Genomic DNA, 56,043 nt, shown 5'->3' on the forward strand with positions numbered 1-56,043 from the left:
CGATGATGGCGTCTTGATAGGGGCCGAGCTTGCCCGATCCCGCCGGGCGGCCTTGCTTGAGCGGTGCCACCGACCCCGTTGCGGCATAGCGGGCCTGCACCCGCACCGCCGTCGATGGCGCCACTTCAAACCGCGCCGCCATCGCCCGACGCGACCCGCCCGCCTCGATGCCCCGAACGATCCGAAGCCGCAAATCTGCTGAAACTGCTTTCCCCATGGCGCACCTCCAGCACCACAGAATCAGACTTCAGCAAAAAACGGAATCTCGATTCAGCGTTCCCGCCCGACGCTCTAGAGCATGATGCCGGATAGCGACACGACGTTTCGGATCACAGCATGCGGCAAAACAAGGGCTTGGAGTGGAATGGCGTTCCGGTTCATCGCATTCCGCTCCAAGAGCGCCGTGTGTCCCGATAGGACGGACAAAGACGCTCTCACGCATGGAATCGACGGTGTTGGGCTTGCGAAAGCCGATCCCGATTTTCGCGCCGATGGGGGAGCGTTCCCCGTCGTGTCCCATGTTTTTCGACGGTTTCTTTACAAAGGAGAAAACGAGGGTGGACAGGGCAAAAAGCGCTCTTTATATAGCCGCCATCCGCGCAACGCGGTGGCGGGTGATTAGCTCAGTTGGTAGAGCAGCTGACTCTTAATCAGCGGGTCGTAGGTTCGAACCCTACATCACCCACCAGACATTGTGTCGTGACTGTTCCAATCTTCATTCAGACCGTTTGATCGGCATATCGCTCGCCTGCTGCCGGCGAGGCACGGACGCAGGACAGGTCCCAAAGGCGATCGCCGCGGCTGTCCTTTGCCGCCGCTCTGGATCCTCCAGCATCGTGCTTTGCCGAAAATCGGAATCGATTTTAGGCAAAGCACGATGCGTCGATTCCCAGGGGGGGTGCCCCCCTTCAGCGTCCGATCGGACGCAGGGCACTCCAGGGTCGGAACTCGAGAATAATGGCCCGTGAGGGACGAGGGTATGGGCTCGTGAAGGTCGCACAGGCAATGGCGGAGACCGCAACCCCTCGTCCAGAGCTTGTCGAGGGTGAGCCCGTCAAAGAATGCATCCGCCGCCGGGCTTGACACCGTGGCGGCGGTCATCCTTGTGGCTCGACAGGCTCACCACGAGGGTGACGGCGGGAGGGATTGCAGCCCGCTTGTCTACCCCCGGCGCTTGATCTTCTCGAAATCGGCGGTTTCGTGATGGGTCCCGTACCAGATGATCGCGATCAGGAAGGCGATGCTGGCAAGCAGCATGAGCCAGATGGCGAAGTTGTTGTTGGCGAGGGTGAAATAGGCGGTTGCGCCATCCCACTTGGTGATCGGCGAGGTGTGCATGGAACGTGCTCCTGTGATCGTCGCGTCGGCATCGGCCGCGGCCCGTCCTGGAGACGGAGGTGGCGGCGAGGGGCGCGATGGGTTGGTTGATCGTGGACGCGCCGGGCGACTGCGAGGCCCCCGGCGCGTTCGTGTCGATTACTCGGCCGGCACCGGCGCGGCGCCGCCGAAGTCGCGGCCCTTGTCTTCGGCCGTCTCGGCGGCCGGACGCACCATGCCTTCCGGATAGGCCTCGATCGGCACCTCGACGAGGTCGAGGCCCATGATCTCGACTTCCCGCGGCACCCGCAGATAGCCGGTCGACTTCATCACCGCGGAGATCAGGTAGCCGGGCACGAAGCCGAGCAGGCCCATCACCGCGAAGCCGAGGAACTGGCCGAAGAAGTTGATCGGCGGGGCGCCATTGACGTTGGGATAACCAGCGGCGAAGACGCCGACGACGAGAACGCCGATCGCGCCGCCGCAGCCATGCACGGCGACCGCGCCGACCGCGTCATCGATGCCGATCTTTTCGATCCAGGTGGCGATCATAGGCACGACGATGCCGGTGACGGTCGCGATCATGAAGGCCAGCGGCGGGTACCAGAGATCGAGACCCGAGGCGACCGAGATGATGCCGACGAGGCCGCAGGACATCATCCAGAACGGATCACGCGTCTTGATCCAGCCGCCGATAATGCCGCCGGCAAAGCCCATCAGCGTGTTGAAGGCGAAGGACGATAGCGTTGCCGGCTGACCCATGATGTTGGTCCACTGGCCGCCCGGATTGTAGATGATGCAGCCGCCAAGGAAGCCGAAGAAGCCGACGATGATCAGCATCAGGCCGACGACGAGCAGCGGCACCGAATGGGCCTTGAGAGCGTTCGGCGAGCCGTCGGCATTATATTTGCCGATGCGCGGTCCGAGATTGAGCAGCACGCCGAGAGTGAAGGCGCCGGCGATCAGATGCACGCAACCAGCCGCACCGGCATCGTGGAAGCCGAACTTGGTCGTCAGCCAACCGCTCGGATTCCAGCCCCAGGCTGCCGCCAGAATCCACAACACCGAGCCCAGGACGATCGCCAGTACCAGGAAGGCTGTGAGCCGGATTCGCTCGATCACCGCGCCGGACAGGATCGAGGCGGTGGTCGCCGCGAACAGGGCGAAGGCCGCCCAAAAGACGCCGGTGGCATTGTCGGAGAGGTTCGGCCCCATGTTCAGCGACCAGGGCAACGAGGCGCTGGCGCCATCGGCGATCGTCAGGCCGCCGGGAAAGGCGTTGTAGATCCACCAGCCGAAGAAGAAGAAGGTCGGGCAGACGAAGGCGAAGGCGAGCAGGTTCTTGATCGCCGAAGCCAGAACGTTCTTGGCCCGCGAGGCGCCCATCTCATAGGCGAGGAAGCCCGCGTGGATGGTGATCATCAAGGCGGTGCACCACCAGTAGAAGATCTCCATATTGATCGTATCGGACATTTTGGTGGCGGCTTGGAGCTCCGCCACCTTTTGTCCAAGTTCGACGAGTTGCTGTTGCATTTGGCCCTCCTTGGCCCGGATCCCGCAGCGGCGAACACGACGCGGCGTGCCGTCGGCACGGGTAAAAACACTTGAGTCCTGTTGCAGAGTCTGCCGGGCCGAGCAGGCCCGCCCCGGCGGGCGAATGTCGTCTTGCGTTTCGGTTCGTCCTCGCCCTCAGACGATCAAAAGAGGCGTTTGCGGATGTGGCGGATTTCGCCACGGGATTCGGCACTGCGCCGGTGTCAGGGCATCTGGCGTTCGTGCAGCGGATGGGTGCGCAGGCGCAGCGGATCGTAGAACGGCGTGCGCACCACGTGGGCGGCGAACTCCCCGGCCGCGGAGACAACCTGGATCGCCGTGCCCGGCGCCGCAGCCTGTGGCACGACATGGCCGAGCGCCAGCGACTTCATCAGATAGCGGCTGTAGGTTGTGCTGTTGACGGTGCCGATGGTCTCGCCATCCTTGACCAGTCTCGCGCCCGGTTCGATCGCGATGGTGGCGTCGATCTCGAGTCCGACCTGAGCGCAGCGGATCTCGGCTTTGCGCTTCAAGAGAGCGGACTTGCCGTAAAAATCCGGCTTGTCCAGATCGATGGTCCATTCGGCGCCGACCTCGAACGGGCTGGTGTCGCCCTCCGGCATGTCGAAGGGGAAGAACAACAGCGCGCCCTCGACGCGGACGATGTCGAGACAGGCCCAGGACACAGGGATGACGTCGAACGGCGCGCCGGCGGCGAGGATCGCATCCCACATCGCCACCGCATCGGCGCGCCGGCAGAACACCTCAAAGCCGAGTTCGGCCGAATAGCCGCCCCGGCCGATCGAGACCGGAGTGTCGAACAACAAGGTCTCGGCATGCTCGAAATAGGACAGCCTCGACAGGTCGAAAGACGTATGCGGATTAAGGGTGGCGAGCGACGACGGCCCCTGCAGCGACAGGATATGGACGTCGTCATTCTTCTCCCAGGAAGCGTCGAGCCCGTCGAAGAAGGTGGCGATGACGTTTTCCAGGTCACCGCCGCCATGGGAGAGACGGAAGATGTCCGGCGCGTCGCGATAGACCAGCACGTCGTCGATCAGCGAACCGTTCGCATCGACGATGTTGGAGATGGCCGATTGGCCGGGTTTCAGCTTGGCGACGTTTGAGGTCAGCATGTGATTGAGGGCGCGGACGCTGTCGGAGCCGCGCACGTCGATCATGCGCAGTGCCGTGACGTCGAACAACCCGGCCTTGGTGCGCACCGCAACAACCTCGTCGTCCGGATCGGTGGCATAGGTTTGCGGAAGCGGCATGCCGTTCCATTCGCCGTCGAGCGTCGATCCCAGCGCCCGATGGCGTTCCTCAAGGGCGGAATGGCGGGTGATCTCGGCCATGATGGTTGTCTCCTCTCATCGCAGGCTTCGGCGTGCGGCTCAGGGCATCGGCGAGCGGGCAAGATTTCCCCGATCGCCGCGGAACGTCCGCGTCGTCGCCAAAGGGGCAGAACTTGGATCCGGCCGGCGCTCGCCGTCGGCCGGATTCGTCGTCAGTCGGGAGTGAAGCCCGGCGAAGTCGGGGCGCCGTCATCGTGACGCGACAGCCAATCGACGGTCGTCGCCCGGTAGTTGGTCAGGCCCTTATAGTCGGCGAGTTCCTCGGGAAGATCGCGCAGAACCCGGTGGAGGCGGCGCGCCCATTTCGGCACGCTGACCACTTCCCGCATCTTGATGAGGTAGCAGCGGATCGAAAACACGATCGCATTGGAACGGGGCAGCCGCCAGAGCGCCTGCAGTTCGACACGCAGATGCACCTTGTCGCCGACATTCTCCGGCGTCACGGTGGTGCGATCGATCCCCCAGCGGTGATAGTTTTCCGGGCTGGTATCGAGCCGCGGATTGACCGTCATCGTCCAATTCAGGCGGCGGATCGGCCGGCCGAGTTGGAGATTGAGCAGGAATTTCAGCGCTCGCTCGAAAACGCCCATCTCATGGGCGAGAGGGACCGGCCCGTGCCATTCGATGAAGTTCATGCCGAGGTCGAAATCCAGCGACCAGTCGGCCTGGGTGGTGACCAGGCCGGCATCCATCCAGAGATTGTCTTGGCGCTGGTCGAGCAGGCAGAAATCGCCCTGGCACTGCCGAGTGATGTATTCCATCGGACCGAAGGGCAGGGTGGCGGTGTCGCCGAAGGTGAAACGCTGGTCGAGACCGAGCGGACGGTTGATCCAGTGCCAGCGGTCGCCGTCGCAGGTCAGCGAGAACCAGGCCGGATAATCCCGCGCCATCGCGGTCATCAACAGCTCCAGGAGATCCCATTCGGCGGTGATCATATGCGGCAGTGACTGGCAGCGCAGCGGATCCTCCGCCAATACCTTTTCGCGGTCGATCATCTCGGCGACGTAATGCTCGTCGATGTCGATCGGAAATTCGGTCGCCGACTTCGCCGGCCCGGGCATGTGCTGCTCGATATTGACGGCGTACATGTAGGCGTCGCGGTCGAAGGGGAACGGGAAGCGCCGGATCGCTGCCTCGGAATTGGCGAAACTGTAGTCGTCCCGGAAGGTTTCTGTCCGGAAGAAGGCGTCGGTCGGCCGCTCGAGATCGAGAAACATCGCTTCGGCTCCCCGCCTAAAGATCGAGAACGAGTTCGCGGCCCTTCAGCCGCGAGACGCAGATCATGACGTGCTCGCCCGCATCGCGCTCGGCGGCGGAGAGAAAATGGTCGCGGTGGTCGAGCGTGCCGTCGGCATGGCTGACGGCCGTGATGCACTCGCCACAGGCCCCGCCTCGACACAGATGCGGAGCCTCGACGCCGATCCGTTCGATCGCTTCAAGGACGCTCTCGTCGGCGCCGACAGTGACCGAGCGCTGCGAGCGCCGCAGAAACAGTGAGAAGGGCTCGCCGCCGGCCGGCGCGACAAACCGTTCGGCATGCAGATTGGCGTTCGGCCAGCCGGCCGCCCGGGCATCGGCCAGGACCGCCTCGATCATCCGTTCTGGCCCGCAGACGTATAGATGCGTGCCGAGCGGCTGATTGGGGAGAACCGCCTGCACCTGAAGACGCTCCTGACGCTCGCCACAATACAGATGCAGCCGGCCGCCGAAACGGGCCGCCAGCTCGCGGCAAAAGGCGCCATCGTGAGCGCTCCGCACAGCGTAATGCAGTTCGAAGGAGGCGCCGAGCCGAAAGATCTCCTCGGCCATGGCGGCAATCGGTGTGATGCCGATGCCGCCGGCGACGAGGACATGGTGGCGGGCGCGGCGATTGACTGGAAAAAAGTTCGCCGGCGCCGAAAGGGTCAAGCTGTCGCCCTCGCGCAGCCGCTCATGGATGAAGGCCGAGCCGCCGCGCGACTCCGGGGTGCGCAGCACGGCGATCTCATAGGCGCCACCGGACAGGCTCGGCGCGGTCAGCGAATAGGCGTTGCGGATGACGCGCTCGCCGGTATCGATGCTCACCACCGTATGGGCACCGGCCGAGACCGGCGGCAGCGCGGTCCCGTCGGCCGCCACGAGCCGCAGGCGCCTGACCCGGGGCGTCACGGCCTCGGCTTCGCTCACCCGGACGGTGTATTGCAGAGCCCGCATCGCCGTTACAATCTTAATGCCTGGGGCAGGACGCCCGGGGCCTCGGCGTCGACGACGACGCCCATGAAGGCGCCGAGCCGCCGGGAATAATGATCGCGCACCATCAGATGGACGCCGCAATGGCTGCAGACGATCGGGCTGACGGCGACCGCTTCCATGATCCCCTTGCAGTGGACGCATTGTACCCGCCGGGTGCGGGCGCCGCGATGCTCGCCCTGCAGCGCCTCTCTGACGACGCCATGGGCCTCGGCGATGGCGCTGGCCGCGTTGAGAAAACTCTCGCTGCCGGCGAGATAGATCGCCGTGCCCATCTTCGCTCGGTCGAGATGGGCGTGAAAGGCGGTAAAAGCCGTGGCGCGGGAGGGGTGGGACAGGACGCGCGTGCCTGTCAGCCCGGCCTGTGCGGCTGTCGTCGGCCCCGCGAGCAGGACGGTCGCCGCCGCCTGTGCCGCGTCGTGATCGCCAAAGGCTTCGGCCACCGCATCCAGCCCAACGCCCTCGGCGCAGACGAGATGGGCCGCCGCTTCTGGCACGACCGCTAGCCTGCCCCATTTCGGCCGGCTCTTGACCTCTGACATGCACGCGAACCTTTTACCGAAGAGAATATTGGTTTCTTAAGAGTACCAAAGAATGTTTGCCTGTCAAAGCAAATTTGTTGGAAAAGATGCAGCTATCGCCACTGGGTAGGTTTTGTGCAGATCGCCGGTTTGCGGCTCGCATTACGCAAAAGTGCTGCCGCTTCCGGAACGCTCCGATCGCGCGTGGCGGTGCGCCGCGGGAGCGGCAAGATCGCCTTGAAACGGTCTGGCGTCGCGCTGATTTCGGCATACGGGCAGGTTGCTGGGAGCGGAGACGTCGCCTGGGGTGGTCAACGCTCTGCGCCACCAGATGGCGTTGCGCCAACGCGCCAACGCGGACCGCCGGGGAGCCCTGTCAAGGACTGCGCTGAGCTTCGCCGAAGCGGGCGGCCACGCCGGGATCCAATCCTGGCGCGGCGCGTCGATGGTCTGCCTTAGCCGCGTGGGACGGGTCACACGTCGAGCGCGTTTTGACGTTCCCACGTGGTGAAATGCTGGCAGTAGCGGTTCCACTCGTCGTGTTTCAGCTTGCAATAGGCGGCGCTGAACTCGCTGCCGAGCGCGGTGGTGAGGCCTTCATCGGCCTCGAAGGCGCGCAAGGCGTCGAGGAGGTTCAGCGGCAGCCGCGGCGCGTCGCTCAGGGTGTGGCCGTCGACATACATGTCGATGTCGCTGTGCGGGCCAGGGTCGGCATGGGTGCTGAGGCCGTCGAGGCCGGCCGCGATGATCGCCGCCTGCAGGAGATAGGGGTTGGCCGCACCGTCCGGCAGGCGCAATTCGAACCGGCCCGGCCCCGGCACGCGGACCATATGGGTGCGGTTGTTGCCGGTCCAGGTGATGGCGTTTGGCGCCCAGGTGGCCCCGGACAGGGTCCGCGGGGCGTTGATCCGCTTGTAGGAATTGACCGTTGGATTGGTCAGCGCCGCAAGCGCCGGCCCATGGTGCATGATGCCGCCGAGAAAGGCCGTGCCTTGGTCTGACAGGCCGAAGGGGCGGGCTTCGTCGGCAAAGGCGTTGTTCGTTCCGTCGCGATCCCAAACCGAGACGTGGCAGTGGCAGCCATTGCCGGTCAGGCCGCTGAACGGCTTCGGCATGAAGGTGGCGCGCAGCCCGTGCTTTTCGGCGACCGAGCGGACCATGAACTTGAAGAAGGAATGCTTGTCGGCGGTCTTCAGCGCGTCGTCGAATTCCCAGTTCATCTCGAACTGGCCGTTCGCATCCTCATGGTCGTTCTGATAGGGCTTCCAGCCGAGCGCCAGCATGTGGTCGCAGATCTCGGCGACGACCTCATAGCGGCGCATCACCGCCTGCTGGTCGTAGCAGGGCTTGTCGGCTGTGTCGAAACGATCGGAGATCGCGTCGCCCTCGGCGTCGAGCAGGAAGAATTCGGCCTCGACGCCGGTTTTCACCCGCAGGCCCTGTTCGGCGGCTTTCACCACCAACCGCTTGAGCACGATGCGCGGCGCCTGCGCGACCGCCGCGCCCTCCATCATCAAATCGGCAGGCACCCACGCGACCTCGGGCTTCCACGGCAGCTGCACCAAGCCGTCCGGATCGGGCATGGCGAACAGATCCGGATGAGCCGGTGTCAGATCGAGCCAGGTGGCAAAGCCGGCAAAGCCCGCGCCTTCCTCTTGCATCTGGCCGATGGCCTGGGCGGGCACCAGCTTGGCGCGTTGACCGCCGAAAAGATCGGTGAAGCCGATCATGAAATATTTGACGCCGTTTTTCGCGGCGAAGGCCGACAGATCGCTGGTCATTTTCCCCTTGCGCTCCTCCAATGGGTCAATGGACGCGCCTCCCTGTGGCGAAATATCCGGCGTTCAGGCCTTCACAGCCCCTTGTGGCCGGGGATCCAGTCCGTTCCGGCGAGCGGCACACGGGCCATCGCCGCCGCCTCGATCGTCAGTGCGACGAGGTCTTCGGGTTCGAGATTGTGCAGGTGGTTGTGCCCGCAGGCGCGCGCGATGGTCTGCGCCTCCAGGGTGATCACCTTCAGATAATTGGCCAGCCGACGACTGGCGGCGATCGGGTCGAGGCGGGCGGCGAGCGCGGGATCCTGGGTGGTGATGCCGGCCGGGTCCTTGCCCTCGTGCCAGTCGTCATAGGCGCCGGCGGTGGTGCCGAGGGCGTTGTACTCGCTCTCCCAGCGCGGATCGTTGTCGCCGATGGCGACCAGCGCCGCGGTGCCGACCGAGACCGCGTCGGCCCCGAGCGCCAGCGCCTTGGCGACGTCGGCGCCCGAGCGGATGCCGCCCGAGACGACGAGCTGCACCTTGCGATGCATACCAAGATCCTGCAGCGCCTGGACCGCCGGGCGGATGCAGGCAAGCGTCGGCTGGCCGACATGTTCGATGAAGACGTCCTGGCTCGCTGCGGTGCCGCCCTGCATGCCGTCGAGAACGACGACGTCGGCGCCGGCCTTCACCGCCAAGGCCGTGTCATAATAGGGCCGGGCGCCGCCGACCTTGATGTAGATCGGCTTTTCCCAATCGGTGATTTCGCGCAGTTCCAGGATCTTGATTTCCAGATCGTCCGGGCCGGTCCAGTCCGGATGGCGGCAGGCTGAACGCTGATCGATGCCTTTCGGCAGGGTGCGCATCTCAGCCACCCGGTCGGAAATCTTCTGGCCGAGCAGCATGCCGCCGCCGCCGGGCTTGGCCCCCTGGCCGACCACCACCTCGATGGCGTCGGCGCGGCGCAGATCGGTCGGATTCATGCCGTAGCGCGACGGAAGATATTGATAGACCAAGAGCTCGGAATGGCCACGCTCCTCGTTTGTCATGCCGCCGTCGCCGGTGGTCGTCGAGGTGCCGGCGAGGGTTGCGCCACGCCCGAGCGCTTCTTTTGCCGGGCCGGAAAGCGCGCCGAAGCTCATACCGGCGATGGTCACCGGGATCTTCAACTCGATCGGCTTCTTGGCAAAGCGGGTGCCGAGGGTAACGGCGGTGTCGCAGCGCTCGCGATACCCCTCCAGCGGGTAGCGCGACATCGAGGCGCCGAGGAACAACAGGTCGTCGAAATGCGGCACCTTGCGCTTGGTGCCGCCGCCGCGGATGTCGTAGATGCCGGTGGCCGCCGCTCGGCGGATTTCGGCGAGCGCGGCGTCGTCGAAGGTCGCGGATTTGCGCGGCGGTGTCGGCGGGTTGTGATAGGTCATGTGCTGCGAAATCCCGCTTCAGTAGGCGTCGGCATTGTCGATGTTGAAGGTGTAGAGCTTGCGGGCCGAGCCGTAGCGTCGGAACTGCGAAGGGTCGGCGCCGCGCATGCCGGCCTTGGACAGCAGCTGCTCCAGTGTCGCGTGATGCTTGCCGCGCATCTCCTTCTCGATACAGTCGGCGCCGAGGCTCTTCACCTTGCCGCGCACGAAAAGCTGGGCCTCATAGAGCGAGTCGCCGAGCGCGTCGCCGGCATCGCCCAGCACCACGAGATGGCCGGACTGGCCCATGAAGGCGGACATATGGCCGACACTGCCGCCGACGACGATGTCGATGCCCTTCATCGAGATTCCGCAGCGCGAGGCGGCGTTGCCCTTGATCACCAACAGGCCGCCGCGGCCGGTGGCGCCGGCATATTGTGAGGCGTCGCCTTCGACGACGATGCTGCCGGACATCATGTTCTCGCCGACACCGGGGCCCGCCGAGCCGTGGACGGTGATCGTCGCGGCAGCGTTCATGCCGCCGCAGTAATAGCCGACCGGGCCATGCACGGCGACGGTGATCTGGTCCCTGCAGCCGACGGCGACGGCATGGCTGCCGCGCGGGTTGCGCACCTCGAAACGGCGATCTTTGAGAGGCTCGCCGGTCCCGTGGAGTGCTTCATTGAGCGCGCGGATCGAGGTTGTCGAAAGGTCGAAGGCGGGCATCGGCTGAATCCTGCACAAAGCAATCAGGCGGCGAGCATCTTGTCGCCAGTGCTGCCGTCGCGGTCCCAGAAATAGACGGCGGCCGGTTCGGGCTCCCAGATCCGGGCGGTCTCGATACCGGGTAGGCCGGAGAGGGCGCGATATTCCGAGCCGAAGGCGACGTAGCGGCTGGTTTCGGCCATCACCGCCGGCTTGCAGGCGATCGGATCGCGCAGGACGCCGAAGCCGGTCCGCGTGCCGACGACGAAGGTGAAGAAGCCGTCGAGATTGCCGAGCGCGTCGGTGAGCGCCTCGCCGAGATTGCGGCCGTCTCGCATCCGTGCCGTCAGATGGGCGGCCGCGACCTCGGAGTCGTTTTCGGTTTCGAAAGCGATGCCGAGCCGCCGCAGCTCGCGGCGCAGATTGTTGTGGTTGGACAGGGAGCCGTTATGGACGAGACATTGGTCGGCCCCGGTGGAAAAGGGGTGGGCGCCGAGCGTCGTGACCGCCGATTCCGTCGCCATCCGGGTATGGCCGATGGCGTGGGTGCCGGCCATGGTGCCGATCCCGAAGCGGGAGACGACGTCCTTCGGCAAGCCGGTCTCCTTGTAGATTTCCATGGTCTCGCCGACGCTCATGATCCGCAGCGGTTCGGGCGCGCCGGTGAGGGCGACGCGCAGCGGCTCGATCCGATCGGCGGCGATCGTAATGACCGCGTGGCTGTCCTTGATCGTCACCGTCGCGGCGTCGCCGGCGGCCGTCCGCGCCAGAGCGTCGAGAGCGGCAAAGGCGCGCGCCGGCATATCCGATTGGACGGTGACTTTGACGAAGCCCGGGATCGCCGCGCCATAGACCGCGATGCCAGCTGAATCGGGGCCGCGATCGGTCATGGTGACGAGCATTTCCGCGGTCAGCGCGCCGAGCTCGCCCTCGAGCTTGCGGTCCTTCAGAAACAGGCCGACGATCCCGCACATGAGTCCGCGCTCCCCCATTCGTTACGATGGGCTGACTATGGCAGAGCGCAGCGCTACAATCAACTCTGAAGAAAGATTTTTTCTTCTAGAGATTTTGATGCCAGCAAGCTGGACATCATTCGATGGTGCCGCGCTGCGGGTAGCAGATGATCGACAGATAGCGGGCGGGCAGGCTGACCAGCTCTTCCGGCCCATGCGGCGCGTCGGCGTCGAAAAAGAAGCTGTCGCCCGGGCGCATGTGATAGCGGCTGTCGGCATGGCGATAGACCACCTCGCCGTCCAGCATGTAGAGAAACTCCATGCCGTCGTGCTGGAAGGTCGGGAAAACGTCGGAGTCGGTGGTCAGGGTGATCAGATAGGGTTCGACCGTGACGCCGCTGGTGTTGTTGCCGATATGACCGAGGAGATTGTATTGGTGGCCCGCCCGGGTGCCTCGGCGTTCCAACTCGACCCCTTCGCCGGCCTTGACGAAGACCGCGTTGCGGGTTTCCTCGAAGCGGCGGAAAAAGGCGGTCAGCGGCACGCCTAGGGCGCGCGACAACGCCTGAAGCGTGGTCAGCGACGGTGAGATGTTGCCGTTTTCGATCTTCGACAACATGCCGAGCGAGATGCCGGTCGCCGAGGCGAGATCGCTGACGGTGATGCCGAGCTTCTTGCGAAAGGCACGAACCTCATGGCCGATCGCCACTTCCAGATTGTTGACCTTCGGTTCGCGAACCGCATGCGGATCCTGATTGAAAACCGGAGCCTTCGAAGAACCGGACTTTGTGTCCGTCTCTACTGTCGTCATGGTACCATCGCCGCTTTTTCGTCGGCCGGCACGCTATCTTCTGAGTGAACGAGATTCAACCTTCAGGAAAATTCACCTAAGGATAGATCAACGCGGCGCACCTGGGACGGTGGCATGCCGAAATGGGCGCGGAAGCGGCGGGCGAAATGCGCCTGGTTGGCAAAGCCGGTGGCAAAGGCGATCTCGGCGATTGGTAAGGCGCTCTGGCGCAGGAAGAGATGGGCGCGCTCGAGGCGGATGCGCAGATAGTCCTTCGCGAATGTGGTGTGGCGATGGGCGGCGAACAGGCGGTCGAGCTGGCGCATCGATAGCCCGACGTCTCGCGCCATCGCCTGGCGGCTGAGCGGGGCCTCGACCGTCGCCTCCATGGTTTCAAGCACCGATAAAAGAATGGGGTGATGCACCTGATAGCGCTCGGCGAGGCAGCCGCGCTGGGCCGCCGCAGGTGTGCCGATTTCGGTGTGCAAAAGCCAGTCTGAGACTTGGCGGGCGAAGGTCGCGCCCATCCGCTCGCGAATCAGGGCATGGGCCATGTCCAGTGGGGCGATGCCGCCGCCGCAGGTGATGCGATCGCGATCGATGACGAAGCGCGCCTGGCGGGGGCGCAACTCCGGAAACGCCTCGCTCAGCGCCGAGGCGTGCTCCCAATGGACGGTGAAAGCGCGGTTCTGCAAGAGGCCGGCGGCCGCCAGCAGATAGGCGCCGCCGGAAATGCCGCCGAGCCGCACGCCCTTGCGGGCGAGCCGGCGCAGCATGGCGTGGATCGCCGGCCGGTGCCAGGTGGCGGGATAGCCGCCGGCGCAGACGAGAACGGCGTCGAGCGGTCCCTCGAGCGTTGCCGATAGCGGCTCGACGGCGATCGACGCACCTTGCGAGGCGGCCACGGTCCGCGCGCTCTCGCCAAAGCAACGCAGCCGGTAAAGCGGCTGGCCGGCGATGACGTTGGCGGCGCGGAAAGGCTCGCTCGCCGCGGCAAAGGACATCAGCGCAAATCCCGGCAACAGGACGAATCCGATATCCTTAATGACGCTGTCTGGAAGGCGCGACACGACCGATCCTAATAAAGCCATAACTTTTGTCCTCATTGGATAAGAAACCGTCTTTGAAGGACAATCAAGCCGGGCATTCATCGGCAATGGTACGGCTCTTCGAACAGGATTTGAATCGTTAACGGCGGCAGATTGTGATCGTTCGCGCTCACGGGGCCTGAACGGTCATCCTCGTCGACTTCAATGCGGAGATGCGCCATGCCCGGACCTCAGGTGGAACCGGTCCAATCCTCGCCAAGTCAGCCGAGCGAGACCGATGTCGTCGTCATCGGCGGCGGCATCGTCGGAGCCGCGACGGCGCTGGAACTGGCCGAGCGTGGGCTGAAGGTGGTCCTTTGCGAGAAAGGCGTGGTCGCCGGCGAACAATCCAGCCGCAACTGGGGCTGGGTGCGCATGTCGCGGCGCGATCCGCGCGAGATTCCGCTGATGGCGGCCTCGATCCGCATCTGGGAAACCTTGGGCGAGCGGGTCGGTGCCGATCTCGGCTACCGCCAATGCGGCATCGTCGTGCCATTCCACTCCAAGGCCTTCCGCGCTGCAAATCTCGATTGGCTGCCGTATCTCGACGGCACTCAGATCCGCGTCGATGCGATCGATTCGGACACGATCGCGGAGATGTTGCCGGACATGCGCCTCGACTATGACGGCGGCCTTTATGCCCCGAATGACGGGCGGGCCGAGCCGCAGCGCGCGGCTCCGGCGATCGCCCGGGCGGCACAAGCCAAGGGCGCGGCGATCCTGACGAATTGCGCGGTCCGGCGGATTGATGTCGCCGGTGGACGGACCGCCGGGGTGATTACCGAAAAGGGCCGGATCGCCGCCGAACGGGTCGTGGTGGCGGGCGGGGCCTGGTCGCGGCTCCTCCTGCGCGACGTCGGCCTGACGCTGCCGCAGCTGAAGATCTTGAACTCGGTCTGCCGGACCGAACCGGTGCCAGACGGTCCGGAGATCACCGTGCGCGGCCCGGACTTTTCGGTGCGCAAGCGTGCCGATGGCGGCTACACCGTTTCGACGCTGGCCTCGAACATCTACGATTTGACGCCGGACAGTTTTCGCTTCTTCAAGGCCTTCGTGCCGGCGATGAAGATGGAATGGTCGGCGCTGCGGCCGCGGATCGGCAAGCGCTTCGTGCAGGAATGGCTCGACGCGCGCCGGCGCGGCGACGATCAGATCTCGGCCTATGAGAAGACCCGCATTCTCGATCCCGAGCCGAGCGTGGTGATGACCGACCGGGCGATCGCCTGCCTGGCCCTGGCCTTCGAGGCGTTCCAGAACGTCAAGGTCGCCCAGCGTTGGGCCGGTCTGATCGACGTGACGCCGGACGCCGTGCCGGTGATCTCGACGGTCGACAGCGTGCCCGGGCTGACGATTGCCACGGGCTTTTCCGGCCACGGCTTCGGCCTCGGGCCGGGCGCCGGGCGGCTGACCGCCGATCTCGTCACCGGCTCGACGCCGATCGTCGACCCGGCGGCGTTCCGCTTCTCGCGCTTTTCCGATGGCTCGAAGATCGTCCCGCTCACCGGCGTTTGAGCCGGGGGGGCGCCGCTTCTTTCGAAGACCATGAACGCGAAAAAGGCGACCGTCGCGGGCCGCCTTTTGGCGAAATCGGTGGGGTCAGCGTTCTGGCGCTGTCGCCGCGCGGCTTACTCGGCCGCGGTCTTGGCGGCTTCCTTTTCGGCCTTGGCCTTGTCGCGCGCCTCGGCGGCGACCTGACGGGCGTCGTCGTTCAGTTTGCGGGCGCGGGCATTGGTGGCCTCGACGATACGGGCCGACTTGCCGCGGCGATCGCGCAGGTAATAGAGCTTGGCGCGGCGAACCTTACCGCGGCGCACGACCTCGACCGATTCGAGCATCGGCGAATAGACCGGGAAGACGCGCTCGACGCCCTCGCCATAGGAGATCTTACGAACCGTGAAGTTCTCCTGCAGGCCGGATCCCGAGCGTGCGATGCAAACGCCCTCATAGGCCTGCACGCGGGTGCGGGTGCCTTCCGTCACGCGGACGTTGACGCGCACGGTATCACCGGCGGAAAAGGCAGGAACCTCGCGGATCGCTGCGATGCGGGCGGCCTCGGCGGCCTCCAGTTCGGAAATGATGTTCATGGCATAGCCTCAATTCGTTTCATGCCGGAGTGACTTGCAACCCGACATGGCCGCCGTGACGGTCAGGTTATTCTGAGGAAATCGGGTGCGCTCATATACGTCTTCGGCGCGTTTGTCACTAGGCGATGCTGTGGATTTGCCGTCAATTGCGGCTGATCATGACACCAATCATGACAATTGTGCGAGGATCATCAAGAGCACCGAGATGGTGATTGCGACAACGAGGGTGAAAGCGCCGTTCCAGACCAGGCCGACCCGGAGCGCCGTGGTGTGGCCGAGACGGCCGATCAGTAGCGTTGTCGCGGTGAAGGGCGAGGTCGCGCCGGCCAGCGCCCAACCGGCGGTGATCGCGGCGACAAGCAGATTGGGGGAGAGGCCGAGACTGGCCGCCGAGGGCAGCAGCGGTGCCGCCATCGATACCGACAGAATCGGATTCATGCCAAGCTGACCGAGCAGCGGTACGATCCACACCGGCGCGATCACGACGAGCCAGACCGGGACAACGCTGAGATCGAGGACATGGCCCGCGGCGAGCGGCTTGATCAGCGCGGCGCCGAGCGTGCCGATGATGCCGGCCATGACCAGCAGCACGATTTCCGAGCGATAGGACGGAAACTCGACCAGCGCCATCCGTGCGAGCCGCCGCCGCGTCTCCGAAGGATAGCCGGCCTCATAGGCGATCCAGGCGACGGAGATCAGCGGCACGAACAGCATGACGATGGCGATGATGCGCAGCCCCGTCAGCCATTCCAGCGTGCCGACCCCGACGAACAAGAGCAGCAGCAGGCCGAGGAGCGGCGCGAGATCCCGATAGCTGCCGACGGGCTTCGACCGGGCAGGCCTCGGGCCGGACAGCTTCGGTTTGAAGATGGTGTCGAGCGCCCAGCCGACCACGACGAAAACGACGGCAAAGAAGATGGCGTAAGGCGCCGTGCCACTCCAGCTCGAGTCGGCGATGATCGAGGTGGTGATCGCCGTCGCAAAGGCCAGCGGCGACCAGCACAGTGAGGCGCAGAAGCCACGCTGGACGGCGAGCAGCATGCGCCGGTTGCGGATTTCGCGGATCTCCACGTTCTGTTCCCGGCCGGCGATCGCCTCGGTCAGGCCGCCGAGCAGGGTGATCGCGCCGTAATTGAGGATCAGCGCGAAGAGATGGCCGCCGATGGTCAGCGCAAGGTAACGCTTACCCGGCGGCTGGCTGGCCAGGAACTGGCCGCAACGCTCGATCGAGGGCGAGGCGGATGCGGGTGTTCGAAGGCTCGCCAGTGCGATGAAGAAGGTGGCGATGAACGCGCCCTGTTCGAGAGCCTTGGCGATCACCGCCGGCCAGTCGTCGAGAAAGACGACGGCAAGGGCCACAAGGATCAGGCCGATGCCGACGAAGACCTGCCGCGACCAGTGCGCGACGGGGGTGGCAATCGCCAGGAAGGTCAGCAGCCCCGCCGCCGCAATCCAGCCGGCGATGCCGAGCTGAAACCATTCGCGGCAGACCGTGGCCGCCCCGATGACGAGGAGAATGACACCGAGAAGCTTATCGAGCACGGGCTGACCCAGTCGGGGAAGAGATGGACGGTGCCGGTTGCCCAAAGGGCATGAGGCGGGGGTGGTGTAGATAATGCCCTCGCTGGCTTGCGCAAGCAGAGCGACGATCCGCCTGACGATGCGTCTGCGGATTGCGATCGCGCCTCGCCGGGGCTATCACCCGGCCATGTCGCTGACCGTCGCCGCCTTTTATCGTTTTTTGCCGCTGGATGATCTCGGCGTCCTGCGGGAGGACCTCCGCGTTCTGTGCCGCGATCTCGGGCTGCGTGGGACCATTCTGATCGCGCCGGAGGGCGTCAACGGCACTGTAGCGGGGCCGGAGGCGGGGATGGACGCGCTGCTCGGCGGACTGTCGGCCCGCTTCGGCATCAGCCGTGACGAACTGCGCCTGTCGAGCGCCGAGGATTGGCCGTTCGCGCGGATGAAGGTACGCATTCGCCCGGAGATCATCACCCTGCGCGATGCGAGCGGCGACCCCTTGGCCAAGACCGGCATCCCTGTCGCGCCGAAGGATTGGAACGCGCTGATCGCCGATCCGGACGTGCTGCTGCTCGACACCCGCAACACTTACGAGACCAAGGTCGGCATCTTCGAGGGCGCGGTCGATCCGCAGATCGAGCAGTTCACCGATTTCAAGCGCTTCGTCGAAGACCAGCTCGACCCGGCCGCAACGCCGAAGATCGCGATGTTCTGCACCGGCGGTATTCGCTGCGAGAAAGCCTCTGCCTTTATGCTCGAGAAGGGCTTTGCCGAGGTCTATCAGCTGAAGGGCGGCATTTTAAGCTATCTGCAAGAGGTGCCGGCCGAAGAGAGCCGCTGGCGGGGCGACTGCTACGTCTTCGACGGCCGGGTGGCGCTCGGCCACGGCCTGGCCGAGACCTTATGGACCGCCTGCTTTGCCTGCGGCGCGCCGCTGTCGGCCGAGGATCGCGCCGCGCCAAGCTTTGAGGCAGGCGTTGCCTGTCTCCATTGCGCCGGCACCAAGAGCGGCGAGGAAACCGCCGCGCTGCGCGAGCGCCATCGCCGCATTACCGACATTGCCTGACTCGGACGGCAAAGGACCAACGGCGGACGCGGATCGTGCGATCCCGCCCGCCGCTGGCTTGAGCGGCAACCCATTGGCGCATTCAGGGCGCAGCCCTTCGAACGCCGGGCATCTCAGCCGCCGATGGCGCTTTTCGGGTCGGCGAGGTCGTAGCCGAGGGCGTCGGCGACGGCGCGGTTGGTGACTTTGCCGCGATGGACGTTGAGGCCGGCCATCAGATGCGGATCGGCGTTGAGCGCCGCGAGGCCGTGATCGGCGAGCGCCAGACCGAAGGGCAAGGTCGCATTGTTCAGCGCCATCGCCGATGTCACCGGGACCGCGCCCGGCATATTGGCGACGCAGTAATGGACGATGCCGTCCACCTCAAAGGTCGGCTCGGCATGGGTGGTGGCATGCGAGGTTTCGAAGCAGCCGCCTTGGTCGATCGCGACGTCGACCAGGACCGCGCCCTTCTGCATGCCCGACAGCATCGCTTTGGTGACGAGCTTCGGCGCCGCGGCGCCGGGGATCAGCACCGCGCCGATCACCGCGTCGGCGGCGAACACCTCCTCTTCCACCGCCGTCGGCGTCGAGAAGCGGGTGTGGACGCGGCCGGCGAAGAGATCGTTCAGCTCGCGCATGCGTGGCAGCGAGCGGTCGAGAATGGTGACATCGGCACCCAGGCCGACGGCCATCTTCGCGGCTTCCTTGCCGACCACGCCGCCGCCGATGATGACCACCTTGCCCGGTGCAACGCCCGGCACGCCGCCGAGCAGCACGCCGCGGCCGCCCTTGGCCTTTTCCAGTGCATGCGCCGCGGCCTGGATCGACAGCCGGCCGGCGACCTCGGACATCGGTGCCAGCAGCGGCAGGCCGCCATGGGCATCGGTCACCGTTTCATAGGCAATAGCGGTGACGCCGGAGTTCAAAAGGCCCTCGGTCTGCTTCGGATCGGGGGCGAGATGCAGATAGGTGTAGAGCAGTTGGCCCTCGCGCAGCTGCGCCCATTCGCCGGGCTGCGGTTCCTTCACCTTCACCACCATGTCGGCCGTGGCGAAAATTTCCGCCGCGTCGGCAACGATCCTCGCGCCAGCGGCCTCGTAGTCGCTGTCGGCCGCGCCGATACCGGCACCCGCGGCGGTTTCGATCAGCACCTCGTGGCCGTGGGCGACATATTCGCGCGCCGAGGCCGGCGTGAGGCCGACGCGATACTCGTGGTTCTTGATTTCCTTTGGGCATCCGACGCGCATGACGAGCTCCTTCCCAGATAGCCATGGGAGTTGTTTGACGCTCAAAAGAGAACGTCGGAACGCCGGCAACGTCCGCGCAATTCTCCGTGTGGCGATCGGCAGAAATGCAATTATCTTGCGTATAATGGTCTATTTGTGCAAAGAATCGGCGCATGTCCGCTCTCGATCGCTTCGACCTTGCCATCATGCGCGCCTTGGGGCGCGAAGGGCGTCTGACCGTCGCCGCTCTCGGCGACAAGGTCGGCCTATCGGCCTCGGCCTGTTCGCGCCGGCTGGAGCGGCTGGAGGCGACGGGGGCGATCAAGGGCTATCGCGCCCGGCTGTCGAACCAGGCACTCGGCCATGCGGTGACGGTGATGGTGGCGATCACGCTCGCCGGCCAGAGCGAGCGGCAACTCGCCGAATTCGAGGCGGCGGTACGCCAGTGCCCGAACGTGCTGGCCTGCTTTCTGATGTCCGGCGAGGCCGACTACATCCTGCGCATCGCGGCGCGGGATCTGGAGGACTACGAGCGCATCCACCGTCGCTATCTTTCAGCCTTTCCGCATGTGGCGCGGATCAATTCGTCCTTCGCGCTGCGCGAGGTGCTCGACCGCGACAGCGTGCTGATCGACGCGCTGTCTTATTGATCCGACACATCGTTCGGCCCGAAAATCGACTCCGATTTTCGCGCCGATGCTGCGAGGCTGGATCGAGAGCTTAGCCTTCGATCTCGGCCTTGAGCATTGCGAGGTCGAGCCATTCGTCCTCGGCCTGAGCGAGGGCGGCACGCTTGTCGTCGATCAGCCGGGCCAGCGTGTTGAAGCGGTCGGGGTTCTTCGAAAACAGCGCCGGATCGGCCATTTCGCTTTCGGCCTTGGCGATCGCCGCTTCCAGCTCGGCGATGGTTTTCGGCAGGGTTTCGAGGGCGAATTTCTGCTTGTAAGAGAGTTTGGCCGACCCGGCCGCCTTGGCGGGCGCCGCAGCCTCGGCCGGCTTGCCGCTGGCGCCGCTTGGCGCCGCCTTCTTCGGCGTTTTGGCGGCGGCTGCCTGATCGCGCTTTTGGGCGAGCATGTCGCTGTAGCCGCCGGCATATTCGAGCCAGACGCCGTTCTCGGCCGGCGAGATGACGCTCGTCACCGTGCGGTCGAGGAAGTCGCGATCGTGGGAGACGAGGAGGACGGTCCCGGGATAGCCGGCGACGAGTTCCTCCAGAAGATCCAGCGTCTCCATGTCGAGATCGTTGGTCGGCTCGTCGAGGACGAGGAGATTGGCGGGCGTTGCCAGGGTCTTGGCCAGCAGCAGCCGCGCCCGCTCGCCGCCGGAGAGCTGGCCGACCGGGGTGCGAACTTGTTCGGGCGAGAACAAAAAGTCCTTCAGATAGCCGACCACGTGGCGCGGCTCGCCATTGACCATCACCTGATCGCCGCGCCCGTCGGTCAGCGCCTCGGCGACACCGACATCGTCCTTCAGCGCGGCGCGCTTCTGGTCGAGAAAGGCGCGGTCGAGATTGGTGCCGAGGCGCACCGTGCCGCGATCGGGGGCAAGCTCGCCGATCAGCATCTTCAGGAGAGTCGTCTTGCCGGCGCCGTTCGGGCCGACGAGCCCGACCCGGTCGCCGCGGGCGATGCGGGTGGAAAAATTTTCGACCAGCACGCGGCCGTCATAGGCCTTGGCGATATTCTTCGCCTCGATCACCAGCTTGCCGCTTTCGCGGGTCTCGCCGGCCTGCATGGTGACCTGGCCGACGGCTCGGCGCGCGTCGCGGCGCTCCTGGCGCAGGGCATGGAGTTCGCCGAGGCGGCGCTGGTTGCGGGTGCGGCGGGCGCTGACGCCGTAGCGCAGCCAATGCTCCTCGCGCACGATCTTGCGATCGAGTTTCTGCAGGTCGCGCTCTTCGTCTTCGAGCACCTTGTCGCGCCAGCCCTCGAAAGCGGCAAAGCCCTCGTCGAGCCGCTTGACGCCGCCGCGATCGAGCCAGACCGTCGAACGGGTGACGGTCTGCAGAAAGCGCCGATCGTGGCTGATGACGACCAGCGCGCTCTTCATCTGGCGGATTTCGTCTTCCAGCCATTCGATGGTCGGCAGGTCGAGATGGTTGGTCGGCTCGTCGAGAAGCAGGATGTCGGGCTCCGGGGCGAGCGCCTTGGCCAGCGCCGCGCGTCGGGCTTCGCCGCCGGAAAGGTTGGCCGGCGACATGGCCTCCGACAGCCCGAGGGAATCGATCAGGAAGGTGACGCGATAAGGATCGTCGGCCGGGCCGAGGCCGGCAGAAACATAGTCGCCGACGGTGGCGAAATCGCCGAAATCCGGCTCCTGGGCGAGATAGCGAAGAGTGGTGCCGGGTTTCAGGAAGACCTCGCCGCGATCGGCCTCGACCTGGCCGGCGGCGATCTTCAACAGCGTCGATTTGCCGGAGCCGTTGCGCCCGACCAGCGCGATGCGATCGCCGGGCAGGACGTTGAGTTCGACACCCGACAGAAGCGGGGTGCCGCCGAAGGTGAGCGCGACGCCGTCAAGGCGCAGGAGCGGAGGAGGAGCCATGGCGCGCTTCTACGCGGGCAAGCGCTGCGGGAAAAGCGGCAAGCGCGATTTGCGGCGAAATTGTCCGTCCGTGCGATGCTCGTGCGGCCGGCCAGGGGCAAAAGGCGGTTGCGGCGGCTTTACTCGGCCGGCGCCGGATGGCCGCCAGCTTGATCCGCGCCACCGTCTTCATGCAGGGCTTGCGCGGCTTCGGCTTCCGCTGTGGCGACGTCGCGGTGCAGCTCGGCGCTGCGCTCCGACACTGGCTTGAAGAAGCGGCCGAGGATCAGATAGGCGACGGGCGTGACATAGAGGGTGGAGAAGGTCGCAAGCCCCAAACCGCCGACGATCACATAGCCGAGCGCGACGCGGGCCTCGGCGCCGGCGCCGGAGGCAAAGACCAGCGGCACGCCGCCGACCACCGTCGCCACCATCGTCATCATCACCGGCCGCAGGCGGATCAGCGACGCCTGTTCCACCGCCGCCCGGACGCCGAGGCCGCGTTCCCGGAGCTGGTTGGCGAATTCGACGATCAAAATGCCGTTCTTGGCCATGATTCCGACCAGCAGGACGAGGCCGATCTGGCTGTAGAGATTGAGGCTTTCGCCGAAGAAGGAGAGGGCGAAGATCGCGCAGGCGATGCCAAGCGGCACGGTGGCGATGATGATTACGGCCGAGATGAAGCTCTCGAACTGGGCCGCCAGCACCAAGAGGACGACGACGATGGCGAAGCCGAAGACCAGCGACAGGCTGCTGTTGGTCTCGGTCAGCGTTGCCGCCTCGGCCAGCGGGATCAGCCGCTGATCGGCCGGCAGAATGGTCTTGGCGAAGCTCTCGGCGTCGTTCCAGGCATCCTGGATCGCATAGCCGTCGGGAATCGCGGCGGTGATCGCCACGGCGCGGCTGCGGTCCTCGCGCTCCAGCGTCGGCGCGATCGGCTTTTCCTCGATCGTCGCAACGGTGGACATCGGCACGATCCGGCCGTCGGAGGCCTTCAGGAAAATGTTGCTGAGGTCGCTCGGATCGTTGACCGGATCATTCGACGAGATCAACCGGATCGGCACTTCCTTGTCGCCGATATAGGTTTCGCCGATCTTGCTGCCGTCGAGCATTGCCTGGATGGCCGTTGCCAGGCCGTCGATGTCGATGCCGAGATCGGAGGCGCGGGCGCGGTTGATGACCACCGACAGCTGCGGCTGGGTGGCATCGTTCGACAGGCGCACCGTGCCCCAACGGCCATCCGCCTGCATGGCGTTGACGAGCTTGTCCGCGCTGGCCGCCAGCGCGTCGAAATTCTGGCCGGCGATGGCAAATTGCAGGCCTCGGCCGCCGCCGCGAATACCGAGCGAGTTCGGCTGGATGGCAAAGGCCCTGACGCCGGGGATCTGACGCACCTTGCCATTGATCTCGGCGACGATCTGTTGCTGCGAGCGGGCGCGGTCGGCCCAGTCGGCAAGGCTCAGCACCATGAAGGCGCGGTTGACGCCGCCGCGCCCGGTAATGGCGAAGACGTTGGTCGCCTCGCCGCCTTTGACATAAGGCAGGAGGATATTCTCGACCTTACGGACCTGCGCATTGGTGTAGTCGAGGCTCGCCCCCTGCGGCCCGTTGACCATCATCAAGACGACACCGCGATCCTCCGACGGGGTCAGCTCCTGCGGCATGGTCTTAAAGACGGCGTAGGCGCTGAAGGAGAAGAGCGCCGCGGCGGCAATAACGATGACCGGAAAGGCCAGGCAGGCGCGCAAGGTGACGGCGTAGAGCCCGGCGAGCCGGCTGCCGATCCAGCGCATCGTCTTGGCAAAGATCCCCGGCCGGCGCTCGTCCTCGCGGGCTTTCAGGAAATTCGCGGCGAGCATCGGGCATAGGGTGAGGGCGATGAAGGAGGAGATCACCACCGCGGCGGCGAGCACATAGCCGAACTCGCGAAACAGCCCGCCGGCTTGACCGGGCAAAAACGAGATCGGCACGAAGACGGCGGCGAGTGTCGCGGTGGTCGAGACGACGGCGAAGAACATTTCGCGTGCGCCGATCACGGCGGCGGCGCGGGGCTTGGCGCCCATGTCGCGCCAGCGCACGATATTTTCGAGGACGATGATCGCGTCATCGACCACCATGCCTGTCGCCAGCACCAAAGCGAGGAGGGTGAGGATGTTGATCGAGAAGCCGGCGAGATAGATGAAGCTGACGACGCCGATCAGCGCGATCGGCATGGTGACCGCTGGAATGATCGTCGCGCGCAGATTGAGCAGGAAGAGGAAGATGACCGCGACGACGATGAGCACGGCAAGGCCGATGGCCAACTCGACCTCGTGCAGCGCGCCGTTGATGAAGATGGCGTCGTCGCTGGTCACCTCGACATGCACGCCGGCGGGCAGGGTGCGGTTGAGATTGGCGACCTCGCGGTGCACGCCCCGGGAAATGTCGAGGGTCGAGGAGCCGGCCTGGCGGACGATGCCGAGACCAATGCCGGTCTCGCCGTTGCGCCGGAGCTGCGAGGCCGCCTCGTCGGGGCCGAAGCGCACCGAGGCGACATCGCCGAGCCGGGTGCGTTTGTTGAGATAGATGGCCTCGAAGGCGGCGGGCGTGTTGACGTTGGCGTCGGCGCGCACGATCAGTTGCTGGCTCTGCGAGGTGAGGGAGCCGGCCGGAACGTCCAGCGCCGCGTTTTGCAGCGCGGTCGCGACATTGCCGATGGTCAGGCCGCGAGTGGCGAGCTTGTCGGGATCGATGTCGACATAGATGAGCTTTTCGCGTTCGCCATATTCCTGAACGTCGGCGACACCGTCGACCGCGGCCAGCTGATCGGCGACGCGGTCTTCGACGAGGGTGGTCAGATCCTCGATCTTCATGGCCTTGGCGGTCACCGCGAGCCGCATGATCGGGTCGGCGTCGGCATCGGCCTTGACGACGCGGGGCTCGTCGGCGCCGTCCGGCAGCGAATTGGCAATGCGGCTGACGGCGTCGCGCACGTCGCTGGCGGCGACGTTGAGATCGGTCTTGTCGGTAAATTCGATCGTCACCCGGCTGGTGCCGAAGCTCGACCGCGACGACATCGATTCGATGCCGGTCACTCGGGCGACGGCGCTTTCGATCTGGCCAGTGACCTGACGGTCGATCGTCTCAGGGCTGGCGCCCTCGAAGGTGACCGTGACGGTGACGACCGGGCGGTCGACATTCGGCAGCTCGCGAACTTCCACCGCCTGCAGCGCGGCGAGACCTGCGACGACAATCAGAATGTTGAGGACGATGGTCAGGACCGGGCGGCGAATGAACAGGCTGGTGAAGGCCGTCAGTCCATCGATGCGCTGATGTTCGCTCATTCGCGGTCCGTCGCCGGGCGCTCGTTCTGCGCGTCCCTCGCCGGGATCTCATGAGCCGCGGCCGCGTCGACGAGGCGGGTGCCGCCGCCCACGGCTTCGGCGGCGGAGCGCTTGTCCTGGCCCGTTTCGGCCTTGGCGGCATCCTGCCTCCTGCCGGCAGCGCCGGCGACCGGCGATTGCGTCTCCGGCGTTTGGCCTTCGATCCGCACCTTCACCCCGGGGCGCATCGACTGCAGCCCCTCGACGACGACTGGATCGCCGACCTTCAGCGCCTGAGAGGCGACCAGCACCCGGTCGATATTGCGTTCGACGATCGTCACCGGCGCCTTCTGCGCCTTGCCATCGACGATCTTCCAGACCAGCGGGCCGTTGCGCTCCCACACGACCGACAGCGGATCGACGGACAGGTATTCCTCGCCATCGAGGGAGAGCGAGACGGTGAATGACATGCCGGGCCTCAGGCTGTCGGCGGAATTGTCGATCATCGCCTCGGTGCGCAAGGTTCGGCTGGCCTCGTCGAGGCGGCTGTCGATGGCGCTGATATGGCCGTTGAAGGTCTTGTCGGGCTGGGCGGTCGGGACGGCCCGGACGGGGGCGCCGATCTTCAGTTCGGAGACGAAGCTTTCGGGGGTGTAGAAGACGACCTTGATCTCCTGGCGGTCGTCGACTTTGGCGATCACCGTCTGGGTGTTGACGAGATCCCCGACATTGACCGAGACGATGCCGATACGGCCGGCGATTGGCGCGCGGATCGTGCGCTTGGCGAGCGCCAGCTCGGCGGATCTGAGATCGATCTTGGCGTTGTCGCGTTCCCGCAGGACGTCGTTGACCTCGACGCTGGAGATGGTGCGCGACTTGTTGAGCGTCTGATAGCGCGAGAGTTTGGCCTCGGCCGCATCGAGGGCGATGCGCGCGCGATCGACCGCGAGCTCTTCGGTGGTGTGTTCCAGCACAACCAACGGCTCCCCGGCCGCGACCTGATCGCCGGATTTCACGGCGACCCGCTCGATGATCCCGGTGGTGTTGTCGGGATAGACGGTGACCGAGCGCGCCGCCTCACCGGTGCCGATCGCCCGCATCGCCGTGCGGGTGCGGCCGGTCTCGACGGGATTGGCGACGACGAGTTGCGGCCCGTCAGCAAATCCATGCCGGCCGCGACCGCTTCTCGTGGCGGTCGCGACGTCCCGGGGGGCGGGAGCGAGCCAGGTAATCGCGCGACGCATCGGATCGGGCAGCGAAAGTCCGGATGCCAGCAGAGCCTGACCCGCCGCGGGCTGAAGCTTGAGATAGGCGGCGCCCATCCCAATCAGCACGATGACAGTCACGAGGATCTGCCGGACAATGGCCATCAAATGCGGGTCTCCGAAAACAAGGTCGGTTCAACAATTTCGCCCTGCAGCATAGCGGACATTCCGGCGAATTTGCTTTCACGATGTTACGAAGTGTAATGGCGGTGCGCTCCGCCGGTCGACCTTGACGCGAAGAAGGCCCACCTTGCGGCGGGCCTCCATATCCGGCTCACGGTCGCGATCGGTCGTTGACGATCGCGACTTGGCTTTCGATCAGTTGTTCGCGGGCTTGGCCGCGTCCTGGTCCGACTGGCCCGAAGACATGCCCGCGCCGTTCGAGTTGGTCTCTTCCAGGCGCATGGTGTCGCGGTTCTCGGCGTAGGAGTCCTTCTTGTACTCCGGCGCGTTCTTCAACTGGTCCTCGGTGAAGTTCGTGTACAGGTACAGCTTGCCGCTCTTGTCCCGCATGAAGTTCAGATTGTCCATGCCGACAGCGACCGGCTTCTCGCCGATGCCGAGGAAACCGCCGACGTCGACGATGATCGCATCGACCTTGCCCTGCGCGTTGAGGGCGATGTCGCCGATCTCACCGACACTCGCATCGTTCGGGCCGTAGACGGTGGTGCCCATCAGGTCGTCAGCGGTCAGCTGAGCGTCGTCCGCGACCTTGGTCATGCCCTGGCGCTGGTCGCCACCGGTCGAAGCCGTGGTCGTGGCATCGCTCTGGTCGTTGGTCGCGTTCTGCGCGGCCTGCTGAACATTGTCACCGGCGTTGCCCAGCGCTTGGCCAGCGTCATTGGCGGCCTGCTCGGTCGCGGTGACGGCCTTGTCAGCGGCATTGTCGATGGCCTGGCCGGCATTATTCGCGGCCTGCTTGGCCTCGGTCGCAGCGTTATCCGCAGCGTTGTCCATGGCCTGACCGGCATTGTTGGCGGCCTGCTCCATGTTGGTGCCGGCCTTCTCCATGGCCGTCCCGGCAGCAGCGCCTGTCGCCGCGGCCATCTGGCCGTCCGACGGGGCCGGCTGCTCGGCATTTTGGCCGTCAGCGGCAGCCATCTGATCGGAGCGCTTGGCCTCGAACTTCGGCGCCTGCTCCAGCGCCTCCTTGGTCAGCGCGGCGACGAGACGCGGCTTGCCGTCCTCGTTCCGGCTGATCTGGAACTGGTCGAACGGTGCTGCCACTTCCTTTTCGCCGATGCCGAGGAAACCGCCCACGCCGACGACGACCGCATCCACCTTGCCCGACGAGGCGAGGACCAGATCATTGATGCCGCCGACTTCCTTGGCATCCTCGCCCGGACCCGAATAGACGTCGGCGCCGATGATGTTTTCGGTCAGATACTGATCGGCACCGACGCTCGCGGGATACTGGCCGGCGCTGCCCTCGGCGGTCGCGGTCTCGCGATCGGTCTTGCCGGCGGCGGTCTGATCGCCTTCCTTGGGCGCCATCGCCTGCTGCGAAGCGTCGCCCGACGTCGTCATCGTGTCGTTCGAAGCCGAGGCGGTGGCGGAGGCATCGCCCGAGGCGGTCATGCCGCCGGCCGAGGACGCCGTGCTCTGCTCGGCCGCGGCCTTTTGTTCGTCCTTGGTCTGGAAAGTCGGAGCGCTGGCGAGATCCTGGTTGCCGCCGGTCAGGACCGCGCGGGGCTCCTTATTCTCGCCCATCGTCCAGCTGATCTGCTTGAACGGTACCGCGACGACCTTCGACTCGTCGTTCACGGTGGCGTTGACGACAGCCGCAACGACCGTCCCGCCGCTGCCGATGAGGAAGTTCTGGATATCGCCGATGGTCTTGGCGTCTTTGCCTTCGCCATCATAGAGCGATTTTCCGGTCAAGTTTGACGCAAGATACTCGTCGGCCGATAGGTTTTTTAGATAATTGCCCGAGGCCGAAGCCGAAGCCTGGGTCTGCATGTCGCCCGTGGCCGCGCCCGATGCATCGCCGGGCTGGGTAGCTGCCGGCTGCTGCATCTGTTGGTCGGTTTTCTGCGTATCCTGAGCCAAAGCCGGAGCCGTCAGGAATGCGGCAATTGCCGTTGTTGCGAGAAGCTTGCGGATCATTGTGAAAAACCTTCGTCTATTAAAGCGATAGACCGGCCGCGCGACCCGTCCAAACTGGCTCGGGCCGCGCGGCTTTGGATGGTAAACTAACTGCTTGGCTAGCGTTCGGTTCCTTTGGATCCGTTTTATCTTTCTACTCTGGTATTCGACCTAAAAATAAGTTCGTATTGCTATCAGGCGATGCTGAGCGTGAGCGCGCCGAAGATGAAAAGCAGCAGAAGTCCAACAAGGACAATGAAGATCAGGATCTTCGCAAGACCCGCCGATACGCCGGCAACGCCACGGAAACCGAGAAGGCTGGCGATCGCAGCGACGATCAATAAAATAATGATCCATTTGATCATGATTCACTCCTGTGCAAAGGCGATGGCGCGGGATTGACCGACAGGTCCATGATCCCCGCCGCTGATCTAGGGCCGTCTGCCGCAAAGGCGATGAGGCAGGGCGTGGAGGCCGGTCGCGGCTGTCCAAGGCCACGATCGTCATCGCCACGCTGTCGCGGCGATGACGGCGGATGCCGCTGTCGACTTCCGACAGGCCCGTCCTAGCTGATCGGCATCACGCGCCACATTCTCGGCGCTTCGTTTGGGCGATGGTTTCCGCAGATGCGAATATTGGCGCTTCTCAACCGCGATGGCGGCACCTTGAAGACCACCGATCTCGACTGGCTTTCCGCGCTGATCCGCGACGAATTTCGCGTGCATGGCCATGCGGTGACGGTCGAGATCTGCCCTGGGTCTGAGATCGTCGAGGCGATCGAGACGGCGGCCCATCAAGACGATGTCGAGGTGCTTCTGGTCGGCGGCGGCGACGGCACCGTTTCGGCGGCGGCCGCAGCGCTGTTCCAGCGCGACAAGGCGCTTGCCATTCTGCCGGCGGGGACGATGAATCTTTTTGCCCGCACGCTGCAGATCCCGCTCAATCTGGAAACGGCGGTCAAGGCACTGGCCGGCGGTACGGTGACGGCGGTCGACGCTGCCACGGTCAACGGTCAGCCCTTCATCCATCAGTTCGCCGCCGGGCTTCACGCCCGCATGGTGCGCTATCGGGAAAAGATCACCTATGGCTCGCGGATCGGCAAGATCTGGGCGACGACGCGAGCGGTCGCTTTGGCGCTGAAGCGGCTGCCGAAGGTTGAGTTGGTGGTCAAGGTCGATGGGCGGACCGAGCGTCTGAAATGTTCCGCGATCGCCATTTCCAACAATCTCTACGGCCCCGGGCACTTGCCTTTCGCGGATAATCCGAAGGGCGGTGTGCTCGGCATTTATATCTGCACCGAGCGCAACATTCGGCGGGTCGCCAAGCTGACGCTGGATATTTTGATGGGCAACTGGCGGCGCAATCCGCACCTCGTGGTCAAAACGGCCACGCGCCTCGAACTGGCCTACAGCGGCAAGACCAATGCCAAGCGGGCGGTGCGCGATGGCGAACTCGACTCGCTTGACGAACTCTCCACGGTGGAGCTGCATCCGCTGGCGCTGAACGTGCTGGTGCCGGCTGAGGCGACCTTCCTCGATCAGATCATCGAGGCGCAGACCGCGGCGATGCCGGGCCGCCCGTAGTGGTTGTCGAGCGTCTGGGGGCGGTGACGGTCGGGCCGTGTCGCCGATAATCAAGTTATGGGGAAGGTGCTGGCGAGGCCGTCAGCCTGCCAAGACGCACAAAGGACGCGCGATCTGATGGCGTCGACATCTGATGGCGTCGACGCATCGGTCCGAAAATCGAGTCCAATTTTTCGGGCCTATGCTGGAGCGGGCTCGTTGAGACCGCGCCGGTTCAAACCACAGGCTGATCGTGAGCGCGACCGCCGCGTCAGTGGTTGCGCAAGGCCTTGATCAATTCATCTTTGGTCATGGACGAGCGACCGTCGATGCCGATCTCCCCGGCGCGGCTGAAAAGCTCGTCTTTGGTCCATTCTTCGTAAGGCGGCGCCTTGCCGCCCTTTTGCGAGGGATGCATGTCGGGATTGGCCTTCGCGTTCGAGATGCGTGCCGCTTTCTCCTTTGAATAGCCCTCGTTTCGAAGGCTCTCGTAAAGGTCGGGATCTTTCAGCGACGGGTTCGTGCTGACGGGTCTCGTCTTGGCCATGACTCAACCTCCTACCATGATGCGCCCGGCGCGCCAGAATGGGACGGCGAGCCGGGCGGCGACGGCAGGGGCGCATCGGTCGCGGTCGGCGCGCTTACTGGGCAGTGCCGCTCTCGGTGCCGGCCGCACCGTTCGCGCCGTTGTCGCCGCCCGGTGCGACAACCGTGTTGTCCTGAGTGGCGGTTCCGGTCTGCGGCGCTGTCGTTTCGGTGGTGGTGGTGGTGGTGGTGCCGCTCGCGTCGAGCGAGGGCGCCACATCGTCGTTGCCGAAGACCTCAAATCCGATCAGCGCAATGGCGCACAGCGCTAACGCCACCACGAGAACAATCAGGACCGGAGTTCCGCGGCGACCCTGGCGGGCGCTTTCCTCTTTCAGTTTCGTCACATCGTCACTCCCTATCGGTGGGCGGCATCGTTGATCGGCCGGCCGATCTGGTTTGATCGTCTGGTGTCGCCGGACGCTCCTGTTGAGGGCGCAGCTCGTCGAACGCATCCCCGTTCCAAAGCCGCGGTGCTGTAAACGCAACGACCTTGGCCACGAACGCGCCGAGGCCTGCTGCCGTTCCCGCGACCTCGGCGCGCGCGTCCGGCATCAATCCGAGGGGCGGGGGGCAGGATGTCGCCGTCTCTGACGTCTGGTGCGCGCGGCAACCCAGGCAGACGCGATGAAAACGGTCGATGTTGCCGCTCGCCGGTCCAGCTAGAGCGCTCTGCATCCGATCGGACGCAGAAAGGTCGCTCTGACCCTTTCAATCGACGCATCGTGCTTTGCCGAAAATCGATTCCGATTTTCGGGCCGATGCTGTGGGCGGCCGGCTCACCTGGAGCATGGCGCTGAAACATTGCATGACATTTGGGATCACATCATGCGGCAAAACAATGGCTTGGAGCGGATTCGTGATTTCGGTTGATCGCATTCCGTCCGAGAAACGGCGGCTCAATAGCCGCCGCGATCCTGAGACCGATAGGTCGCAATCGCCCGCCAGACCGCCCAGCCGACGGCGCCGGCCACCGGAATCGCCAAGAGCTTTTTGTTACGCTTGGCCGACTGGAACAGAAGCGGCGCGTTGGACAACGCGGCAACGCCCGCGATCGACGCGATGTCGCGCTGCAGGCGGTCGTCGGCGCGCTTCCTCGCCGGCCGGCGCACGACGATCGTGGCGATATAGGTGAGGATGATCAGCACCAGCAACACGCCGGCAAAGCCGAGCGAGGTCCAGAGCGGGCCATAGATGCCGGCGAGCCAGACATAGAGGGCGCTGAGCAGATAGCCGATCATCAGGATGGCGAGCACCGCCATCACCGCGTAAAGCATCAGCAGCTTGCGAAGACGGGCGACATAGACGCCCGCCTCGCCGGTCACCAGCTTGGCGACGAGTTGCCAGATCATCAGGCCTTACCGGAACAGACGCGCATAGAGATAACCGACGCCGGCAGCGATCAGCACGGCCTTGATCGGCTCAGCACGGATTCGCTCGCTCATCTCCTCTTCGAGATCGGAGGCGGCATCCTGGGCTTGGCGCAGATACTGTTCGCCGCGCTGGCGCACGTCATCGCGCAGGGCGTAGGCCTGACGCCGGACGTCGTCGGCGCCATGGCTGGCGAGGCTCTTCACCGCATCGCTCAAGCCTGCGACATCTTCGCGCAGACGGCCGAGCTGCTCTTCGAGATTGGCGCGGTCGGCCTGGGTCTTGGGATCCTGACCTGGGGTGCCGAACGAGCTGCCGGGGGTCTGTGCGTTATCGGCCATGTTGTCAGCTGTCATCGATCTATCCGTTTGTCTTCGAGTTATTCGCTTTGCCGCGTCGGCAGTCATGTTGCCCGTCTTTCGCGCCGCGCGCCGGTCTCAACCGATAAGCGCGGCGGGCCCATAGCGGTTCCCGCTTGCGGGCGGCAAATCGCGTATCGGATCAGGCGGCCGGCGCGACGCCGATGATCTGCGACGAGATCGAGTCCGGCCCGTAATCGCCATCGCCCTCGACGCCGAGAATTTCCGCGATGCGCGTGCGGGCGCGCGACACGCGGCTCTTGATGGTGCCGACGGCGCATTTGCAGATTTCGGCGGCTTCCTCATACGAAAAGCCCGACGCGCCGATGAGGATCAGCGCCTCGCGCTGGTCGTCCGGCAAAAGCTCCAGGGCCTTGCGGAAATCCTGCAGGTCGAGATGGCCCTGCTGCTCGGGATGGCCGGCGAGCTGCATCGCGTGGATACCGTCCACATCCTGCACTTCACGGCCCTTCTTGCGCATTTGGGTGTAGAACTCGTTGCGCAGAATGGTGAAGAGCCAAGCCTTCATGTTGGTGCCGGGCTGAAACGTGTGCTGTTTGTCCCACGCTTTGACCAAGGTTTCCTGAACGAGGTCGTCGGCCCGGTCGAACGAGCCGGTGAGCGAGGTGGCAAAAGCGCGCAAATTAGGAATGATTGTAATGAGTTCTTGACGGAAATCGAACTGCTTACTCATAAAATCGATCACTCCCGATTGTTCGATTTCGATGCCGACTCGGCCTTATCAAGCGCGTCCAGCAGGCTGAGAAACCGATCCGGGACCGGTTCGCTTGCGACGTCGTCGTAATAGGCCTTGAGTTGGCGTCCGATCGCTGCGTTGATTCCCAGACCGGGAGCCGGTTGCAACGACTTTGCGGCTTGACCAGTCTGCACGTTTCTGTCCTCTTTCTCGCGATCGCTCATCGATGGTCTCGATACTGATGCCAGCCGCTGCCGCGACTGGAACTGGGATTGCAATTCGTCATTCTGTTCCTGAGCGTTTGAAGTGGCTTGCGCAGAGAGATAAAACGCCGCGGTGATCCCTCAAGTCGTCGCATCGCAACGGATGCATTTTTCTTCAGGGTCTTCACAGCCCGCAAGCTGTGTCCCATGTATCGGATAACTCGCGGCGTGCAGCCTTGTTCCTTGTCCCGGGAACGCCGCCGTCGCAAATGTCGTTAACGTTCGAATGTCTTGCTCGCAGGACACGAGGGGAGTCTAAATGTCGATGTCATCCCGCATAGCGCCGCACATTCCCTACCTGCGCCGCTATTCTCGGGCCCTTACCGGTTCGCAGGCCAGTGGCGATGCTTACGTGGCGGCCGTGCTTGAGGCGCTGATTGCGGATCCGTCGCTGTTCCTTGAGGATCAGTCTCCTCGCATTTCTCTCTACAGGCTGTTCTCGTCTCTCTGGCAGTCGCTCGACGTCAATGTGCGCGAGGACGTCCAGGCCTCTGCCTGGGAGGAGCGCACAGCGCGCAATCTCAAGGCGATCGCGCCGTTGCCGCGCCAAGCCTTTCTGCTGGTCGCGGTCGAAGGCTTCACCAGCGAAGAGGCGGCGCTGATCCTTGGCGTCGATCAGACACGATTCTCCGAAATGATCGATCAGGCCGGTGCCGACATCGGCCGGCAGGTTTCGACCAACATCATGATTATCGAGGACGAGCCGCTAATCGCGATGGATATCGAACAGATGGTGGAAAGCCTGGGGCATAACGTCACAGGGATCGCCCGCACCCACAAGGAAGCGATCGCGTTGTTCGAAAGTCAGAGCCCGGGTATGGTGCTCGCCGACATCCAGCTTGCCGATGGTAGCTCCGGTATCGATGCCGTGAACGATATTTTGGCCAAGGTCTCGGTTCCAGTGATCTTCATCACCGCATTTCCGGAGCGGCTGCTCACCGGTGAGCGTCCGGAGCCGACCTTCCTGGTGACAAAGCCGTTCAATCCCGACATGGTGAAGGCGTTGATCAGCCAAGCGCTGTTTTTCGAAAGCGAGAGCCGCGCCGCCGCCTAATCGGCCGCCTGATCGATCGTGCCGACGCCTGGGCGTTAGCGTGATCCGGGGGGGCGCGGCCGCAGCTTTGCGCGCATCGCCCGCCGCCTTCGAGCGCGGTAACGTCGCTGCAAGGAACGTCGATTTAAGGTCTTGGCTACGGAACTTCTCCTTTCGCGCGGCATTTCAGTGATGGTCCAGGAGAAGATCGTTTGCGTTGCTGCGACGGGCTTTTGGTGGGTGGGGTATCTTGCTCCTCCAAAGCCTGTCGCCATCCGGTGCGCACAGGATTTCGTCGTTGTGAGCGTCATTTAAATGTTGGCAGAAAAAATCTTGCGAGCGGTTGGAAACACGGAGATGTCTGTGTTTGCGCAAGATTTGGAGTTGCGTTATTCCTGGGTGGCGAACTCGCGCAATTCGTGGCTCTGCAATGCCGGCGATGGGATGTGCGACGCCGATATCCTGCCGCAGACAGCTGCCGAGCGCGCTTCGGAAATGAAGCGTCAGGTGCTGCTTAAACAGCAGCCGCTACGCTATGAAATGTCGGTTGCGCAGGGCAGTCAACTGCGCTGGTACGACATCTGCCTCGATGTCGACCGCGACGAGACCGGCGAAGCGTGCGGAATCATCGGAACCTCCTTCGACATTACCGACCAAAAGCGTCGCGAAGAGACGCTGAAAACCCTGTTGCGCGAGCTGTCGCACCGCTCGAAGAACCTGCTCGCGATCATCCAGAGTCTGGCCAGTCAGACCGCCCGGCATTCCTTGACCGTGCCGGAGTTTCTGGTGCGCTTTCGCGGGCGGATCCAATCGCTCTCCTCGTCGCAAGATATCGTCACCGATGCCGACTGGCGTGGGGCGGACCTGGAAAGCCTGGTGACGACACAGGTCGAGCGCTATGCCCCGGACGGCATGGACCAGATCGATTTCCGTCCGATCGGCGTCTATCTCTCTCCAACAGCCTCGCTGCACGTGGGGCTGGCATTGCATGAACTTGCCGTCAATGCCGCATCCTACGGTTCTCTGTCTGTGCCCGGCGGCAAGGTGGTCATCGATGCGGCCTTTCAACGCGGTGAAAGCGAGAACGTTCTCGTCATCGACTGGCGCGAGATCAATGGCCCGCGGGTGCGCGCCGAGCGCGACGCCCGCTTCGGTACGTCGACCCTGGAGCGGATCGTGCCCAATGCCGTGGGCGGCGAGGCGCATCTCGAATATCGGCCGGAAGGCATCCGCTACACACTGACGGTGCCGGAAGCCCAGTATGAGGTTATGCCCCGCCCGGCCGAGGCTTGAGGCGGTCTGCATTCGGTCAAGCACGCCGCGTCTTTGCTGTTCACGATCGGGGCGTTGATCGTTTAGATTGACTTTGCGGTTCGGCGATGTCGCTGCGTAGCTTCGCTTGGCGCGAAGCCCAACGCTCGATTGATCTGCCAAGTTTGCGTTTCTTCATCATCGACTTCGGCGCAACCGTTTCACATCAATGTGACGTTAGTGTTTTCTTGTTGTGGGAACCGAAACCCGCCTGTGCGTATTATCTTCGCAAAGGAGAGGCGGAAATGGAACACGTTGCCGCATTCATGTTGCTGGTCGGCTGCTCCGGCGATATTTCGGTTTGCAAAGAAATTCCGGTGCCTTCTCCGGCTTATGAGACCGTTGCCGCATGCCAGCAGGACCTGCCGCTGCAGATCCGCCTGAGCAATTCGTCCGACAGCCGGGTTCTTGGGGCTTGTAAAGCCGTTTCGGAAGATGTTTTCCAGCAATCCGCGTCGCTCGACTGGTCGGTGTCGCGAAATGGTCAGCTGGCGATTACCTTTGAGACGGAACCAAGTCTCGTCGCCTCGCGTTAAAGTCCGGCCTCGCAATAAAATTGGGCGGGAGGGTGCCTGCAGGTGGTGACGCCGAAGAACTGGGCCCTATAACGTTGGTGAATGGGGACGTCACGTAAATGAGTGAGACAAGCGACATGATTCGTAAACTTTCCTTTGCAGCGATCGCCGTTGCGACCATGCTGGCCGCCGGTTGCACGACCGAAGATCGCTACACGGGCGGTGGCGCCCTCGCCGGCGGCGCTGTCGGCGCCCTGGCAGGCCAGGCGATCGGCCACAACACGGAATCGACTCTTGCCGGTGCGGCGATCGGTGCGGGCGTCGGCGCAGTTGCCGGCAATGTCATTGGCCGTTCGCAGTCGCGCCCGGGTTACTGCCGTTATTCCGACGGCAACATCTATCGCTGCCCCCGCGGCTACTGATTGCCGCATCGCTTCAGCTCGCGCCGCGTCAATTGGATGCGCGTGCTTTAGCGAGACGACAAATTCATGATAAAACCCCGCCCAACGGCGGGGTTTTTTGTTGGGGCATTGGTGTCGGCGGGTTTGATGAAGATGCGGTTGGAGAGGACAGGGGCGGCATCGGCGCCGGGTGACGATATGGCCGCGGCTCCGGCTATCGGACTGCGATCGCAGCGGGCGCGCCGTATCGGGCTGATGTTGCTCATGGTTGGATTCGGCGGGCTGGCGGGCTGCACCAAGGGACCGCTGCCACCGGTTTTTGGGGCCGTTTTCGGGCTCGAGAATGCCGAAAGCGTGCCATTTCGCTCCGGCAAAGTCGGTGAACCGGGTGTCGAGCCGGGCGATCGCGTCATCGGGCTTGCGGCCAACGCGCCGGGTCAATGCATCTATCGGCGCGCAGGATCAGGCTACCGCTATCTCGCCGCTTGTCCGGAAGGCTATGGCGTCTGACCGGGCGCGCTCAGCTGCCGTCGGGCTTGGTTCGAAGCAGCGCCACGAAAGCGTCTCGATAACCGACGTCAGCGGGGTCGAGGGCGAATTCGATGCGGATCAGCCGGCTGCCACGGGCGACCTCGAAGCCGTGGCGATCGACGGTGGCGATCCGCCAACCCGCGCCGCTTTCGCCCGCCATCGCAGCCATCAGATCCACGGCATCGCCGTGGTCGGCATTCATATGGTCGCGCGCGCGAAGCGCCAGCGCCGGCAGATTGGCGTCGACGGTGTCGACGAGGTCGTCCGGCTGAAGCTCGAAGGCCTTGGCGAAGCCACCATTCAGCGAGGCGCCGGTGGGCGCGAGCGCCAGAAAGCGGAAGTCGGGAAAGTCCACATAGAGTTCCGCCTTTGGATGGCGGGCGAGAAAACGCGCACGAATCGGGGCGGTGGCGGGATCCTCGCGAGACAGGGGGCTCGCGGCGGCGAAGATCGTCATGCGGGGATGGGCCAGAGGATCGCCCTTGCCGCTATCGCCGACGAGCACCGAGCAGCGGGGATCTGCGGCGAGCGCCTTGGCATGGAGTGACAGGCCGGAGACCAGGATGATCGGCTGCCCGGCAAAATCGGTGGCGACCAGCGCGCGGCTGACGGCCGGCATGCCGTCGAAGGGGCGCAGCACGCCGAGGGCGCCGTCGCGCGCCGTCCGGATCAGGCGGCGAGCCAGGCGACGGGCATCATCATCGACCGGCTGCAGCAGCGACGGCGGCTTCGGTCCATCGGCCCCGGTGCCGCTTGAGGCGCCGGCTTGGCCGGCGATATCGCCTGGGTCGTCGATCATGACCTCATTCCTTTCGCGGGTTGTGCCCTTTCGAGGGGGCCGGCACGCCCCATCGGCCCATCGATCTTCGCATCATGTCTGCGCCGCAACCCGACGTTGGGCAATTGCGGTTCAAACCTGGCGCAATTTTTTGGACGCCGGCGCGCTCGCACGATATCTCGAACGTCATCTCATGATTTTTTTTCGGAGTTTGAAACCGTGTCCGACGATTTGAAAGCACGCATCTATGCCATCCTGCGGGCGATGACGCCCCCGGATGGCAAGGCCGACATGGTGACGCGCGGTCTGGTTTCCGACATCTTCATCGCAGACGGCAAGGCATTTTTCTCGCTGACGGTTCCGGCCGAGGATGCGCAGCGCTTCGAGCCGTTCTGCCGCGAGATCGAGACAAAAGTGGCGACCCTTGACGGTGTTTCGAAAGCGATGGTGGCGCTCACCGCGGAGAAGGTGGCGGGAATCCCGGCGCCGCGCCATTCCGCGCCGCAGTCATCTCACAAAGCGAAAGACCGACCGAGCACCGTCCGTCGTTCCGGCCCGGCGCGCGCGGGCATTCCTGGCATCGAGCGGATCGTCGCCGTCGCTTCCGGCAAGGGCGGTGTCGGCAAGTCGACCACGGCGGTCAATTTCGCCCTCGGCCTCGTCGCGGCGGGACTGAAGGTCGGTCTTCTCGACGCCGACGTCTACGGCCCGTCGATCCCACGGCTCCTTGGTCTCAGGGACAAGCCGCGGGCGGCCGGCGCACGCACCATCCGGCCGCTCGAAGCCTATGGCCTCAAGGCGATGTCCATGGGGCTGATGGTCGACGAGGACACGCCGATGATCTGGCGCGGGCCGATGGTGATGTCGGCGCTGACCCAGATGCTGCGCGAGGTCGAATGGGGCGAACTCGACATGCTTGTCGTCGATATGCCGCCGGGCACCGGCGATGCCCAGCTGACGATGGCGCAGCAGGTGCCGCTTGCCGGTGCCGTCATCGTCTCGACACCTCAGGATCTGGCTCTCATCGACGCCCGCAAGGGGCTGGCGATGTTTCAGAAGGTGGACGTGCCGGTGCTCGGCATCGTCGAGAATATGAGCTATTTCGTCGCACCCGACACGGGCAAGCGCTACGATATTTTCGGCCACGGCGGCGCCAAGGCCGAGGCCGCGCGGCTCGGTGTGCCGTTTCTTGGCGAAGTGCCCATCGAAATGGCGATCCGTGAGAGTTCCGATGCCGGTCGGCCGGTGGTCGCGAGCGATCCGGAGGGGCCGCATGCGGCAGTCTATCGGGCCATCGCGGACAAAGTGCTGGCCGGTCTCGATGGGGGCGCGGCGGCATCGCGGGCCCCGCGCATCGTTTTTGATTAAATGGTCAAAACCGGCTTGCGTCGAAGCCTTAAAAGCTGTCGGATGGGCGCAGTGAGCGGACGCCAAGATCTGCCCCATCCTGACAGGAGGCATGCTGTATGAAATCCCTGATCCGGCTGATCGCCGCAATGGCCCTGACTTTGGCTTTCGGCTCGGCGGCGTCGGCCAAGACGCTCGTCTATTGTTCGGAAGCATCTCCGGAAGGTTTCGATCCCGCCCTTTACACGGCCGGCACAACCTTCGATGCCGCATCCCGGACGGTGTATAACCGTCTGGTCGAGTTCAAGCATGGATCGACCGAGATCGAGCCCGGTCTCGCCGAATCCTGGACCATTTCCGACGACGGCAAGGAATACACCTTCAAACTTCGGCCGAACGTCAAATTCCAGACCACCGACTTCTTCACTCCGACCCGTGATCTCGATGCTGACGACGTTATCTTCTCCTTTGAGCGCCAGCTCGACGAGAAGAGCCCCTGGAATCAGTATGTCAGCGGCGCCAGCTGGGAATATGCCAGTGGCATGGGCTTTCCCAAGCTGATCAAGTCGGTTGAAAAGCTCGATGATCTGACGGTGAAGTTCGTTCTCAACCGTCCGGAGGCGCCGTTCCTGGCCGATCTGGCGATGGACTTCGCCTCGATCATGTCCAAGGAATACGCCGACAAGCTTCAGGCCGACAGCCAGATGGGCCAACTGAACCAAAAGCCGCTCGGCACCGGGCCGTTTCAGTTCGTCGCTTATCAGCCGGACGCGGTGATCCGCTACAAGGCCAATCCGACCTATTTCAAGGGCAAGGAGAAGATCGACGACTTGATCTTCGCGATCACCACCGATGCCTCGGTGCGGGCGCAGAAGCTCAAGGCCAATGAATGTCAGATCATGCCTTATCCGAACGCGGCCGACGTCAAGTCGCTGCAGAGCGATCCGAATCTGAAGGTCGACGAGCAGAACGGCCTGAACGTCGCTTATCTTGCCTACAACACCACCCAGGCGCCGTTCGATAAGCCCGAGGTCCGCAAGGCCCTCAACATGGCGATCAACAAGCAGGCGATTATCGACGCGGTGTTCCAGGGCGCGGCGACGCCGGCCAAGAACCCGATCCCGCCGACGATGTGGGGCTATAACGACGCGGTCAAGGACGATCCCTACGATCCGGAAGCGGCCAAGAAGATGTTGGCCGATGCCGGCGTCAAGGATCTGTCGATGAAGATCTGGGCGATGCCGGTCAGCCGCCCCTACATGCTCAACGCCCGTCGCGCCGCCGAGTTGATGCAGGCGGATCTGGAGAAGGTCGGCGTCAAGGCGCAGATCGTCTCCTATGAATGGGGCGAGTATCTGGAAAAGTCCAAGGCCAAGGACCGCGACGGCGCGGTGATGCTCGGCTGGACCGGCGACAACGGCGATCCGGACAACTTCCTTGACACTCTGCTTGGCTGTGACGCCGTCGGCGGCAACAACCGTGCCCAGTGGTGCGACAAGGAGTTCGACGATCTGGTGAAGAAGGCCAAGGAGGTCTCCGACCAGGCCGCGCGCGCAAAGCTCTACGAAGAGGCTCAAGTCGTCTTCAAAAAGCAGGCGCCTTGGCTCACCATCGATCACTCGAAGGTGTTCATGCCGATGCAGAAGTCGGTGAAGGGCTTCCACCTGGATCCGCTCGGCTATCATCGCTTCGACGGCGTCGACATCGAGCAATAAGCCGCTGCAAGCCTGCCGGCAGGCGGGGCGGCCATGATGGCCGCCTCGTTCTCGCGTGAGAGAAATCGGGGCGACCATCGTCGCGCGGGCTGCGGTCCGTCAAACCCGGTGTCGCATGTGCGGCCGTCTTGAACGGGCCCCGGATCAGCGGGTCGCTTCGCGCCTCCTGATGCGGTCACGGGCTCTGATATCTGACGCCATGCGTCCGATGGGACGCACAAAGAACGCTTTCCATCATGGAAGCGACGCATCGTACTTGGCCGAAAATCGATCCCGATTTTCGGCCGGTGCGTCTGCGGGAAGAACGAGCATTGACGGGATGCGTTGATGGGGCGCGTCGACAGGGCCGGCCAAAACGGGCGTTTTCGGCGAACGTCTGGAGGAGGCGCCTGCTTGGCCTCGGACTGGGTTCGGTGTCGGTGGTGCGGACATATCAGGCATTCCGCCGTTCCGCCTCGAAGCGCTGTCCCATGTCTTGAAAACGGTCTTTTGTATGGTTCGATTTCTCTTGTCGCGTGTGCTGGTCCTCATTCCGACCTTTATCGGGGTGTCGATCGTGGCCTTTGCCTTCATCCGGCTTTTGCCGGGGGATCCGGTCCAGATGCTGGCGGGCGAGCGCGTCGTCGACCCGCAGCGCCATGCGGCGATCATGCATCAGCTCGGCTTCGACCGGCCGCTGGTCATGCAATACTTGTCCTATCTCTGGAATTTGCTGCATGGCGACTTCGGGACGTCGATCGTCACCAAGCGCGGCGTGATCACGGAATTCTTCACGCTGTTTCCGGCGACCCTCGAACTGTCCTTGTGCGCTATCGTCATCGCCGTCCTTCTCGGCGTTCCGGCCGGCGTCTTCGCCGCGGTCAAGCGCGGCTCCTGGTTCGATCAGAGCGTCATGGGCGCGGCGCTGGTGGGCTATTCCATGCCGATCTTCTGGTGGGGGCTGCTGCTGATCATCCTGTTTTCCGGCATCCTGCAATGGACGCCGGTTTCGGGACGGATCTCGCTGCTTTACTATTTCCCGCAGGTGACGGGCTTCATGCTGATCGACTCGCTTTTGTCCGGCCAGAAGGGCGCCTTCGGCTCGGCGGTTTCCCATCTTATCCTGCCGTCGATCGTGCTCGCGACCATTCCCCTGGCGGTGATCGCCCGGCAGACCCGCTCGGCGATGCTTGAGGTGCTCGGCGAAGATTATGTGCGCACCGCCAAGGCCAAGGGCCTCGGGCGTTCGCGCGTCGTCGGCGTGCATGCGCTGCGCAACGCGCTGATTCCGGTGGTCACCACCATCGGCCTGCAGGTCGGCGTGCTGATGGCCGGGGCGATTTTGACGGAGACGATCTTTTCCTGGCCGGGGATCGGCAAATGGATGGTCGATAGCGTGTTTCGCCGCGACTACCCGGTGGTGCAGGGCGGCCTGTTGCTGATCGCGATGATCATCATGGTGGTCAATCTGGCGGTCGATCTCCTCTACGGGGTGATCAATCCGCGCGTCAGAGCGCGCTAGGGGAGGCGGAGATGAGCCATATTTCAGCCCAGGAAGCCGAAGAAGGCGTCGGCGCCGACATCCCGGATCACCGCCCGAAGAAGAGCCCCCGCCGGCAGATGCTGGAGGAATTCTGGTTCTACTTTTCCGAAAATCGCGGCGCCGTGCTCGGCCTCGTGGTGTTCGGCCTCGTCGTCCTGACGGCGCTCGCCGCGCCGCTTCTGGCGCCGCATTCGCCGATCGCCACCAACGATCAGGCGCAGCTTCTGCCGCCGGTCTGGGAGAGCGGCAACTGGGCCTACATCCTCGGCACCGACGCGATCGGCCGCGACATGCTCTCGCGGCTGCTCTTCGGCGCCCGCTATTCGCTGTTCATCGGCGTGATCGTCGTCGTGGTGGCGGTGTCGGTCGGCATCGCCGTCGGGCTCATCGCCGGCTATTTCGGCGGTTGGCTCGACACGGTGATCATGCGGGTGATGGACGTCATTCTCGCCTTTCCCTCGCTGCTCTTGGCGCTTGTTCTCGTTGCGGTGCTGGGGCCGGGCCTGACCAATGCGATGATCGCGATCGCCCTCGTGCTGCAGCCGCATTTCGTCCGGCTGACGCGGGCCTCGGTGATGGCCGAGAAGCGGCGGGAATATGTGACGGCGGCGAAGGTGGTCGGCGCGAGCCCGTTGCGGCTGATGGTCGTCACCATCCTGCCGAACTGCCTCGGCCCGCTGATCGTCCAGGCGACGCTGTCCTTCTCCAACGCCATTCTCGATGCCGCAGCGCTTGGCTTTCTCGGCATGGGCGCGCAGCCGCCGACGCCGGAATGGGGTACGATGCTGGCCGAAGCGCGGGAGTTTATCCTGCGCGCCTGGTGGGTCGTGACCTTCCCAGGTCTGGCGATCCTTGTCACTGTACTCGCGATCAACCTTGTCGGCGACGGCCTCAGGGACGCGCTCGACCCGAAGATGAAGCGAAGCTGAGGGCCGGCCTGCAGCGCCCCTCTGGACGAGCGAAGCGGCGATGATCGAGATTTTGACGCAGCTTTTCCAGGCGATCCTCTCGCCCTCTTCGACCACGGCGCAGGGTGGGGTGCTGGCGTTCCTGTCCGACCCCCAAAATGCCCTCACCACTTTCTTTCTGACGCTGGCGAGTGGCCTTCTGGTTTGGACGGCCAAGCAGGCTTCCGGGCTCTGGATGGAGCGGCAAAGGCGCCGCAGCAAGCTGGAGGAACTGACGCTGAAAGTGTCCACCGACGTCATCACGCGGCTGGAATCGCTGCCGAGCGTTTCCGATCCGGCGTGGGAAGACGCTCTGGTCGCGACAATTCGGCAGAGCGACCGCGGCAAGCACCGCTTTCGCGGTTACGTGACGGCGTCACTGGACAAAAACGCCTATGATGCCTTCAATAACGAAATCCATCATTTCGATCCGGAGGTCATCTTAACCTTCCAGGCCTTCGTCCAGAGCGATGCTCTTCTCGAAAAACAATATGCCAAGCTCGATGGTGACCGGTTTGTGGAATTGCCGACGGCGAGAAAGATCGCTGCGGCCCGGCTGATGTTCGAAACGGGGCGCCGCACGCGCATCCTTGGCGAGCGCTTCCTGCTCGCACTCTCGCTCGATAAAAAGCGTGGGGCGCTGGTTCCCCCGCCCTTCAGCTTCGAAGATCCGACCGTCTCGGCATATTATTTCCGGGCGATCGACGCCGTTCTAGCCGAGAAGAATGAACAGACGGCGCGCAGACGCCTGCGACTGGCGCTCCGCAGCCGCGACCGCAGCGTTCTTCAGATTTACAGCAAAGACATCGACATCATTCTGGCGGACGGCAGACATGATGCCCAGCGCCAGATGCTGAAAGGCCTCAGCTGCCGAACGCGGCAGCTCTCAAACGACGGGCAGGATCGGGCCGATCATTGAACACATATCCGTCACAAGCAAAACACAGGATCGAAAGAGTGATTGGAAGATAATGCCACTCCTTTCATTAAGCAATCTCGCCGTCACCTTCGACACCGCCTCAGGTCCCTTCAAGGCCGTCGACGGGGTCGATATCACTGTCGAGGCGGGAGAGGTTTTAGGCATTGTCGGTGAGTCCGGCTCCGGCAAGTCGGTGGCGATGCTCGGGCTGATGGGGTTGCTGCCGCCGTCTGCGACGGTGACGGCCGACGAGATCGCCTTCGAAGGGCGCGACATGCGGGCGATGTCCGGCCGCGAGCGGCGGAAGATCATCGGCAAGGACATCGCGATGATCTTTCAGGAGCCGGTAGCGAGCCTCAATCCGTGCTTCACCGTCGGCTTTCAGATCAAGGAGGCGTTGCGTGCCCACACCGATCTCGACCGCAAGGGGCGGCACCATCGCGCGGTCGAGCTGTTGACGGCGGTCGGTATTCCAGACCCCGAGCGGCGGCTTTCGGCCTTTCCGCACCAGATGTCCGGCGGCATGAGCCAGCGGGTGATGATCGCGATGGCGACCGCCTGCCGTCCCAAGCTGTTGATCGCCGACGAGCCGACCACGGCCCTCGACGTGACCATCCAGGCGCAGATCCTCGACTTGCTCATCGACTTGCAAAAGGAGCGCGGCATGGGAATGATTCTGATCACCCACGACATGGGCGTGATCGCCGAAACCGCCGAGCGGGTGATCGTGCAATATGCCGGTCAGCAGGTGGAGCGCCAGCGCGTCGCGACGCTGTTCGATGCGCCGCATCACCCCTATACGTCGGCGCTGCTTGCCGCGATCCCCGAGCGCTCGACCGGGCGCCGGCTGCCGACCATTCCCGGCGTCGTTCCGGGGCAGGGAGATCGGCCTGACGGCTGCCTCTTCAATCCGCGCTGCCCGAAGGCCGACGACCTCTGTCGAAGCGTCATGCCGCATCGTCAGACGGCCGGCCTCGGCGAAGCGCTCTGCCACTACCCCTTGAACCCCCTAGTGGTGTGATTCCGACATTGGCTTCATCGGACGCCCCCAACCGGGATTCAAATGTCAAATCCAATCCACTAGCCGATGTGAGTGCTGCCTGATGCGTGCCATCGTCACTGCAAACAACGTCAGCCAGATCTACGAGATGCGGCGGGGCCTTTTCCACAAGGCGCTCGGGCTGAAGGCCGTCAAGGATGCGAGCTTCGTCGTCGGGGAAGGCGAGACGCTGGCGATTGTCGGCGAATCAGGCTGCGGCAAGTCGACTCTCGCCCGCATGCTGACGATGATCGAGACCCCGGCCGAGGGGGCGCTGACCATCGACGGCGTGACCATCACCGGCGACAATCCCGGTGACATGAAAAAGCTGCGCTCGACGGTGCAGATCGTCTTCCAGAACCCCTATGGCGCGCTCAATCCGCGCCAGAAGGTCGGGGCGATCATCGAAGAGCCCTTGAAGATCAATACCAGGCTCTCGGCCGCCGAGCGCCGACAAAAAGCCGAGACGGCACTTGCCGAGGTCGGGCTGCGGCCGGAGCATTACGGCCGCTATCCGCACATGTTCTCCGGCGGCCAGCGCCAGCGTATTGCGATCGCCCGGGCGATCATTCTGGAGCCGAAGATCCTCGTCCTCGACGAGCCGGTCTCGGCCCTCGACGTCTCGATCCAGGCGCAAATCCTCAATCTGCTCGCCGATCTGCAGGAGCGCCTCGGCCTCACCTACATCTTCATCAGCCACGATCTCTCGGTGGTGAAGCACGTCGCGACCCGGGTGATGGTGATGTATCTCGGCCGCCCGGTGGAAATCGCCCCGGTTGCCGCGCTCTACGCCGATCCGCGCCACCCCTACACCCGGGCGCTGCTCTCGGCGACACCGGCCACCGATCCGGCGGCCAAAGGCCGGCGCATTCGCCTGACCGGCGAATTGCCCTCGCCGATCAACCCGCCCGCCGGCTGCTCCTTCAACCCCCGCTGCCCGCTGGCCGACGACCGCTGCCGGGCGGAACGCCCGGAGCTGAGCGACGACGGCCCGACCCGCGTCGCCTGCTTCGCCGTCGAAGAAGGCCGCAGCGCGGCCGCGTGAGGCGTGCGGGGCCGTTGGTGAGGCGTGATATGGATGTGAGCTTTCGCTTCGAGAGCGATAGGCTCGGCCGAAGCATGACGCAAGGGCGCCCGCCGGCGGGCGCCTATTTCGAGGCCACCTGCTGGCCGACGATCTCGCGGGTCGCGTCGAAGGCGATGTCCTTGTGGCGGTTCATGATGTAGCGCAGATCCCAGTCGTCCTTGCACAGATAGACCGGCCAGTTGTCGCGGTCGCGCACGACATTCATGGTGTTTTCGCGGATGAAGTCCTTGAGGGTCTGCTCATTGTCGCAGCGCAGCCAGCGGGCGACGTTGTAGAGCACCGGCTCGAAGCTGACGTCGGCCTTGTATTCGCCGGCGATGCGGGCGGCCAGAACGTCGAGCTGCAGCGGGCCGACGACGCCGACGATCCAGTCCGAACCGATGGTCGGCCGGAACACCTGGACGAGGCCTTCCTGAGCCAGATCCTCGAGTCCCCGACGCATCTGCTTCATCTTCATCGAATCTTCGAGCCGCACCCGGCGCAAGACTTCCGGCGCGAAGGCCGGTAGGCCGGTGAAGCGGAAGACTTCGCCTTCGGTCAGAGTGTCGCCGACCTGCAGCGTGCCGTGGTTGGGAATGCCGATGACGTCGCCGGCATAGGCTTCCTCCGTCAGCGCCCGCTCCTGGGCGACGAAATAGATCGGATTGGAGACGGCGATCGGCTTGCCGGAGCGGACATGGTCGAGCTTCATGCCCCGCTTGAAATGCCCCGAGCAGAAGCGGACGAAGGCGACGCGGTCGCGGTGTTTCGGATCCATATTGGCCTGGACCTTGAAGACGAAACCCGAGACCTTGGCGTCCGAAGGATCGACCGGCCCCTTGTCGGAAGGCTGCGGCCGCGGCTCGGGGGCATGTTCGGCGATGAAATCCATCAGCCGGTCGACCGCAAAATTCTGCAGCGCCGAGCCGAACACCACCGGGGTGAGGTGGCCTTGGCGGTAGGCGGCCGGCTCGAAGCTCGCATAGCCCTCGGCGGCGAGCTCCGCCGCGTCGCGAAAGCCGGCATAGACCGGCGGTGTCAGCGTCGCTTCGAGCGCCGGGTCGTCGAGACCGCCGTTGTAGTGCTGCGTCTTGTCGCTGCCGGCAAACAGAAAATCGTGCTTCGTCAGGTCGTAGCAGCCCTTGAACAGCCCGCCCTGGCCGACCGGCCAGACCATCGGCGCGACGGACAGCGCCAGCTCGCTCTCGATCTCGTCCAAAAGTTCGAACGGGTCGCGACCCTCGCGGTCGACCTTGTTGACGAAGGTGATGATCGGAATGTCGCGCAGGCGGCAGATTTCGAAGAGCTTCTTCGTCTGAGCCTCGATGCCCTTGGCGGCGTCGATCACCATGATGGCGCTGTCGACGGCGGTCAGTGTGCGGTACGTGTCTTCGGAAAAGTCGCTGTGGCCGGGGGTGTCGAGCAGGTTGAAGTTGATACCCTCCTTCTCGAAGGTCATCACCGAGGAGGTGACCGAGATGCCACGGTTCTTCTCGATCTCCATCCAATCGGACTTTGCCCGCCGGCCATTGCCCTTGGAGCGCACGGCGCCGGCCATCTCGATGGCGCCACCGGACAGAAGCAGCTTTTCGGTCAGCGTCGTCTTGCCGGCGTCGGGGTGGGAGATGATGGCGAAGGTGCGCCGGGTCTCGAACGGCTGCCGCGCGATCCGCGAGGGGCTGCGATCGGCGGCGGTGGCACTGGCGAGACTGCTCATGTCGGTCATGGTCCGCTATCGGGCTCAAGGGGTGGCGATGGCCGGACGGGCCGGCGCGGCCGATCGTCGTCGGCGGGCAGGACACCGCCGCTGGCAGCACGGATCCGAAACGCGGAAAGATAATGGGTGGCTGCGGGCCGACGGCATCGCTCGTGCCCCGCGCAATAAGCGGCATTTGCAGCCGGGTCAATTCTTGCGCCGTCCGGATCGACGCAAAAGGCGCGGGCCTTGCGGCCCACGCCCGGTGATTTGAAGGTGACCCGCCGGGGCTTGTCCGGCGGGTCACCTATCGGTCTTGGCGCGCATTCGCGGGCTTACTGGGCCGGCGGCGGAGGCGGCGGGGTGCCGTCCGGGCCTGCGTCCGAACCCGCGTCGGGACCGGCGGGAGGCACGCCGGCCGGCCCACCAGCCGGGCCGCCGGGCATCGCCTGCAGCTCCTTCAAGAAGTGCGCGGCGATATCGGCGCAGGGCTTCATCGGCTCATCCTCGGCGCATTTGACGTCGAGATGCATGTCGCCCCTATCGATGATGAAATGCGCGCCCTTTGCAGGTGGTGGCGGTGGCGGCGGCGGGCGATGACCGCGCGGACCACCCGGCGGTGGCGGCGGCGGCGGCGCGCCATCGGGGCCGCGCGGGCCCGGCGGTGGGGGAACCGGCGCGCCGGGCGGCGGCGGGGGAGGGGGCGCGGCATCGGGGCCGGGCTGTGCGCCGGGCGGCGGCGGGGGCGGTGCGTCCTGAGCAAAGCTCGGGGCGGCGATCAGCATCGATCCGGCCGCCAGCAACAGGGCCAAGCGTTTCATCGTGGAAGACTCCTCGAGGTTCAGGGTCAAAATGCTTCGGTTGACAGATTGGTTGCGCCGAAGCTTTGGTCTCGGCCGTTCCGCGGCCCGTGACGGGCCATGGCATCCGGTCGATCGATTTGCGCCGGGCCGCCTTGCCGGCCCTTGGCGCAAGCGATGGGAAAATTCCCTGGGGCGGCGCTAAGCCGTCCCGGTGGGTCATTCGCCGGCGATCCGGGCGACGGCGTTTTTTAGGCCGACAAAGGGCGGGCGCGGCGGCCCGAGGCGGACGACGCTGCCGTCGGCATGGACCAGGAGGTCGCCATGCAGGACGCCGTCGTCGAAGCGCCCCTGAACGGTGATCGTCTCGCCTGTCTTCGCCGGAGCCCCGGTCCAGCGGGAGGGGCCGGTCTCGACCAGCGCTCGGCCGCTCTGATCGGCGATGAGCAGCTTGTTGCCGAAGACGTCGGTGACCGTGCCGGTGATCGCCACCGGGCTCCAGCTGTCGCCGATCGAGGCGATCGCCTGGGATTTGAGCGGCAGCACCGTCTCGGTGCCGAAGCCGGCGAGGCCGACCGTGACGGCGCCGATAGCGATGCCGACGGCAAGGAGGCCGGCGCCGGCAAGGCCAAGCCGCATATGCTTCTTGCCGGGATGAAGGCGAATGCCGGCGAGGCGGCTCTTGTGCCAGAACGGCCGGCGGGGTGTCGTCGTGTCGCTGGTCGGCGTGGCATTTGGCGAATTCATGTCCATGGTGGTGAGGCTCTCGGTCCGTGTTGATGACAGCCTTTTCGCACGGCCGGCGAAACCCGCGCTGAATGAGACCGTTCAGGATCGGTTCAGCCTTTTTGGCTAGCGCCAAGGAGCGTAGACGAGCCCACGCGTCCGTGCGTCGAGCGCTCGAGGAGCAAGGAGTGTCGCCATGAAGGTTCTCATCGTCGAAGACGACCGGGCGCTGGTGGCCAAGCTCGAACAGGCGCTCCACCGGGAACATTTCGCCGTCGACGTGGCGATGAACGGCGAGGACGGCCAGCATCTCGGCGAGACCGAGGCCTATGACGTCGCGGTGCTCGATCTGGGGCTGCCGAAGATTTCCGGGATCGATGTCCTCAAGGGCTGGCGCAAGGCCGGCCGGGCGCTGCCGGTGCTGATTTTGACGGCGCGCGACGGCTGGTCGGAAAAGGTCGAAGGCTTTAAGGCCGGCGCCGACGACTATCTGATGAAGCCGTTTCGCCAGGAAGAGCTGGTGATGCGGCTGCGGGCCCTGGTGCGCCGGGCGAACGGCCATGCCGACAACCGCATCGTCTGCGGGCCGCTGACCTTCGACGCCCAGATTGGCTCCTTCGAACTCGACGGCCTGCCGCTCCGTCTGACCGCGCTGGAATGGCGGGTCCTCTCGTGCCTCGCGCTTCGCCAGGGCCGGGTGGTAATGCGCCAGGATCTGTTCGAGCGGGTCTATGAGGGCGACGCCGAGGTCGATTCCAATTCGCTGGAGGTGATCGTTGGACGTCTGCGCCGCAAGATCGGCGCGGCGATGATCGAGACCGAGCGCGGCCTCGGCTATCGGCTGGTGGCGCCCGATGCGGCGTAAGCTCACCGCCCCTCGCTCACTGCGCGGCCGGCTGATCCTCTCGGCGACCGCGCTTCTCGTCACCGCCGTGCTCGTCGCGGCTGGGCTGATCGGCCTGTCGCTCAACCGCTTCGTCACTGGACAGATCGATCAGCGGCTCGATGCCCAGGTGATGGCGCTGGCCTCGGCGCTGCAGCGCGACGGCAAGGGCGACCTGGTGCTGACCGCCTCCTTCGACGCACCGCCCTTCGACGATCCGCGTTCGGGCTGGTTTTGGCAGGTGCGCCAGAGCGACGGGACGATCGTCGCGCGCTCGTCGTCGGCGGCGCGCTGGCGCGACATCCGATTTTCGCTGATGTCCGTCGATCTGCCGCCACGCCCGCCGCATGCACCGCCGGGGCCGAGCCCCCGGCCGATGCGGGTCGACGGCGCGCGTGGTGGTCCTGAGCGCGGTGATCTGCATGGACGTGGCCTGACGATGGCGATCGGCGGGACGGAGGTGACGGTCGCGGCGGCTGCGCCCGAGCGGGCGATCTTCGGACCGTTGCGCGACGCGCTGATCCCGGTCGGCCTGGTCATGGCGGCGCTGGTCGCCGGGCTTCTGGTCGCGGTGTTCTGGCAGGTGCGGATCGGTCTGAAGCCGCTGCGCCGTCTGCGCGACGATCTCGCCGCGGTGCGCGGCGGGCGCCAGCGCTACGTGCCGGCCGACCAGCCGGCCGAGATCGCGCCGCTCGCCGCCGAACTCAACGCCCTGATCGACGAGACCACCGCCAATCTGGAACGGGCCCGGCGCCATGTCGCCAATCTCGCCCATGGGCTGAAGACGCCGCTGGCAACGCTGCTTCTGACGCTCTCAGAGCCCGGCCGCGATCCGGACGGCGACGCGAGCGCGCTGGCGGGCGCCATGGACCGGCGCATCCGCCACCATCTCGGCCGCGCCCGCTCGGCGGCGGTCGGCGGTCCGGGCCGCAGCGCCCGGCCGATTGAACCGCATGTCGCCGATCTGGTGATCGGCCTGTCGCGCATTCACGCCGAGCGCGGACTGGCCTTTAACGTCGATCTGCCCGTGGAGGCGTCTGTCGCCTGCGAGCCGCAGGATCTCGACGAGATGCTCGGCAATCTCTTGGACAATGCCTGCAAATGGGCGGCGCATCAGGTTCGCGTCGGGGCCGCGCGGGCCGGCGGCAGCCATTGGCAGGTGACGATCGAAGACGATGGCGAGGGGATCGCCGCCGGGGAGGCAGAGCGGGTGATGGAGCCCGGCCGCCGCCTCGACGAAGCCACGCCCGGCCACGGCTTCGGCCTCACCATCACCCGGGAACTTGCCGAACTGTACGGTGGCGATCTGGCGATCGGCGCCTCGACCCTCGGCGGCGTCATGGCGACGCTGCGGCTGCCGGCGGCGCAGGGCGTTTGACGCTGCCAAGTGCGTTGCCGGACGAGCCCACTTCGGATTTGGAAAAGCCTGCAAAACGAAACGGCGGGGGAAGCGATCGCCCCGGCCGTTTCGCGTCGTCGGTTGTCTTGTCGCCGTCGGGACGATGCGTCGATTCAAAGGGTGAGAGCGACCTTTCCGCGTCCAATCGGACGCAGGGCGCTCTATGCCGCGCCTTGATGCCGCTGCAGCGCGTCGACGATTTCCTGCGGGCCGATCTGGCCGAGGATCTTGCCGTTGCGGCTGACGACGACCGATCCGCGACCGCCGCTGACCGATTCCATAATCCGCTTGAGCGGTGTGGACGGGTCGGCCATCGCCGCGACATTGGCCGGGCTGGCATCGTCTTCCGAAATCGGCTTCATCACGTCGTTCGCTGTCAAGACATTGAGCGGGTTCATATGGGTGACGAAGTCGGAGACGTAGTCGTCCGCCGGCCGCAGGACGATGTCCTGGGCGGTGCCGATCTGGACGATCCGGCCACCTTCCATGATGGCGATCCGGTTGCCGATCTTGAACGCCTCGTCGAGATCGTGGCTGACGAAGATGATGGTCTTCTTCAGCTTTTGCTGCAGGTCGATCAGCTCGTCCTGCAGCCGGGTGCGGATCAAAGGATCGAGGGCCGAGAACGGCTCGTCCATCAGAAGGACCGGCGCGTCGGTGGCGAAAGCGCGGGCGAGGCCGACGCGCTGCTGCATCCCGCCGGACAGCTCTGAGACGCGCGAGTTGGCCCAGTCGGACAGGCCGACGAGTTCGAGCTGTTCGAGCGCCCGCTTGCGCCGCGCCGATTTCGATTGCCCGGCAAACTCCAGGCCGAGCGCGACGTTGTCGACGACGGTGCGCCAGGGCAACAGCGCGAATTGCTGGAACACCATTGCCACTTCGTGCCGGCGCAATTCGCGCAGGCGCTTGGTCGAGCAGTCGCGCGGATCGACCGGCTCGCGGCCGGTATCGACGACAACGCGGCCGCGGGCGACGGGCGCGAGACCGTTGACGGCCCGGATCAGCGTCGACTTGCCGGAGCCGGAAAGGCCCATCAGGACGGCGATCTCACCCCCGGCAACGTCGATCGAAGCGTTGGTGACGCCGAGGGTCGCGCTGGTTTCCTCGCGGATCTCGGCGCGGTTCCTGCCGGCGTCGGCCAGCTCCAGCGCCTTGTCGCGATTGCGGCCGAAGATGATCGAGACGTTCTGGAAGGATACGACAGGCTTGGTCATCGACCCTTCTCCTCGACCCGGAAGAAGCGATCGAGAATGATCGCCAGCAGCACGATGGCGAGGCCGGATTCGAAGCCGTCGCCGACATTGATGGCGTTGAGCGCGCGCAGCACCGGGACGCCGAGGCCGGGGGCGCCGACGAGCGCCGCGATCACCACCATCGACAGGGACAGCATGATCGTCTGTGTGAGACCGGCCATGATTTGGGGGAGCGCGTAGGGGATCTCGACCTTGAGCAACCGCTGCATCGGGGTCGCGCCGAAGGCGTCACCGGCCTCGAGAAGCTGGGTTGGGGTCGAGGCGATGCCGAGGCGGGTGAGGCGGATCGAGGCGGGCAGGGAGAAGATCACCGTTGCGACGAGGCCGGGTACCATGCCGAGGCCGAACAGGATCAGCGCCGGGATCAGATAGACGAAGGTCGGAATGGTCTGCATCAGATCGAGGATCGGGCGCAGGATCACATAGACCCATTCGCGCCGGGCCGCCGCGATGCCGAGCGGCACACCGATGATCATGCAGGTCGCCGTGGCCGCGATGACCAGCGCCAGCGTCTGAGTGGTGTCGTCCCAATAGCCGAGATTGATGATCAGCAGGAAGCCGAACAGAGTGAAAATGACAGGGACAATCGACCGGCGGGCGAACCAGGCGATCGCGCAGAAAGCGGCGACCACGACGAAGGGGTTCGGCCAGGTCAAGACGAACAAAATGCCGTCGATTACCGCCTGAAGAAAGGCGGTCAGGCCGTCAAAAACGGGGGTGAAGTTCGCCGTCAACCAGTCGACGAAACTCTCGGCATATTGGCCGATGGGCAAATGGTGAGCTTCAAGCCATTCCACGGGCTGCAATGTCCTCTTGGTTTTGAATGGAGAAGTGTCGGTGGGCGACCACCGCCACATCAAGAGGACCGGCCGCACCGGCCGATCCTTGCATTGATGCTTCAACGGAAGAGCATTGGCCGCCCGCCAGATCAGGAGGCCATGCCGAGCGACTTCTCGACCGCCGGCAACGCGGGCTTGCCGTCGAGGGTCTCGACGCCGTCAAGCCAGGTTTTCAGGACGTCCGAGTGCGCCTTCATCCAGTCGGAAGCCGACTTTTGCGGCTTTTCCTTCTTGTCGAGGATGCCGGCCATGATGCGGTTTTCCATGTCGACGTTGAAGACGAGGTTCTTCAGGAGCTTGCCGACATTCGGGCAGTCCTTGACGTAGCCCTTCCGGGTCACGGTGTAGACCGTCGCACCGCCGTAATTCGGGCCGAACGTGTCGTCGCCGCCGGTCAGATACTCGATTTTGAAGTCGGTGTTCATCGGATGCGGCGCCCAGCCGAGGAAGACGATCGGCTTCTTCGATTTCACGGCGCGGGCGACCTGCGAGAGCATGCCCTGCTCGGAGGACGCAACCAGCTTGAACTTGCTAAGGTCGAACTCGTTTTTCTTGATCATGCCGAGAACGAGCGAGTTGCCGTCGTTCCCCGGCTCGATGCCGTAGATCTTGTAATTCAGCTGCTTGCCGAATTTATGGATGTCGGAGAAGTCGTGCAGCCCCTTGTCATAGAGGTATTTCGGCACGGCGAGGGTGTATTTTGCACCTTCCAGATTGGTCTGGACGCGTTCGATCGTGCCGTTGTCGACATACTTTTTGATCGGCTCGGCTTGGGCCGGCATCCAGTTGCCGAGGAAGACGTCGAGATTGTTGTCTGCCAGCGACGCGAAGGTCACCGGCACCGACAAGATCTTGACGTTCGGATCGTAGCCCATGCCCTTCAAGAGATTGGAGATGACGGCCGTGGTCGAGGTGATGTCGGTCCAGCCAACATCCGACAAACGAACCGTCTTGCAGCTTTCTGCGTCAGCTGCCGCTGCTGTCGGTGCAACGGCAGGCAGCATCATGAAGGTTGCTCCGACGAGCGCGCCTAGAGCCTTCAGATTCCGGTTCATACGGTTCTCCTGTGATACTTGTATAATGAAGTTGTGTTGACGCAGGAGCGACAACTCGCGGGAAATATCACTCCCTCGACCGGTTGCGCGCAACCTACTGGGGGAGTTCGTTGCAGATAATTCATTCGCTCGGACATAAGGGTGTGTCCGAAAGGTGTTTCGTCTACCCCTGAGGCGGACGGGATTTGCGCATTGGCCTGAGCCCGATGGACAAAGGTACCGGCGGCACCACGTCATCGACGACCTGCGACGAAACCTTGGGATCGTTGCTGCGATGCCGCCGCACGGCCAAGCCTTGTGTCGTCGGGCAAAGCACGCATGGCGGGCGCCGAGATGCGATTCCGGCGGACAATGATGTGCCTGTTTTGGCAAGGCGCGACCGACGGTCCGGCCCGATAAGGTTCTGAGAGCCGGCCGTGCCGGCCGACGGAACCTGCTGGACGGCGACCGGGAGGCTCCCGGCCTCGGCGACGTCTGCGCGGGGCGAAAGGCCGATGCCGACAATCATGAGGCCGAGGGAGAGAAGCCTCAAGACCAAAAGAGCTTGGGTCTTTCGCAACAAGATCTGCGGCACGGATGCCCCGCGGGATCGTTAAGGATGCGCAAAGATTGCACAGGCACAAAGCAAGTGCAATCGATCGCCGCGTGGTCGTTTGTCAGATTGCCTTGGCGACAGGGTGCGGGGCTCTTGTATCGCGCGTTCCGAAAATCAAAATCGATTTTCGG

51 protein-coding genes, 1 tRNA gene and 1 pseudogene are annotated in these 56,043 nt (G+C 64.6%); 19 read left to right on the forward strand and 34 right to left on the reverse strand.

Going from position 1 to position 56,043, the window contains the following annotated elements:
- Positions 1–217, reverse strand: a pseudogene (locus J1C48_RS15430) (IS630 family transposase); the annotation flags it as partial.
- 395 nt (positions 218–612) lie between these two features.
- On the opposite strand from J1C48_RS15430, the gene J1C48_RS15435 reads away from it, so the two are divergent.
- Positions 613–688: transfer RNA gene (locus tag J1C48_RS15435), tRNA-Lys, on the forward strand.
- Positions 689–1,161: 473 nt separating this feature from the next.
- Here J1C48_RS15435 and J1C48_RS15440 read toward each other — a convergent pair.
- From J1C48_RS15440 to J1C48_RS15495, 12 genes are all read right to left on the reverse strand, one after another.
- Positions 1,162–1,338 (reverse strand): hypothetical protein, encoded by a 177-nt coding sequence (locus tag J1C48_RS15440; RefSeq protein WP_207258897.1) that lies wholly within the window; start codon positions 1,336–1,338, stop codon positions 1,162–1,164.
- A 138-nt stretch (positions 1,339–1,476) separates the two neighbouring features.
- Complete coding sequence (locus tag J1C48_RS15445; protein ID WP_207258898.1) at positions 1,477–2,850, reverse strand: ammonium transporter; 1,374 nt, start codon at positions 2,848–2,850, stop codon at positions 1,477–1,479.
- 224 nt (positions 2,851–3,074) lie between these two features.
- Positions 3,075–4,205 (reverse strand): aminomethyl transferase family protein, encoded by a 1,131-nt coding sequence (locus J1C48_RS15450; protein ID WP_207258899.1) that lies wholly within the window; start codon positions 4,203–4,205, stop codon positions 3,075–3,077.
- Between the two features lie 152 nt (positions 4,206–4,357).
- Entirely contained in the window at positions 4,358–5,422 is a 1,065-nt protein-coding gene (locus J1C48_RS15455) for a heme-dependent oxidative N-demethylase family protein (protein ID WP_207258900.1), read from the reverse strand.
- Positions 5,423–5,438: 16 nt separating this feature from the next.
- Positions 5,439–6,398 (reverse strand): PDR/VanB family oxidoreductase, encoded by a 960-nt coding sequence (locus J1C48_RS15460; protein ID WP_207258901.1) that lies wholly within the window; start codon positions 6,396–6,398, stop codon positions 5,439–5,441.
- Positions 6,399–6,403: 5 nt separating this feature from the next.
- A complete protein-coding gene (locus tag J1C48_RS15465) occupies positions 6,404–6,976 on the reverse strand; it encodes a dimethylamine monooxygenase subunit DmmA family protein (protein ID WP_207258902.1) in 573 nt (190 codons plus the stop codon).
- Between the two features lie 452 nt (positions 6,977–7,428).
- Positions 7,429–8,736, reverse strand: coding sequence for a type III glutamate--ammonia ligase (glnT, locus tag J1C48_RS15470; RefSeq protein WP_207258903.1), 1,308 nt, complete (start codon positions 8,734–8,736; stop codon positions 7,429–7,431).
- Between the two features lie 71 nt (positions 8,737–8,807).
- Positions 8,808–10,136 (reverse strand): FMN-binding glutamate synthase family protein, encoded by a 1,329-nt coding sequence (locus J1C48_RS15475; protein ID WP_207258904.1) that lies wholly within the window; start codon positions 10,134–10,136, stop codon positions 8,808–8,810.
- Positions 10,137–10,154: 18 nt separating this feature from the next.
- Positions 10,155–10,841 carry a GltB/FmdC/FwdC-like GXGXG domain-containing protein gene (locus J1C48_RS15480; protein ID WP_207258905.1) on the reverse strand — a complete coding sequence of 229 codons (687 nt, stop codon included), beginning with the start codon at positions 10,839–10,841 and terminating at the stop codon, positions 10,155–10,157.
- Between the two features lie 23 nt (positions 10,842–10,864).
- Positions 10,865–11,794 (reverse strand): class II glutamine amidotransferase, encoded by a 930-nt coding sequence (locus J1C48_RS15485; RefSeq protein ID WP_207258906.1) that lies wholly within the window; start codon positions 11,792–11,794, stop codon positions 10,865–10,867.
- Positions 11,795–11,909: 115 nt separating this feature from the next.
- Positions 11,910–12,584: a helix-turn-helix domain-containing protein gene (locus tag J1C48_RS15490; RefSeq protein ID WP_207258907.1), complete on the reverse strand. Its 675-nt coding sequence runs from the start codon at positions 12,582–12,584 to the stop codon at positions 11,910–11,912.
- Between the two features lie 62 nt (positions 12,585–12,646).
- Positions 12,647–13,633, reverse strand: coding sequence for a GlxA family transcriptional regulator (locus J1C48_RS15495; protein WP_425523513.1), 987 nt, complete (start codon positions 13,631–13,633; stop codon positions 12,647–12,649).
- Between the two features lie 198 nt (positions 13,634–13,831).
- Between J1C48_RS15495 and J1C48_RS15500 the strand changes: the two genes are divergently transcribed.
- Positions 13,832–15,163 (forward strand): NAD(P)/FAD-dependent oxidoreductase, encoded by a 1,332-nt coding sequence (locus J1C48_RS15500; RefSeq protein ID WP_207258909.1) that lies wholly within the window; start codon positions 13,832–13,834, stop codon positions 15,161–15,163.
- 113 nt (positions 15,164–15,276) lie between these two features.
- Here J1C48_RS15500 and rplS read toward each other — a convergent pair whose 3' ends face one another.
- Positions 15,277–15,735: a 50S ribosomal protein L19 gene (gene rplS, locus J1C48_RS15505; protein WP_207258910.1), complete on the reverse strand. Its 459-nt coding sequence runs from the start codon at positions 15,733–15,735 to the stop codon at positions 15,277–15,279.
- Between the two features lie 168 nt (positions 15,736–15,903).
- The gene (locus J1C48_RS15510) at positions 15,904–17,277 is read right to left on the reverse strand and encodes a hypothetical protein (protein WP_231081829.1); all 1,374 of its coding nucleotides are present in this window, start codon (positions 17,275–17,277) and stop codon (positions 15,904–15,906) included.
- Positions 17,278–17,395: 118 nt separating this feature from the next.
- Here J1C48_RS15510 and trhO point away from each other — a divergent pair, with 118 nt between their 5' ends.
- Positions 17,396–18,322 (forward strand): oxygen-dependent tRNA uridine(34) hydroxylase TrhO, encoded by a 927-nt coding sequence (gene trhO, locus J1C48_RS15515; RefSeq protein WP_231081830.1) that lies wholly within the window; start codon positions 17,396–17,398, stop codon positions 18,320–18,322.
- A gap of 113 nt (positions 18,323–18,435) precedes the next feature.
- On the opposite strand, the gene ald is transcribed toward trhO, so the two are convergent.
- Positions 18,436–19,551, reverse strand: a complete 1,116-nt coding sequence (ald, locus tag J1C48_RS15520) for an alanine dehydrogenase (RefSeq protein ID WP_207258911.1) — start codon at positions 19,549–19,551, stop codon at positions 18,436–18,438.
- Positions 19,552–19,703: 152 nt separating this feature from the next.
- On the opposite strand from ald, the gene J1C48_RS15525 reads away from it, so the two are divergent.
- Positions 19,704–20,180: an Lrp/AsnC family transcriptional regulator gene (locus J1C48_RS15525; RefSeq protein ID WP_207258912.1), complete on the forward strand. Its 477-nt coding sequence runs from the start codon at positions 19,704–19,706 to the stop codon at positions 20,178–20,180.
- 70 nt (positions 20,181–20,250) lie between these two features.
- On the opposite strand, the gene J1C48_RS15530 is transcribed toward J1C48_RS15525, so the two are convergent.
- From J1C48_RS15530 to J1C48_RS15550, 5 genes are all read right to left on the reverse strand, one after another.
- Entirely contained in the window at positions 20,251–22,074 is a 1,824-nt protein-coding gene (locus tag J1C48_RS15530) for an ABC-F family ATP-binding cassette domain-containing protein (protein WP_207258913.1), read from the reverse strand.
- A gap of 119 nt (positions 22,075–22,193) precedes the next feature.
- Positions 22,194–25,376, reverse strand: coding sequence for an efflux RND transporter permease subunit (locus tag J1C48_RS15535; protein ID WP_207258914.1), 3,183 nt, complete (start codon positions 25,374–25,376; stop codon positions 22,194–22,196).
- Positions 25,373–26,725 carry an efflux RND transporter periplasmic adaptor subunit gene (locus J1C48_RS15540; protein ID WP_207258915.1) on the reverse strand — a complete coding sequence of 451 codons (1,353 nt, stop codon included), beginning with the start codon at positions 26,723–26,725 and terminating at the stop codon, positions 25,373–25,375. Before J1C48_RS15540 ends, J1C48_RS15535 begins: the two co-directional genes overlap by 4 nt.
- Positions 26,726–26,938: 213 nt before the next feature.
- Positions 26,939–28,636 carry a PRC-barrel domain-containing protein gene (locus J1C48_RS15545; protein WP_207258916.1) on the reverse strand — a complete coding sequence of 566 codons (1,698 nt, stop codon included), beginning with the start codon at positions 28,634–28,636 and terminating at the stop codon, positions 26,939–26,941.
- Between the two features lie 263 nt (positions 28,637–28,899).
- Complete coding sequence (locus tag J1C48_RS15550; protein ID WP_207258917.1) at positions 28,900–29,070, reverse strand: DUF1328 domain-containing protein; 171 nt, start codon at positions 29,068–29,070, stop codon at positions 28,900–28,902.
- A 261-nt stretch (positions 29,071–29,331) separates the two neighbouring features.
- On the opposite strand from J1C48_RS15550, the gene J1C48_RS15555 reads away from it, so the two are divergent.
- Positions 29,332–30,288: a diacylglycerol/lipid kinase family protein gene (locus tag J1C48_RS15555; RefSeq protein ID WP_207258918.1), complete on the forward strand. Its 957-nt coding sequence runs from the start codon at positions 29,332–29,334 to the stop codon at positions 30,286–30,288.
- Between the two features lie 250 nt (positions 30,289–30,538).
- Here J1C48_RS15555 and J1C48_RS15560 read toward each other — a convergent pair whose 3' ends face one another.
- From J1C48_RS15560 to J1C48_RS15585, 6 genes are all read right to left on the reverse strand, one after another.
- The gene (locus J1C48_RS15560; RefSeq protein ID WP_207258919.1) at positions 30,539–30,814 is read right to left on the reverse strand and encodes a DUF7218 family protein; all 276 of its coding nucleotides are present in this window, start codon (positions 30,812–30,814) and stop codon (positions 30,539–30,541) included.
- A 94-nt stretch (positions 30,815–30,908) separates the two neighbouring features.
- Positions 30,909–31,199 (reverse strand): hypothetical protein, encoded by a 291-nt coding sequence (locus J1C48_RS15565; RefSeq protein WP_207258920.1) that lies wholly within the window; start codon positions 31,197–31,199, stop codon positions 30,909–30,911.
- A gap of 552 nt (positions 31,200–31,751) precedes the next feature.
- Complete coding sequence (locus tag J1C48_RS15570) at positions 31,752–32,204, reverse strand: hypothetical protein (RefSeq protein WP_207258921.1); 453 nt, start codon at positions 32,202–32,204, stop codon at positions 31,752–31,754.
- Between the two features lie 6 nt (positions 32,205–32,210).
- Positions 32,211–32,579, reverse strand: a complete 369-nt coding sequence (locus J1C48_RS15575) for an ElaB/YgaM/YqjD family protein (protein WP_231081831.1) — start codon at positions 32,577–32,579, stop codon at positions 32,211–32,213.
- A 145-nt stretch (positions 32,580–32,724) separates the two neighbouring features.
- Entirely contained in the window at positions 32,725–33,276 is a 552-nt protein-coding gene (locus J1C48_RS15580) for a sigma-70 family RNA polymerase sigma factor (RefSeq protein ID WP_207258922.1), read from the reverse strand.
- 8 nt (positions 33,277–33,284) lie between these two features.
- Positions 33,285–33,503 carry a NepR family anti-sigma factor gene (locus tag J1C48_RS15585; protein WP_207258923.1) on the reverse strand — a complete coding sequence of 73 codons (219 nt, stop codon included), beginning with the start codon at positions 33,501–33,503 and terminating at the stop codon, positions 33,285–33,287.
- Between the two features lie 298 nt (positions 33,504–33,801).
- Here J1C48_RS15585 and J1C48_RS15590 point away from each other — a divergent pair, with 298 nt between their 5' ends.
- From J1C48_RS15590 to J1C48_RS15610, 5 genes are all read left to right on the forward strand, one after another.
- Complete coding sequence (locus tag J1C48_RS15590) at positions 33,802–34,596, forward strand: response regulator (protein WP_207258924.1); 795 nt, start codon at positions 33,802–33,804, stop codon at positions 34,594–34,596.
- A gap of 336 nt (positions 34,597–34,932) precedes the next feature.
- Complete coding sequence (locus J1C48_RS15595) at positions 34,933–35,868, forward strand: PAS domain-containing sensor histidine kinase (protein WP_231081832.1); 936 nt, start codon at positions 34,933–34,935, stop codon at positions 35,866–35,868.
- Between the two features lie 86 nt (positions 35,869–35,954).
- On the forward strand, positions 35,955–36,422 hold the full coding sequence (locus J1C48_RS15600; protein WP_207258926.1) for a hypothetical protein: 468 nt from the start codon (positions 35,955–35,957) through the stop codon (positions 36,420–36,422).
- A 98-nt stretch (positions 36,423–36,520) separates the two neighbouring features.
- Positions 36,521–36,823 (forward strand): glycine zipper domain-containing protein, encoded by a 303-nt coding sequence (locus tag J1C48_RS15605; protein ID WP_246753899.1) that lies wholly within the window; start codon positions 36,521–36,523, stop codon positions 36,821–36,823.
- A gap of 243 nt (positions 36,824–37,066) precedes the next feature.
- Positions 37,067–37,312 (forward strand): hypothetical protein, encoded by a 246-nt coding sequence (locus tag J1C48_RS15610; protein ID WP_207258927.1) that lies wholly within the window; start codon positions 37,067–37,069, stop codon positions 37,310–37,312.
- Between the two features lie 10 nt (positions 37,313–37,322).
- Here J1C48_RS15610 and J1C48_RS15615 read toward each other — a convergent pair whose 3' ends face one another.
- On the reverse strand, positions 37,323–38,132 hold the full coding sequence (locus J1C48_RS15615; protein WP_207258928.1) for a HugZ family pyridoxamine 5'-phosphate oxidase: 810 nt from the start codon (positions 38,130–38,132) through the stop codon (positions 37,323–37,325).
- 198 nt (positions 38,133–38,330) lie between these two features.
- On the opposite strand from J1C48_RS15615, the gene J1C48_RS15620 reads away from it, so the two are divergent.
- From J1C48_RS15620 to J1C48_RS15650, 7 genes are all read left to right on the forward strand, one after another.
- Complete coding sequence (locus J1C48_RS15620; protein WP_207258929.1) at positions 38,331–39,479, forward strand: P-loop NTPase; 1,149 nt, start codon at positions 38,331–38,333, stop codon at positions 39,477–39,479.
- Between the two features lie 98 nt (positions 39,480–39,577).
- On the forward strand, positions 39,578–41,173 hold the full coding sequence (locus J1C48_RS15625) for an ABC transporter substrate-binding protein (protein WP_207258930.1): 1,596 nt from the start codon (positions 39,578–39,580) through the stop codon (positions 41,171–41,173).
- 493 nt (positions 41,174–41,666) lie between these two features.
- Positions 41,667–42,674, forward strand: a complete 1,008-nt coding sequence (locus J1C48_RS15630) for an ABC transporter permease subunit (RefSeq protein ID WP_207258931.1) — start codon at positions 41,667–41,669, stop codon at positions 42,672–42,674.
- A gap of 98 nt (positions 42,675–42,772) precedes the next feature.
- The gene (locus J1C48_RS15635; RefSeq protein WP_231081839.1) at positions 42,773–43,624 is read left to right on the forward strand and encodes an ABC transporter permease subunit; all 852 of its coding nucleotides are present in this window, start codon (positions 42,773–42,775) and stop codon (positions 43,622–43,624) included.
- A 40-nt stretch (positions 43,625–43,664) separates the two neighbouring features.
- On the forward strand, positions 43,665–44,561 hold the full coding sequence (locus tag J1C48_RS15640; protein WP_207258933.1) for a hypothetical protein: 897 nt from the start codon (positions 43,665–43,667) through the stop codon (positions 44,559–44,561).
- 52 nt (positions 44,562–44,613) lie between these two features.
- A complete protein-coding gene (locus J1C48_RS15645; protein ID WP_207258934.1) occupies positions 44,614–45,582 on the forward strand; it encodes an ABC transporter ATP-binding protein in 969 nt (322 codons plus the stop codon).
- 82 nt (positions 45,583–45,664) lie between these two features.
- Positions 45,665–46,645 carry an ABC transporter ATP-binding protein gene (locus tag J1C48_RS15650; RefSeq protein WP_207258935.1) on the forward strand — a complete coding sequence of 327 codons (981 nt, stop codon included), beginning with the start codon at positions 45,665–45,667 and terminating at the stop codon, positions 46,643–46,645.
- 103 nt (positions 46,646–46,748) lie between these two features.
- On the opposite strand, the gene J1C48_RS15655 is transcribed toward J1C48_RS15650, so the two are convergent.
- From J1C48_RS15655 to J1C48_RS15665, 3 genes are all read right to left on the reverse strand, one after another.
- Positions 46,749–48,383, reverse strand: coding sequence for a peptide chain release factor 3 (locus tag J1C48_RS15655; RefSeq protein WP_207258936.1), 1,635 nt, complete (start codon positions 48,381–48,383; stop codon positions 46,749–46,751).
- A gap of 314 nt (positions 48,384–48,697) precedes the next feature.
- Positions 48,698–49,183, reverse strand: coding sequence for a hypothetical protein (locus J1C48_RS19010; RefSeq protein ID WP_231081833.1), 486 nt, complete (start codon positions 49,181–49,183; stop codon positions 48,698–48,700).
- Between the two features lie 198 nt (positions 49,184–49,381).
- Complete coding sequence (locus J1C48_RS15665; RefSeq protein WP_207258937.1) at positions 49,382–49,915, reverse strand: hypothetical protein; 534 nt, start codon at positions 49,913–49,915, stop codon at positions 49,382–49,384.
- A gap of 169 nt (positions 49,916–50,084) precedes the next feature.
- On the opposite strand from J1C48_RS15665, the gene J1C48_RS15670 reads away from it, so the two are divergent.
- Together J1C48_RS15670 and J1C48_RS15675 are read left to right on the forward strand one after the other, a co-directional pair.
- The gene (locus J1C48_RS15670; RefSeq protein WP_207258938.1) at positions 50,085–50,753 is read left to right on the forward strand and encodes a response regulator; all 669 of its coding nucleotides are present in this window, start codon (positions 50,085–50,087) and stop codon (positions 50,751–50,753) included.
- Positions 50,743–52,149 carry a sensor histidine kinase gene (locus J1C48_RS15675; RefSeq protein WP_207258939.1) on the forward strand — a complete coding sequence of 469 codons (1,407 nt, stop codon included), beginning with the start codon at positions 50,743–50,745 and terminating at the stop codon, positions 52,147–52,149. Before J1C48_RS15670 ends, J1C48_RS15675 begins: the two co-directional genes overlap by 11 nt.
- Positions 52,150–52,331: 182 nt before the next feature.
- Here the strand turns inward: J1C48_RS15675 and choV are convergent, their stop codons facing one another.
- From choV to J1C48_RS15690, 3 genes are all read right to left on the reverse strand, one after another.
- A complete protein-coding gene (choV, locus tag J1C48_RS15680) occupies positions 52,332–53,384 on the reverse strand; it encodes a choline ABC transporter ATP-binding protein (RefSeq protein ID WP_207258940.1) in 1,053 nt (350 codons plus the stop codon).
- The gene (gene choW / locus J1C48_RS15685) at positions 53,381–54,280 is read right to left on the reverse strand and encodes a choline ABC transporter permease subunit (protein WP_207259003.1); all 900 of its coding nucleotides are present in this window, start codon (positions 54,278–54,280) and stop codon (positions 53,381–53,383) included. The genes choV and choW overlap by 4 nt, the downstream gene beginning before the upstream one ends.
- A gap of 71 nt (positions 54,281–54,351) precedes the next feature.
- Positions 54,352–55,317, reverse strand: a complete 966-nt coding sequence (locus J1C48_RS15690; RefSeq protein WP_207258941.1) for a choline ABC transporter substrate-binding protein — start codon at positions 55,315–55,317, stop codon at positions 54,352–54,354.
- Between the last annotated feature and the right edge of the window lie 726 nt (positions 55,318–56,043).

The sequence above is a fragment of the Jiella flava genome (assembly GCF_017349315.1).
GTDB classification, from domain to species: domain Bacteria; phylum Pseudomonadota; class Alphaproteobacteria; order Rhizobiales; family Rhizobiaceae; genus Jiella; species Jiella flava.

What these genes read in the sequence shown, in the direction of transcription:
- rplS (WP_207258910.1), bottom strand. Translation starts at nt 15,735, where the DNA reads ATGAACATCATTTCCGAACTGGAGGCCGCCGAGGCCGCCCGCATCGCA.
- J1C48_RS15500 (WP_207258909.1), top strand. Translation starts at nt 13,832, where the DNA reads ATGCCCGGACCTCAGGTGGAACCGGTCCAATCCTCGCCAAGTCAGCCG.
- J1C48_RS15490 (WP_207258907.1), bottom strand. Translation starts at nt 12,584, where the DNA reads ATGACGACAGTAGAGACGGACACAAAGTCCGGTTCTTCGAAGGCTCCG.
- J1C48_RS15690 (WP_207258941.1), bottom strand. Translation starts at nt 55,317, where the DNA reads ATGAACCGGAATCTGAAGGCTCTAGGCGCGCTCGTCGGAGCAACCTTC.
- J1C48_RS19010 (WP_231081833.1), bottom strand. Translation starts at nt 49,183, where the DNA reads ATGAAACGCTTGGCCCTGTTGCTGGCGGCCGGATCGATGCTGATCGCC.
- J1C48_RS15605 (WP_246753899.1), top strand. Translation starts at nt 36,521, where the DNA reads ATGAGTGAGACAAGCGACATGATTCGTAAACTTTCCTTTGCAGCGATC.
- J1C48_RS15465 (WP_207258902.1), bottom strand. Translation starts at nt 6,976, where the DNA reads ATGTCAGAGGTCAAGAGCCGGCCGAAATGGGGCAGGCTAGCGGTCGTG.
- J1C48_RS15610 (WP_207258927.1), top strand. Translation starts at nt 37,067, where the DNA reads ATGGTTGGATTCGGCGGGCTGGCGGGCTGCACCAAGGGACCGCTGCCA.
- J1C48_RS15590 (WP_207258924.1), top strand. Translation starts at nt 33,802, where the DNA reads ATGTCGATGTCATCCCGCATAGCGCCGCACATTCCCTACCTGCGCCGC.
- J1C48_RS15575 (WP_231081831.1), bottom strand. Translation starts at nt 32,579, where the DNA reads ATGACAGCTGACAACATGGCCGATAACGCACAGACCCCCGGCAGCTCG.
- J1C48_RS15450 (WP_207258899.1), bottom strand. Translation starts at nt 4,205, where the DNA reads ATGGCCGAGATCACCCGCCATTCCGCCCTTGAGGAACGCCATCGGGCG.
- J1C48_RS15650 (WP_207258935.1), top strand. Translation starts at nt 45,665, where the DNA reads ATGCGTGCCATCGTCACTGCAAACAACGTCAGCCAGATCTACGAGATG.
- J1C48_RS15560 (WP_207258919.1), bottom strand. Translation starts at nt 30,814, where the DNA reads ATGGCCAAGACGAGACCCGTCAGCACGAACCCGTCGCTGAAAGATCCC.
- J1C48_RS15550 (WP_207258917.1), bottom strand. Translation starts at nt 29,070, where the DNA reads ATGATCAAATGGATCATTATTTTATTGATCGTCGCTGCGATCGCCAGC.
- J1C48_RS15530 (WP_207258913.1), bottom strand. Translation starts at nt 22,074, where the DNA reads ATGGCTCCTCCTCCGCTCCTGCGCCTTGACGGCGTCGCGCTCACCTTC.
- J1C48_RS15640 (WP_207258933.1), top strand. Translation starts at nt 43,665, where the DNA reads ATGATCGAGATTTTGACGCAGCTTTTCCAGGCGATCCTCTCGCCCTCT.
- ald (WP_207258911.1), bottom strand. Translation starts at nt 19,551, where the DNA reads ATGCGCGTCGGATGCCCAAAGGAAATCAAGAACCACGAGTATCGCGTC.
- J1C48_RS15645 (WP_207258934.1), top strand. Translation starts at nt 44,614, where the DNA reads ATGCCACTCCTTTCATTAAGCAATCTCGCCGTCACCTTCGACACCGCC.
- J1C48_RS15535 (WP_207258914.1), bottom strand. Translation starts at nt 25,376, where the DNA reads ATGAGCGAACATCAGCGCATCGATGGACTGACGGCCTTCACCAGCCTG.
- J1C48_RS15545 (WP_207258916.1), bottom strand. Translation starts at nt 28,636, where the DNA reads ATGCAGCAGCCGGCAGCTACCCAGCCCGGCGATGCATCGGGCGCGGCC.
- J1C48_RS15655 (WP_207258936.1), bottom strand. Translation starts at nt 48,383, where the DNA reads ATGAGCAGTCTCGCCAGTGCCACCGCCGCCGATCGCAGCCCCTCGCGG.
- trhO (WP_231081830.1), top strand. Translation starts at nt 17,396, where the DNA reads ATGCGTCTGCGGATTGCGATCGCGCCTCGCCGGGGCTATCACCCGGCC.
- J1C48_RS15665 (WP_207258937.1), bottom strand. Translation starts at nt 49,915, where the DNA reads ATGGACATGAATTCGCCAAATGCCACGCCGACCAGCGACACGACGACA.
- J1C48_RS15570 (WP_207258921.1), bottom strand. Translation starts at nt 32,204, where the DNA reads ATGATCTGGCAACTCGTCGCCAAGCTGGTGACCGGCGAGGCGGGCGTC.
- J1C48_RS15670 (WP_207258938.1), top strand. Translation starts at nt 50,085, where the DNA reads ATGAAGGTTCTCATCGTCGAAGACGACCGGGCGCTGGTGGCCAAGCTC.
- J1C48_RS15555 (WP_207258918.1), top strand. Translation starts at nt 29,332, where the DNA reads ATGCGAATATTGGCGCTTCTCAACCGCGATGGCGGCACCTTGAAGACC.
- J1C48_RS15460 (WP_207258901.1), bottom strand. Translation starts at nt 6,398, where the DNA reads ATGCGGGCTCTGCAATACACCGTCCGGGTGAGCGAAGCCGAGGCCGTG.
- glnT (WP_207258903.1), bottom strand. Translation starts at nt 8,736, where the DNA reads ATGACCAGCGATCTGTCGGCCTTCGCCGCGAAAAACGGCGTCAAATAT.
- J1C48_RS15585 (WP_207258923.1), bottom strand. Translation starts at nt 33,503, where the DNA reads ATGAGCGATCGCGAGAAAGAGGACAGAAACGTGCAGACTGGTCAAGCC.
- J1C48_RS15485 (WP_207258906.1), bottom strand. Translation starts at nt 11,794, where the DNA reads ATGTGCGGGATCGTCGGCCTGTTTCTGAAGGACCGCAAGCTCGAGGGC.
- choV (WP_207258940.1), bottom strand. Translation starts at nt 53,384, where the DNA reads ATGACCAAGCCTGTCGTATCCTTCCAGAACGTCTCGATCATCTTCGGC.
- J1C48_RS15595 (WP_231081832.1), top strand. Translation starts at nt 34,933, where the DNA reads ATGTCTGTGTTTGCGCAAGATTTGGAGTTGCGTTATTCCTGGGTGGCG.
- J1C48_RS15635 (WP_231081839.1), top strand. Translation starts at nt 42,773, where the DNA reads ATGCTGGAGGAATTCTGGTTCTACTTTTCCGAAAATCGCGGCGCCGTG.
- J1C48_RS15625 (WP_207258930.1), top strand. Translation starts at nt 39,578, where the DNA reads ATGAAATCCCTGATCCGGCTGATCGCCGCAATGGCCCTGACTTTGGCT.
- J1C48_RS15615 (WP_207258928.1), bottom strand. Translation starts at nt 38,132, where the DNA reads ATGATCGACGACCCAGGCGATATCGCCGGCCAAGCCGGCGCCTCAAGC.
- J1C48_RS15480 (WP_207258905.1), bottom strand. Translation starts at nt 10,841, where the DNA reads ATGCCCGCCTTCGACCTTTCGACAACCTCGATCCGCGCGCTCAATGAA.
- J1C48_RS15580 (WP_207258922.1), bottom strand. Translation starts at nt 33,276, where the DNA reads ATGAGTAAGCAGTTCGATTTCCGTCAAGAACTCATTACAATCATTCCT.
- J1C48_RS15630 (WP_207258931.1), top strand. Translation starts at nt 41,667, where the DNA reads ATGGTTCGATTTCTCTTGTCGCGTGTGCTGGTCCTCATTCCGACCTTT.
- J1C48_RS15600 (WP_207258926.1), top strand. Translation starts at nt 35,955, where the DNA reads ATGTCGCTGCGTAGCTTCGCTTGGCGCGAAGCCCAACGCTCGATTGAT.
- J1C48_RS15445 (WP_207258898.1), bottom strand. Translation starts at nt 2,850, where the DNA reads ATGCAACAGCAACTCGTCGAACTTGGACAAAAGGTGGCGGAGCTCCAA.
- J1C48_RS15440 (WP_207258897.1), bottom strand. Translation starts at nt 1,338, where the DNA reads ATGCACACCTCGCCGATCACCAAGTGGGATGGCGCAACCGCCTATTTC.
- J1C48_RS15525 (WP_207258912.1), top strand. Translation starts at nt 19,704, where the DNA reads ATGTCCGCTCTCGATCGCTTCGACCTTGCCATCATGCGCGCCTTGGGG.
- J1C48_RS15455 (WP_207258900.1), bottom strand. Translation starts at nt 5,422, where the DNA reads ATGTTTCTCGATCTCGAGCGGCCGACCGACGCCTTCTTCCGGACAGAA.
- choW (WP_207259003.1), bottom strand. Translation starts at nt 54,280, where the DNA reads ATGTGGCGGTGGTCGCCCACCGACACTTCTCCATTCAAAACCAAGAGG.
- J1C48_RS15540 (WP_207258915.1), bottom strand. Translation starts at nt 26,725, where the DNA reads ATGGCCATTGTCCGGCAGATCCTCGTGACTGTCATCGTGCTGATTGGG.
- J1C48_RS15675 (WP_207258939.1), top strand. Translation starts at nt 50,743, where the DNA reads ATGCGGCGTAAGCTCACCGCCCCTCGCTCACTGCGCGGCCGGCTGATC.
- J1C48_RS15475 (WP_207258904.1), bottom strand. Translation starts at nt 10,136, where the DNA reads ATGACCTATCACAACCCGCCGACACCGCCGCGCAAATCCGCGACCTTC.